Consider the following 57,212-nt stretch of genomic DNA (forward strand, 5'->3'; position numbering starts at 1 on the left):
CCCCCCCCTGCAAAGGGGGCGCCGCGGTTCATGGCGCGGGGACGCCCGGGGCGCCACCCGTAAACACACCCCCCTTGGGGGGGGGGGGGGGCGCCCCCCCCCCCCGAGCCCGGAATCCATTCTTCAACCGTCTCTGCGACCAGATGGATTCCGGGCTCGCGCTGCGCCCCGGAATGACAGCGGCGGGAACCCTGTCATCGAGTTTGTACACAGCCGTTAACCGTTCCTAAAGATGTGGCCTAGCGGGCGTTAACCCGCGTGCTACACCTCTCGCACAGCGCATCGCCGTGGATCGCGCCCCAGCCCTGATCGAGTTTCATGAGCCATCCAGTGTCCTACGCCCCCGCACGCGCGCCGCTGCCCGATCACGAGCAGAAACAGGCCGCACTGAGCTATCTCAACGAGGCCTGGGCCGAAGCGCGCCATGATGGCGTCGACGGCGACTGCCTGGCGCAGGCGAGCCTGTTCGCGGCCCTTGCCGAGCTCGTCGGCACCTATGGCGAGGACGCGGTGGCGAAGTTCGTCGAAGGCTTTCCCGGCCGCATCCGCAACGGCGAATTCTCGATCGACATTTCCAGACAGTAAGTCTTTCTCCAGGCAGTAAGCCTTGCCGAAAACGCCCCCGCCACGCGGGCGGGGCCAGCTTCCGCTGCAAACGGAATACGCTCCCGAGCCCGTTACGGCTCGATCTTGAGCGTCGCTTTCATGTTGGGATGATAGCGGCAGTAATAATCGACCGTGCCTGCCCTCTTTAGAACCAACGTCCCTGATTTTTTCGCAGGCAGGTTGACGTCGAAATCGCCGTTACCAGCCGTCGCGGTGTGGGCGAAGACGTCCTTGTTGATCCATTCAATGGTGTCGCCGACCTTCGCCGAAGCGTCTTTCGGCGACACTTCGAGGTTCTCCATCGTGATCTCTATGGTCGCAGCGTGCGCCGGGACGGCCAACGCCACGAGCAGGACCGCTGACGCGATCGCAGACAATCGTCCCGGCATTATCGCCTCCCTATTTCAGCTCCGCCGCGACGTGCTCGGCGTGCTGCTGATGGCCCTGGAAGATTTTCAGGCCGGTCTGCAGCAGGCTCTTCAGTTCGGCATTGCTGGCGGACGGAATGAGCTGGGTTTCCAGCGCGCCATTGACGGTTTTGTGGTAGGCGACCTCGTTTGCGACATAGGCCTTGTCGAAGGCCGCACCGCTCAGCTTGTCCAGTTCGGCGAGCTTCTCGCTCGCCTGCTTCGACAGCGCCTTGCTGGTCTCGTTGTCTTCAGGCGTGACGTTCAGCTTCTTGACCAGCGCGAGCGCCTGCTTGTTGACGGCCTCATGGTCGCGCAGCATGTCCTCGGCAAACGCCTTGACGTCCTTGTTCTTGGCCTTCTTCTGCGCCTGCTTGGCAGCGTTGATGTCGATCACGCCCGCGGTGTAGGCGATATGGGCGATCTGCGGATCGGTCAGCTTGTCGGCTGCTCTGGCGCCTTGCAGCAGCGCGGGGCTCGACAACAAGACTGCAGCGGCGATCGCCGCGCTCCAACGAACGAACATGGTTTGACACTCCTGTGGTGCCGGACGCTTTGCCGGCGCGTTGCTTCACAGGCGTTGGATGGGACTATGGCGCGAACGTTCCCGAAAAACTTCAGCCGCCGATGCCGAGCCGCTTCAGCACTGACACGGTCAGCCGCTCGCAGCGCCACCCGGCGAACGGGAACGCATCCATCACCACCGGACCGATCTCCTTCTCGACGTTCTCGCGCAGCATGGTCCGCGCACGGTGCAGCCGCGTCTTCACGGTCTCGGGCTTGACGCCGAGCAGCTCGGCGGTCTCCTCGATGTTCATGCCTTCCATGACACGTGCGACGAAGACCATGCGGAAGACATCCGGTAGTTCATCGATGGCGCGCTCGACGACGCGCTGGATTTCACGTTGGGCCATGGTCCTTTCCGGATCGCCTGCGGAAGAAGCGGGAAATTTGATGATCTGCGCCTCGAGCGTCGCTTCGGGCACCGAGCCCAGCTCGACATGCGGCCTGGCGCTTCGGGCCCGGCCAAGCGCCTCGTTGATGGCGATGCGCGACAACCAGGTCGACAGTCCGGCCTCGCCGCGGAAGCCGTCGAGATGGGTGAAGGCGCGGACATAGGTTTCCTGAACGACATCCTCGGCTTCGCTGTCGCTGCGCAGAATTCCGCGCGCCAGACGATAGAGCCTGCGATTGTTGGCCTGCATGATCTCGCGTAACGCGGCCTCGTCACGGCCCCGCGCCCGCTCGACCAGTTCCGCTTCCAAGGTCCGGATTTCCGATGTTTTGGCGCCGGCGGATAGGCCGGCTGCGGTCCGTGGCATGGCGGTCACCTGCTCGTTTTGGCTTCGTCCTGACATTGGATGCCGCCCCAAGGGAAAGGTTCCCAACTTTCTGGCCTCCCCTGGGGAGGGACCAGGGAATGTCCTAATCCGTCTCGATCGGGAGCGCCGGATTTCTCGCCCACTCGCCCATCGAGGCATCGTACAGCGTCAGCTTGTCGTAGCCGAGTTGCGTCAGCAGCAGCAGGTCGATCGTCGCCGAGATGCCGCCGCCACAATAGCAGATCACATTCTTGTCGCGGGTGACGCCTGCCGCAACGAATTTGGCTTCGGCGTCGGCGAGCGAGGTCAGGGTCTTATCGGCATTGACAAGCGTTGCCGCTGATACGTTGACGCTGCCGGGAACGCGGCCGGGCCGCCCGTAGCGGCTCGGCTCGAGGCCGCGATGAAATTGTGGACCGAGCGCGTTGACGATAACAGTCGCGGGATCGCCGAGTCGCGCCTGCACCGCATTCTTGTCGACGAAGAAGTCTGCGCGCGGCGCCGCCTTGAAGGTCGTGGCGGGATAACCCTTCGGTCCTCCTGATACGACCGGCCGACCCTCTTCCTTCCATTTGTCGAGGCCACCGTCGAGCACCCGCGCGTCGACGCCGAGCGAACGCAGCATCCACCAGAACCGCGTCGACCACATCATCGTGCCGATGCTGTAGAGCACGACGGACTTGGACGGATCGAGGCCGTGGCGGCCGAAGGCAGCCTCCAGCTGGGCCACATCAGGCATCATGAAGAATTGCTGCGCGGAGGCGTCGGAGAACTCGCCTTGCAGGTCGAGAAAATCAGCGCCCGGGATGTGGCCCGCCTCGAACGTCTTGTCGCCGGGCACGGCGCGATAGGGCACGTCGCTGCCTGGCGGCACCGGCTCGTTGTAGGTCGTGCAGTCGTAGAGGCGCAGGTTGGGATCGCCGAGCTGGGCTGCGAGTTGCTCGGTGGTGATGAGGGGGGTCGGTTGGGTCATTCACTCCTCCCTCAGCGTCGTCCTGGCGAAAGCCAGGACCCATTACCACAAAATCAATTGTGGCACACAAGCGTAGCCACCCCATCTTCGCAACAAAATGCAGTCGGGGTAATGGGTCCTGGCTTTCGCCAGGACGACACCGGATGTGTGGGAAGTTTGTGCCGCTTACCTGCAATCCCTACGCCTTCAACGTCTCCAGAAACCGCACCGGCTCACCTTGCGCGGCCGTCACGAGTTCGCCCTGCCACATCACGCGGCGACCGCGGATGAAGGTGCCGACGGGCCAGCCGGTGACGCGCAACCCGTCGTAGGGAGTCCAGCCGGCCTTGGACGCGACCCATTTGTTGGTGATGGTCTCGCTGCGCTTGAGGTCGACGACGGTGAAATCCGCGTCATAGCCGGCGGCAATGCGGCCCTTGCGGGCCATGTTGTAGAGGCGCGCTGGGCCGGCGCTGGTGAGGTCGACGAAACGCGCCAGCGACAACCGACCCGCATTGACGTGATCGAGCATGAGCGGCACCAGCGTCTGCACGCCGGTCATGCCGGAGGGCGAGGCCGGATAGGTCTTCTGTTTCTCTTCAAGCGTATGCGGGGCGTGGTCCGAGCCGAGCACATCGATAATGCCCTGCTCGATGCCGCGCCAGATCCCGGCGCGGTGATCCGCGCCGCGCACCGGCGGGTTCATCTGCGCCAGCGTGCCGAGCCGCTCGTAGCATTCGGGCGCGACCAGCGTGAGATGATGCGGCGTTGCCTCGCAGGACGCGACGTCCTTGTGGTCGCGCAAAAATTCGATCTCTTCCTTGGTCGAGATGTGCAGCACATGGATGCGCTTGCCGGTCTCGTGCGCGAGCTTCACCAGCCGCTGCGTCGCCATCAGCGCCGCGGTCTCGTCGCGCCACACCGGGTGCGAGCGCGTGTCGCCCTCGATGCGCAGCGGCTTGCGCTCGTTAAGACGGTATTCGTCCTCGGCGTGGAACGCGGCACGGCGGCGGATCACCTGGAAGATGCGGCGCAGGCTTTCGTCGTCCTCCACCAGCAGCGCGCCGGTCGATGAGCCGATGAACACCTTGACGCCGGCGCAACCCGGCGCACGCTCCAGCACCGGCAGATCCTGCACGTTCTCGCGGGTGCCGCCGATGAAGAAGGCGAAGTCGCAATGCATGCGGTGATGGGCGCGCTTCACCTTGTCGGTGAAGGTGGCCTCGGTCACGGTCAATGGCGAGGTGTTCGGCATCTCGAACACTGCGGTGACGCCGCCCATCACGGCGCTGCGCGAGCCGGTCTCGAGGTCTTCCTTCTGCTCCAGCCCGGGCTCGCGGAAATGCACCTGCGTGTCCATCACGCCGGGCAGGATGTGCAGGCCCTTGCAGTCGATCACCTCGGCGGCGGAAGCCTGCGACAGGGTACTGATCTCGGCAATGCGGCCGTTGACGACGCCGATATCGCGGGCTCCCTCGCCGTCCTGGTTGACGACAGTGCCGCCCTTGAGGATCAGGTCGAAACGCTGGGTCATGGCTGAAGGCCTCTCTCGTCCCCAAGCGCAGGGCTTGAGGTCTTGTCGTTTTTGCCTTGCGGGCTTACGTTCCGGAGCAACATGTCGCAAGAGATTTTCGTATGAAATCAGCGTTTCTTCCAGACCGGGGCGTGATCAAGGTCGCAGGCGAGGATGCGCGCAACTTCCTCAATGGCCTCGTCACGACCGATGTCGACAAGCTGAAGCCGGGCCTCGGCCGATTCGGCGCGCTGCTGACGCCGCAGGGCAAGATCATCGTGGATTTCCTGATCACGGAAGCGCCTGACGGCCATGGCGGCGGGTTCCTGATCGATTGCCCGAAGCCGCTTGCCGATGGCCTCGCCACCAAGCTGAAATTCTACAAGCTGCGGGCCAAGGTCACGGTGGAAAACCTGTCCGAGGATCTCGGCGTGCTCGCGGCCTGGGATGGCAAGCCCGCGGCCCAGCCCGATCTCGCTTTCGCCGATCCACGCAATGAAGACCTCGGCTATCGCATCCTGATCCCTGAAGACCTCAAACAGAAGCTGTCCGATCTGATCGGCGCCGAGCTCGTCGACGCCGCCGCCTACGAGGCCCACCGCATCGCACTCGGCGTGCCGCGCGGCGGGCTCGATTTCACCTACAGCGATGCGTTCCCGCACGAGACCAACATGGACCGCCTTTCCGGCGTCGATTTCGACAAGGGCTGCTATGTCGGCCAGGAGGTCGTCTCGCGCATGCAGCATCGCGGCACTGCGCGCACCCGTAGCGTCAAGGTGCTGCTCGAGGACTCCTCGCCGGAGCCCGGCGTCAGCGTCATGGCCGGCGACAAGCCGGTCGGCACGATGGGCTCGTCGGCGCAGGGCAAGGGTATTGCGCTGGTGCGCATCGACCGCGTCGCCGACGCGCTCGATGCGGGACAGGCGTTGACTGCCGGTGGCCTCGCTGTGAGGCTGGCGGAACCAGACGTCGTGCGCATTCCAACGAAGCAGCCCATCGCATGAGCCGCGCCCCTCGCCTGCATGCCGACGGAAAGACGCGGTGCCCCTGGCCCGGCGAAGATCCGCTCTACGTCGCCTATCACGACACCGAATGGGGCGTGCCGGAATATGACGACCGCGCGCTCTATGAGAAGCTGATCCTCGACGGTTTCCAGGCCGGCCTGTCCTGGATCACGATCCTGCGCAAGCGCGACAATTTTCGCAAAGCCTTCGACGATTTCCAGCCGGAAAAGATCGCACGCTACAACGAGAAGAAAGTTCACGCGCTGATGAACGACGCCGGAATCGTGCGCAACAAGGCCAAGATCGACGGCGCGATATCAAGCGCGAAATCCTATCTCGACATCATGGAGAAGGGCCCCGGCTTCTCAAAATTCCTGTGGGACTTCATGGACGGAAGGCCCAAGGTCAATCATTTCAAGACCACCGCGAGCGTACCGGCCTCGACGCCGCTCTCCATGCAGATCTCCAAGGAGCTGTCTTCGCGCGGCTTCAAGTTCGTCGGCCCGACCATCGTCTATGCCTTCATGGAGGCGACCGGCATGGTCAACGATCATCTGGTCGACTGCCATTGTCACGCGAACTGCGGCAAGACGCAGCGCAAGCCACGCCTCAAGTCCAAATGACGGCCAGGAAGTCGTCACCCGATGTGGCGTCTCGTGCCTGGCAGCGAATGCTGTCGGGCCGGCGGCTCGATTTGCTCGATCCCTCCCCGCTCGATATCGAGATCGCCGACGTCGCGCACGGGCTGGCGCGTGTCGCCCGCTGGAACGGCCAGACCATTGGCGCGCACATCTTCTCGGTCGCGCAGCACACGCTGCTGGTCGAAACCGTGATGCGGCACGAGAACCCGCGCGTGGATCTGCGCATGCGGCTTGCCGCGCTGCTGCATGACGCGCCCGAATATGTGATCGGCGACATGATCTCGCCGTTCAAGGCCGTGCTCGACGGCCATTACAAGGCGGTCGAGAAGCGCCTGCTCGGCGCCATCCACATCCGCTTTGGCCTGCCGCCGATACTGCCGGACGAGATCACGCTGGCGATCAAGGCCGCCGATCGCGGCGCGGCCTATCTGGAGGCGACGACGCTCGCTGGCTTCAGCGAGAGCGAGGCCAAGCGCCTGTTCGGCAAGGACCCCGGCCTGTCCGACAGCGTCCGGCGCGACTATCTCACCCCCTGGACTGCTGCCCGGGCCGAGAAACAGTTTCTGGAGCGGTTTGGCGTCGTGTTTGCGTGATCGTTGTCGTGGGTTAAAGTCCTGCAGGGCGGGCAATTGGGCCCTTGCGCCGCCCCCACTGATTTTGCGCAATGAGACGAAAGTGGTGGGTACGCTTCGCTTTGCCCACCCCGCCAACGCTCGCTATAATCTGCGGAAAAAGGTCCGCCATGATCCACGTCTGCTCCCTCGCCGCCCTTCCCGAAACCGTCCGCCTTACCAAGGCCAGCCACGTGCTGACCGTGATGGCCAATGTCGAGCAGGTGGCGCGGCCGGTGTCGGTACTGCCGGCCAACCATCTCAAGGTGTCGATGGACGACATCACCGAGGAGATGGACGGCTTCGTCGCGCCATCGGAAGCGCATATCGAGCAGGTGCTGAACTTCGTGCGCAGCTGGGACCGCGACGCGCCGCTGGTGGTGCATTGCTATGCCGGCATCAGCCGCTCCACCGCGAGCGCCTTCGCCGCCGTGTGTGCACTCAATCCGGATCGCGACGAAACCGAGATCGCTAAGAAGATCCGCGCGGCTTCCCCGATCGCCTCGCCGAACCGCCGCATCGTCGGGCTTGCCGACCGTGCGCTGGGGCGCAACGGCCGCATGCTGCGCGCACTCGACGAGATGGGCCCGGGCGCGATGATGGTCGAGGGCCGCCCCTTCGTGATCGAGCTCGAATGAGAAGAGAGTCGGATAGCAGCCCCAACGGGACTGCGCTCCCTCTCCCGCCTGCGGGAGAGGGGTGGGGAGAGGGTATCTCCGCATCGGGACAGTCCCCTAGAGGAGAAAGCTCTCACCCAGCGCTGCGCGCCGACCTCTCCCGCAAGCGGGAGAGGTTACAGCGAGTCCGCGGCGAGACCGGCTCAATCAACTGGAATACGTATGTGATCACTCACGCGATCTCATCCGCATGAGCGAAAAGCTGCTGACGCCGATCGAGATCGGCCTGACTGCCGCGATCGTCGCGATCGAGAATCATGAGCCGCTGATCCTCACCGCGGGCGACAGTGACGAACTGGCGGGCCTGCCGTTCGGCCCGTTCGATGCGCCGAGCCATCGCACTTTCGAGATCGGCCTGCGGGCCTGGGTCGAGGAACAGACGGGCCTGCGGCTCGGCTATGTCGAACAGCTCTACACGTTCGGCGATCGCGGCCGGCATGCCGAGGCCGGCGACACCGGCGCGCACATGGTGTCGATCGGCTATCTCGCACTGACGCGCGCCATCGGCGGCGAACTGGCAGCCACGAGTGCGAGCTTCGCGCCGTGGTATCGCTTCCTGCCTTGGGAGGACTGGCGCGAGGGCCCGCCCGCGATCATCGCGGACAATATCATCCCGGCATTGACCGAGTGGGCCGAAGGGGAGACGCCGGAGACGACGCGCGCATTGCCGCGGAGGGATCGGGTGCGGTTCTATTTCGGTCTCGACGGCGCATCATGGGACGAGGAGCGCGTGCTCGACCGCTACGAGCTCCTGTACGAGGCCGGGCTGGTCGAGGAAGCGCGGCGCGACGGCCGCCCTGCGGCATTAGCGCGCAAGGCCCTGTCCGCGCTCGGCACATCCATGCGCTTCGACCACCGCCGGATTCTTGCGACAGCGATCGCGCGACTGCGTGCCAAACTGAAGTATCGTCCTGTGGTCTTTGAACTTTTGCCCGCCGAGTTCACACTTACCGAATTGCAGTATACGGTGGAGGCGATCTCCGGCCGACACCTGCACAAACAAAATTTCCGCCGCCTGGTCGAAATGGAAGCCCTGGTCGAACCGACCGGGGTGATGTCGACACAGACGGGCGGACGTCCGGCGGCGCTCTACCGCTTCCGTCGCGACGTGCTCCAGGAGCGGCCCGCGCCGGGCTTGCGCGTACGCTCCCGGCGCTAACCCGAGATATGCGCGATCGGCCCCTGCCCGCCGATTGCCTGGAGGCTTTATGTCTGACGGCCCGTTCGACGTCTTCGCGCTGATCATTGCGGTCATCGCTTTCATCATCGCGATCAAGGCCTCCAGCCAGACGGCTGAGCTGCGACGACGGCTGAGCTCGCTCGAAGCGACATTCCACGCGCAACGGCCCGTGCAGCCGCCGCGGATCCCGGCAGATGTGTGGGCTGAAGCGTCCGCGACGACTTCCGCAGCGCCGCCGCCGCTTGTGCCCCAAGCCGAAGCGGCAGCCGACGCGCCGCCCCCGATCGTCACCGAGGATGCTTCACCGCTTCCGCTCGAAGCGAGCACCGAGGCCAACGCGCCGCCCCCGCTGCCCGCCCCCGCGCCCGGCTTCGAGGAACGGCTCGGCACGCGTTGGGTGGTCTGGATCGGCGGCTTGGCGCTCGCGCTCGGCGGCTTCTTCATGGTGCGCTATTCGATCGAGGCCGGCCTCGTCGGCCCCGGCGTGCGCGTGTTCCTTGGCGGCGTATTCGCGCTTGCGCTGCTTGGCGCCGGCGAATGGTCGCGGCGCAAGGAGAGCATCTCCACCATCGCCGCGCTGCCGATCGCCAACATTCCCGCGATCCTCACCGCGGCCGGCACGGCGGTGGCGTTTGCGACCATCTACGCGGCATACGCGCTCTATGGCTTCCTCATGCCCGCGACCGCCTTCGTGCTGCTCGGCCTCGTCGCGCTCGGCACGCTGGCTGCGGCGCTCTTGCACGGGCCCGCGCTCGCGGGCCTCGGCGTGGTCGGCGCGTTCGTGACGCCGCTCCTCGTCTCCAGCGGCAAGCCGGACTATTGGGCGCTCTACATCTATCTCGCCATCGTCACCGCCGCGAGCTTCAGCCTCGCCCGTATCCGGTTGTGGCGCTGGCTTGCGGTCACCACGATCGCCTTCGCCCTGCTCTGGATCTTTCCGGGTCTCGATACCAGCGACTTGCAGGTCGCGCCGCACGCTTTCCATGTGATCGCAGGCTTCGTTCTTGCCGCTCTTCTCGTCGTCTGCGGCTTCATGTTCGGCCCGACGATCGAAGACGGTGAGATCGAGCCGGTCTCGTCGGGCTCGCTCGGTGCCTATCTGTTCGGCGCGATGCTGATCGTGCTGTCGACCGCGCACGCGGACCTGGCGCTGATCGCCTTCACGCTGCTCGTCGGCGCGACGCTGCTTGTCGCCTGGCGCACGCCGGCGGCCACCGGCGCGCTCGGCGCAGCCGCCGCAACCGTCTTCGTCGTGTTCGCCGAATGGGCGGTGCGCGCCAATCCCGACATGCTGGTGCTGCCGGGCGGTCCCATGGCGGGCATCGCACCGACGGCGATCGATAGCGCGGTGACGCTGCATCTGGTGATGGCGGCGATCTTCGCCGCCGGCTTCGGCATCGCGGGCTTCCTCGCGCAGGGCCGTTCGAACTCGGCGATCATTCCGGTGGTGTGGTCGGTCGCGGGTGTCGCGACGCCGATCGCGATCCTGGTCGCGCTCTACGCACGCATCGCGCATCTCGACCGCTCGATCCCCTTCGCCATCCTCGCGGTGCTGCTCGCCGCCGCCTTCGGCGCTGCCACCGAGGCGCTTGCGCGCCGCGAGACCCGGCCGGGCGCCATGATCTCCACGGCCTTGTTCGCGACCGGCACGCTCGGTGCGCTGGCGCTGGCGCTGACATTTGCGCTGGAGAAGGGCTGGCTCACGATCGCACTGGCGCTGATGTCGCTCGGCACCGCCTGGATCTCGATGCAGCGGCCGATCCCGTTCCTGCGCTGGCTGGCCGCGATCTTCGCAGGCCTCGTCACCGCTCGGATCGGCTATGATCCGCGCATCGTCGGCGACGCCGTCGGAACCACGCCGATCTTCAACTGGCTGTTGTGGGGCTACGGCCTGCCGGCGGCATCGTTCTGGACGGCGAGCCTGTTCCTGCGCCGCCGCGCCGACGACGCCCCGCTGCGCATGGTCGAAAGCGCCGCGATCCTGTTCACCGCGCTGCTCGCCTTCATGGAGATCCGGCACTTTGCGACCGGCGGCGACGTGACGTCGGCACCGTCGCTGCTCGAATGCGCGCTGCAGGTCTGCGTCATGCTCGCCATGGCGATCGGGCTGGAGCGCCTGCGGCTGCGCAGCCGCAGCGTCGTGCACAATGTCGGCGCGGTCGTGCTCACGGTGATCGCCGGGCTCGTCGGCGTGTTCGGCCTCCTGATCCTGGAGAACCCGCTGCTGTGGCGCACCGACGTCGGCGGCGCCGTGTTCAACCTGCTGCTGCTCGGCTACGCGCTGCCGGCGGTGCTGATGCTGCTGCTGTCCTATGCCGTGGCTGGCGAACGCGGCAAGGCCTACGCCAACACGATTGCGGGGGGTGCACTGCTGTTCGCGCTGACCTATGTCACGCTGGAGATCCGCCGCTTCTATCACGGCCCGATCCTCTCCGCCGGGGCGACGACGGGCGCCGAGCAATATACCTATTCGATCGGCTGGCTCGGCTTCGGCGTGGTGCTGCTCGGCGTCGGCATTCTCGTCAATTCCGAGCGGGCGCGGCTGGCGTCGGCCGTCGTGATCGCGTTGACGATCCTGAAGGCCTTCGTCATCGACATGTCGACGCTGACGGGCGTCTACCGCGCGCTGTCGTTCATGTGCCTCGGCATCGTGCTGGTCGCGATCGGCTGGCTCTACCAGCGTATCCTGTTCCGGCGGCAGGTCGCACCGCCGCCGGCTCCGCAGACGAGCATGTGAGGATCAGGCCGCACGAACCGATTCCAGGAATTGCGCGACCTCGACCTTGAGACGGGTGCTGTCCGTCGCCAGCGATTTCGCCGCCGACAGCACCTCGGTGGAAGCCTCGCCGGTCTCGATCGCGCCGCGCTGCACGTTGGTGATGTTCGAGGAGACTTCCTGCGTGCCGACCGAGGCCTGCTGCACGTTACGCGAGATTTCCTGCGTGGCCGCGCCCTGCTCCTCGACGGCGGCGGCGATGGCCGCAGCCACCTCGGACAGCCGCTCGATGGTGCCGCCGATCTCCTGGATGGCACTGACCGATTCCTGCGTCGCTGCCTGGATGCCCGAGACCTGCGCCCCGATCTCACCGGTCGCTTTCGCGGTCTGCTCCGCCAGCGCCTTGACCTCGGAGGCGACGACCGCGAAGCCGCGGCCCGCTTCACCGGCACGCGCGGCCTCGATGGTCGCGTTCAGCGCCAGCAGATTGGTCTGGCCTGCGATGGTGTTGATGAGCTCGACGACGTCGCCGATGCGGGACGCCGCCTGCGACAGCGCGTTGACGCGGTCGTTGGTCCGGCTCGCCTGCTCGACGGCCTCCGCCGCCATCCGCGCCGAATCCTGCACGCGGCGGCTGATCTCGGTGATGGAGGACGACAGCTCCTCCGAAGCCGATGCCACCGCCTGGACGTTGGTCGAGGCTTCCTCGGAGGCGGCTGCGACGACGGTCGCGAGTTCCTGTCCGCGCTGCGCGGTGTTGGTCAGCGTCGAGGCGGAGGCCTCGAGCTCGGTCGAGGCCGAGGAGACGGTCCCGACCACCTCGCCGATCATGGCTTCGAACTTGCGGGTGATGGCATCGACGCGGCGGCCGCGTTCGATCTTGGCTTCGGCGTCGCGCGCAGCGGCCTCGTCGGCGGCCTTCTTGGCAATCAGCGCCTCTTTGAATATCTGCAGCGCATCCGCCATCGAGCCGATCTCGGTCTTCTCGCCGCGATGCGGCACCTCGGCCGAAAGGTCGCCCTCGCCGAGCGACTGCATCGGGCGGATGATCGAGGCAATGCCACGAGAAACGTCGCGCACGAGATAGTAGGCGGCGCCGATCGCGATCACGACCGAGAGCACGATGATGCCGACCAGCACGCGGAAGATCATGGCGTAGCTGTCGGCGGCCTGCTTGGTCTCCAGCTCGGCGCCGCGATTGTTCATCTCGATGCCCTTCTGAAGCAGCGGGTCGGCGGCCTGGGCCATCTTCGCGACCTTGGTCTGCAACAGCTCGTTGGCGTCGGCCGGGAAACGCCCAACGCCCTTGCGCGACAGCGCCATCACGTCCTGCACGCCGTTCAGATACTCGGCCCATGCCGCGCTCCATTGCCCGTAGAGCGAGCGCTCCTCGGCGGAGGTGATCAGCGGCTCGTAGACCTTGCGGGTCTGGTCGATGCGCGCGCGCAGCGAGGCCAAGCGCTTCTCGGCGGCGTCCTTGCCCTCGATGGTGTCCTGCATCAGATGCAGACGGAGCGCGACGCGCAGCTCGTTGATGTCGGCGCGAAGCGAGCCGAGCGCGCGCACGCTGGGCAGCCAGCTCTCCGCAATCTCGACCGTATGGGAATTGATGTTCTGCATGGTGCCGATCGCCGTCACGCCGACACCGGCGAGCGAAAGGACGAGGACCGACAGCACGGCCAGAAGCTTGAAGACGATCGACAATTTCGACATCACGACAAATCCCGATGTTACCTGACAACGCGCAAATCACTTGCGCCGTGATCGCCACGACGGTGGCGAGACGGATGTCAGTTCAACAATGCTGGCTGGTTCTTATCCCGTGAGATTGCACACATAGTCGCAAGCAGGCGTTAACAGGGACCTACGTAAAATTACGGGACACTTCCGACAGTCGTGATTTCTCATGCAACCATCTGTTGCAGCTCACGGCCACCTCATGCTGCCACGCGCACCCTGCCCGCTTGCACCGCAACATGCGACCGACGCGGCGGCTGTCACGCCGCCCGTACCGATTCCAGGAAGCGCGCGACCTCGCTCTTCAGCCGGTGGCTCTCCTGCGAGAGCGATTGTGCTGCCGAATGCACCTGCGCCGAGGCAGCCCCGGTTTCGCCTGCGCCGCGCTGGACGTGGCCGATATTCGCCGAGACTTCGGAGGTGCCATTCGCGGCGTGCTGGATGTTGCGGGAGATCTCCTGCGTGGCCGCGCCTTGCTCCTCGACCGCGGCGGCGATGGTCGACGAGATCTCCGACATTCGCGCGATGGTGTCGCCGATCTCCTTGATCGCACCGGCTGAGTCTTGCGTTGCGTTTTGGATCGCACCGATGTGCTGGCTGATCTCGCCGGTCGCTTTCGCGGTCTGCTCGGCGAGCGCCTTCACTTCGGTCGCGACCACGGCAAAACCCTTGCCGGCTTCGCCCGCCCGCGCCGCTTCGATCGTCGCGTTGAGCGCCAGCAGATTGGTCTGGCTGGCGATGGTGTTGATCAGCTCGACCACGTCGCCAATGCGGGAAGCGGCCTTGGTCAGCTCGGCGACCCGCGCATTGGTGCGCTGGGCCTGCTCGACGGCGACATCGGCGACACGCGCCGATTCCTGCACCTGACGGCTGATCTCGGAGATCGAGGAGGTCATTTCCTCGCTCGCTGAAGACACCGACTGCACGTTCGCGGAGGCCTCTTCGGAGGCCGCCGCCACGACGGTGGCAAGCCCGTTGCCGCGCTCTGCGGTCTGCGTCAGCGTGTTCGAGGACGCCTCCAGCTCGGTTGCCGCCGACGAAACAGTTTCGATGATCTCGCCGACGGCGCCTTCGAAATTATCGGCGAGCCGGTGCATGTCGGCCTTGCGCTGCTGGCGCCCGCGCGCCTCGGCTTCGATCTGCTCGGTGCGCAGCCGCTCGGCTTCCGCCATATTTGTCCTGAACACCTCGACGGCACCGGCCATCTCGCCGATCTCGTCCCTGCGCCCGATGCCGGGAACGGAAATCGAAAGCTCGCCGCGCGCAAGCCGCGTCATCGCCCCGACCATGCCGGCAAGCGCCTTCGAAATCGAGCGCCCCAGAAGGAAGCCAACCGCGGCGAGGACGACGACGGTGACGCCAAAGGCGACGGCCATCCACAGACGCACGGAATCGCGGGTCGCGGCCTCTGCAGCTTCGGCCTTCCTGTAGAGGTCTTCGACTGTGTTGCGCACCTCGATCATGCCCGGTTCCAACCCACGGAATGTTTTCATCATACTGGCGTCGAGGGCCGCAGTTTGCTGCGCGGTCTCCACCCAGGCCGCGAACTCGGACTGGTACTTCTGCAGCTTGGCCGTGATGTCATTCATCACGGCCGTAGGGACTGCGACGACCTCGATCGCCTTGGAGAATTCGGCTGCGGCCTTCTTCATCTCGACAGTGTATTTTTGGTCGCGCCGCAGCATGAAGTCCTTCTCGTGCCGCCGCATCATCAGCATCCAGCTCGTGCTCCTGGGATCGTCGATCTCCTTGAGCTTGGCTTCGATGTCGTGCACCGCGGCGCGGAGCGAGCCGGACAGGCCCAGCGTCTCGTTCAGGCCGAGCCGGGTCTCCGCGGCCACCAATTTGCCGAAGTCCGAGGCGTATCGCTTGAAGTCGTCCTGGGCCTGCTTCATCCGGTCGGACAGCGCGGTCATGCCGCCGGCCGCCATCAGACGCTCTATCTCTTCGAAATCGCGGTTGATCGGCCCGATCAACTCCGCGTGGGCCTTGGCGTAGCTCTCGTTGCGGCGCTGCTGAAAATTCTTCTCGTTGCGGCGCGCCTCCAGCATCTCGATCGAGAGCTGCTTGTCGAGATCCGCAATCGCACGAGCCCGGTTGGCAACGTCGCGGGAGGCGTCCTGGGAGAGACTGCCGATCTCATAGATCGCGCCGAAGGCGACGAGACCCAACAATCCGAACAGTCCGATCGCCATGACCTTATGGGTGAGGCGAATGGAAGGGCCACTCATGGGATGTGCTCCAATAAAATCGATACGCAATACAAGGAGGGCGACTCGGCACCCGGAATATTGCGGAGATCATGACTGCATCGGTTTTCCGGAAGGTTAACCGTGCGGCTCATCGCGCCGCGGCATCCAACTGCGAACGCATGCGAACCACCGCGCGTCTTCGCGCGGCGGTTGCAGTCGATCGATGATTGGTGACGGCGGCCGCGTCATGCCGCGCGCACGGTATCGAGGAAGTTGCCGACCTCGAGCTTGAGGCGGTTGCTGTCGCCCGACAGCGACTGCGCCGCCGCCAGCACCTGCGACGATGCCGAGCCGGTCTCGTTCGCCCCGCGCTGCACGTCGGTGATGTTGGCCGACACCTGGTGGGTGCCTTCCGCCGCCTGCTGCACGTTGCGGGAGATCTCCTGCGTCGCCGCGCCCTGCTCTTCCACGGCAGCCGCGATGGTGGAGGAAATCTCCGAGAGCTTCTCGATAGTGCCGCTGATGTCCTTGATTGCGCCGACCGAATGCTCGGTCGCGGTCTGGATGCTGGCGATCTGCTGCCCGATCTCGCCGGTGGCCTTCGCGGTCTGTTCGGCGAGTGCCTTGACCTCGGAGGCGACGACCGCAAAGCCGCGACCGGCTTCGCCGGCGCGCGCGGCCTCGATGGTCGCGTTGAGCGCCAGGAGATTGGTCTGACCCGCGATGGTGTTGATCAGCTCGACCACGTCGCCGATCCGCGTCGCCGCCCTGGACAATTCGCCGACACGCTCGGTGGTGACACGCGCCTGGCCGACAGCTTCGTTGGCCACGCGCGCTGATTCCTGCACCTGCCTGCTGATCTCGGTGATAGAGGACGACAGCTCCTCGGTCGCGGACGCCACCGCTTGCACGTTGGTGGACGCCTCCTCGGAGGCCACAGCAACCATGGTCGTGAGCTGCTGCCCACGCTCCGCGGTCGATGTGAGCGTCGAGGCCGACGCTTCCAGCTCGGTCGCTGCCGAGGACACGGTATCGACGATCTCCCCGATCGCGGCTTCGAAGCCGTCGGCCAGCTTCCGCATCTCCGCCTTGCGCTGCTCGGCTGCCTGCCTCTCGGCCGCAGCGTGATCGCCACGCATGCGTTCGACTTCGAGGCCGTTCTGCTTGAAGACTTCAACGGTCCGGGCCATCTCGCCGACTTCGTCACCTCGGCGGGTGCCTGGCACGACCGTCGTGAAGTCGCCATTGGCGAGCCCACCCATCGCTGCCGAAATGGCTGAAAGCGGCTTGATGATCCGGCCAAAGGTGATCCAGAAGCTGAGGCCAGCGAGCATCACCGAGGCGCAGAGCAACACGACCGTGAAAGCGAAACTACGAGTGCTGCCTTCTGCCTGCATCGTGGCTTCGCGGTCAGCGGCCGCGCCGATGGCTTCACCGAGCTTCAGCACCGCGTTGATGCCGGCAGTGGCCCGCGTGAAGTACTCGGGTCCGGTGATCTTGTAGTCCCCGCCCTCGCCACCGGCGAGCACAAGCGCCCGCGTTTCACCGTAGGCTCCAAAATAGGATTTTTCGACCTCCGTCATCGCCTCGCCGATCTGCACGGCGAGGTCGGAGCGCAGCCGCACCGGCAATACCGTGTCCCATGCGAGTTCGACCTTGGCCCGCAGCGCCGAAAGGCGCTCATAGCCCTCCATCCCGAGCTTCGCGCGCGCACCGACGACCCCAGCCAGCAGGGCCCGCTCCCGTCCGGCATTCTCGGCCATCTGAGCTGTCAGATGTCGCAAGCCGATGAGCTGCGCCAGCCTTGCCACGGGCGGGCTGGTGAGCGTCTCGAGCGTCAGCCGCAAGCGGTTGCTCGCGAGGTCGATCACCTCCGTAATCGTTGGAACGAAGCCATCTACGAGGTCAGGCTCACGTTGGACGCGCGGGCGCGACATTGCCGCGTCGGCCTTCTCACGCAAGAGACGCAGCGCCTCGAATTTCGCCGCGGCGTCCGCAATCTGTCTTTGCCCCGCCGTCATTTCGGGAATCGCGCTGATATCGAGGATGGCTTGGCGAAAGGCCTCGTCGGCCGTTGCGCGCGCTTTTGCGATCTCGGCACGGCGCTCGGCGCTGACGACATCAGGAGACTTTAGCACGGCGTTGGTCAGCCCGCGTTCAATCGCCCAATGTCCTGCGCTGCGCAACAGCAGATGGGCAACTGCATTGACCTTCAGGAATGCGTCGGACTCTCGCCGCTTGAGGATGGCCTCATAGGCGATGAATCCGGCCGAGGCCAACCCCAGCAAGACCAGGGCAGAGATGATGATCGGCAAGATCGTGCCGATCCGAACATGCCCGAGTCGACTCCACGCGCTGGCGGCCTGAGTTCGGGCCTGCTGATGATGAGCAGGGCTCAACATGGTACGTTTCCCCCAAAGGAAACACGCAGCCAAGTCCTTGCCGGCTGCATGGACGTTGATCGTCCTTGCAGGAGAATCTAATCCCTGGGGTTTCGCATTCTGGTTAACGGGAGGGCTCGGAGAAATACTGAGATTTCAGCCCAAATAGTTGAAATGGAAGAGATAACTTCGCGAGAAAGTTGTAAATTTCAGCTTGAGGTCGCCGCTGTTTGCTTTTGCAGCCGACGTTCGCCAAGGCATGCGCGAGACGTTCGCGGCGACGATCAGGATGCAAAAACGCCCCGCCAAAGGAGGCAGGGCGTCTCCCGAACTGTCTGGAACGAGGTTCTTAGGCGGCGCGCACGGTGTCCAGGAATTTTCCGACCTCGAGCTTGAGGCGGTTGCTGTCGCCCGACAGCGACTGTGCCGCTGCCAGCACCTGCGAGGATGCCGATCCAGTTTCGCCCGCGCCGCGCTGCACGTCGGTGATGTTGGACGACACTTGATGGGTACCTTCCGCCGCTTGCTGCACGTTGCGCGAGATCTCCTGCGTCGCTGCACCCTGCTCTTCGACGGCCGCCGCGATCGTGGATGATATCTCGGATAGCTTTTCGATGGTGTTGCTGATGGCGCTGATCGCGCTGACCGAGTCCTGCGTCGCGGCCTGAATGCCGGAAATCTGCTGGCCGATCTCGCCGGTCGCCTTCGCGGTCTGCTCCGCGAGCGCCTTCACTTCGGAAGCCACCACGGCAAAGCCGCGACCCGCCTCCCCGGCGCGTGCCGCCTCGATGGTGGCATTGAGCGCCAGCAGGTTGGTCTGGCCGGCAATGGTGTTGATCAGCTCGACCACGTCACCAATGCGAGCCGCCGCCTTGGACAATTCGCCGACACGGTCGGTCGTGGTTCGGGCCTGGGTCACCGCCTCGCTCGCGACCCGCGCCGATTCCTGCACCTGCCGGCTGATCTCGGTGATCGAGGACGACAGCTCTTCGGTCGCGGAGGCAACCGACTGCACGTTGGTCGACGCCTCCTCGGAAGCCGCAGCCACAACTATCGTCAGTTCCTGTGCCCGCTCCGCCGTCGAGGTCAGCGTCGAGGCCGAAGCCTCGAGCTCCGTCGCGGCCGAGGAGACGGTATCGACGATCTCGCCGACGGCGCCTTCGAAACTGTCGGCAAGCCTGCGCATATCGGCCTTGCGCTGCTCGGCCGCCATCTGGTCCTGCCGCATCTTGGCTTCCGCTTCCTCGCGCGCCTTCTGCTCCGACACGATCTTGAATTTCTCGACAGCCGCGGCGACGCCGCCAACCTCGTCCTTGCGGCCGAGACCCGGCAGGACAACAGAGAAGTCACCACCAGCGAGCTTGTCCATGGCAACCGTGAGCGCGCGGATCGGCCGCGCGATGGTCAGGAAGGACATCAGCCACGAACCGATGAGGACGAGCACGGCGCACGCGCCGACCACCATGCCGAGACGCTCGCTCGTGGCCATCTCCTGTTGCGCGGCAGCGATTTCTTCCTCGCTTTTATGCTTGGCGAGATCGGCAATCTCGCTGGTCAAATTATCCAGTTGCGTAGCGAGCGGCAGCGTCACCTCACGTACATGGCGCGCGCCTTCCTCGGAAATCTTGGCAGCGCGGGCGGGGTCCGTCGCCGCCACGGCCATGGCCTCGCTGCGAACGGAGGCGTTCTGCTGCGCACCCTTGAGGTAATCGGCGGACGTAGACTTGAGCTTCTCCATCCGCGCGCGATTTTCCGCGGAGTGCGTCAATCTGAGCATGGAATCGACGACGCCGTTCAGCGCTTTCGACCGCTCCAGCAGAAGCTCGCTCGCCTTTTGCAAGTCGCCCTGATTGTTGGCGAGACGCATGTCCCGTACGGCGAGCTGCATGCCGCGTATCCCAAGCTTGGCTTCGGTGGCCTCGCGGACCAATTCCTGCTGCGCAATCGCTGCTTGGTTGGAATGACGCACGGTGTTGTTGCCGATGACCTGGCTCGCGATCATGGCGCCGACGAGAATAACGCCGAACGCCGAAGCGAGCGCGAGCTTGGTACCGATTTGCAGATTCTGGATGAGTTTCGACATGGGCGCGTTTCCCGGGGATTACGCGGCCAAGTCATTGTCGGCCGCCCTCGGCGTTGATCGCCCTTGCCTAAAAACTGAGCTTCAGGTGTGGTGATCCGGTTAACGATCGCCCCCGGACAAATACCGGACTCAGCGGAATCCCCTGAAAACGGCACGGTCCGCGCGCTTAACAGGTTAACCACACGCGGCGGTAGGATGCCCGATTTCTAGCCAGTGCGACCAAGGGCCTTCTGGCTCTCGCCGATCAGGCTGATCCGGAACACCGGCTCCTTGTTCTCGTCGAGCAGCTCCATGCGCCATTCGGCGTTCGGCTTCAGGCTGCGCGAGATGCCGCCGAGCAGATTGGCGCAGACTTCGGTCATCTCGGTCCAGGCCGCAGCGCGATCCTCGAACTCATATGGCTGGTCGGCAGCACCGGAATAGCGGCCCGTGCTGATACGGAAGAAGTACAGCGACATCGTTGAACCCTTTTATCGGGCCGCGCCCCCCCGGCCGTACGCAAACTGGGGCGCGAACAGCTACCAACGCATGAAAGCCACCGTCCGTATGACTACGGCGCGGCGGCTTCGTGCTTGACGGCAGCTCTCAACGACAAAGTGCGCGGACTGTCCCGCGCACCAATTCACTGGGTGGAGCGACGAAGCTCCAGCGGAGCGTCGTCCTTGGCGGGCTCCGACTTGGCTTGCGGCTTCACCGGCTCGAGCCGGCTACTCTCGACGCGCGGGGTCTCGACACGCGCGGCGACTTCGGTGTTGGCCGCGCCGACCGAACCCGTGTGTTCCGAGGTGCGCAGCGAGCGCGGCCGCGCGACGGCACGCGCCATCAGCATCTGGTTGCCGCCCTGGTGATGGAAGTCGCAATAGGCGAAGCCCATCCCCGACACCGAGCCGCGGAAACTGCGATCGTCGGTCTTTTCAAGGTTGAAACAGGGCTCGAACGGAATGCCCTTGATCGAGGCGCAGACGTTCTGGCCGCGGATCTGAAGCGTGTTGCCGGGCAGGCGTAGATGTTTCACCGGACCTGCACCCGAGAACTGCACGGCGCCGGCGGCGCCGAGATCGTCCATGATGCGGCCCGCGCCCCGGGTGCCGTCAAAGCAGGTGAAAGCAAACACCTTCCCGGCGACGAAGCGGCGCGCCTCATCGGCGTTCATGCTTCCAGCAATGGCCGGCGCAAACGTCGCTACCGCCGTGACCGCCCCCAACACAATACGCGCAAGCATGCTCAACTCCGAACCAACCCCGCAGCGGGCTATGCCTTATCTCTTTACCCGCTGCTTACCATACTAACCATGGCGACATTGAAGCAGCATGGTTGGTAAAGTCTGAACGCCGTTAGACAATTTTTACCACGGTGCGACCGCGGACCTGGCCGGCCAGGATTTTCGCGCCCCACTCCGGAACGTCGGAAAGCGAAATTTCGTGAGTAATTTCAGCTAGTTTCGTCCGATCCAGATCGGAGGCCAGGCGCTGCCAGGCGACCTTCCGCGGCTCGATCGGGCACATCACGGAATCGATGCCGAGAAGGCACACCGCGCGCAAAATAAAGGGTGCGACGGAAGACGGCAGGTCCATGCCGCCAGCCAAGCCGCAGGCCGCGATCGCGCCGCCGTACTTCGTCATCGACAGCAGATTTGCGAGCGTGGTCGAGCCGACGCTGTCGACGCCACCCGCCCAGCGCTCCTTGGCGATGGGCTTGGCGGCCGCCGACAATTCATTGCGGTCGATCACCTCGGTGGCGCCGATCTCTTTCAGGTAGTCGGCTTCGGACGCACGGCCGGTGGACGCGATGACGTGATAGCCGAGCTTCGAGAGCACGGCGGTCGCAACCGAGCCGACGCCGCCCGCCGCGCCCGTCACCACGACCGGACCGCTGTTCGGCGACACTCCGTGCTTCTCCAGCGCCAGCACGGACAGCATCGCGGTGAAGCCGGCGGTGCCGATCGCCATGGCGTCGCGCGCCGACAGGCCCTGCGGAAGAGCGACCAGCCAGTCGCCTTTCACCCGCGCCTTCTCGGCATAGGCCCCGAGATGGGTCTCCCCCATGCCCCAGCCGGTGCAGACGACCTTGTCGCCCGCCGTCCATTGCGGATGGGAAGACTGCTCGACGGTGCCGGCGAAATCGATGCCGGCAATCATCGGGAAGCGGCGCACCACCGGCGCCTTGCCGGTGAGCGCAAGGCCGTCCTTGTAGTTCAACGTCGACCATTCCACGCGGACGGTGACGTCGCCCTCCATCAGCTCAGCTTCGTCGAACTGCGTGAACTGCGCGGTGGTGCCCTTGTCCGCCTTGTCGATCCGGATCGCCTTGAACGTCGCCACAGCAAACTCCCTGACTTGTTTCAGGGGATGTTTAGCCGATCAGGCAGGCTGCGCAACCGCCCGCTGGACCGGTTTCTCCACGATTGGAAGATTGATCAGCGCCGAGACCACGCCGAACAGGATCGAGAGCCACCAGATCGGCGTGTAGGAACCGAACCGCTCGAACACGATGCCGCCGAGCCAGACACCGAGGAAGCCGCCGACCTGATGGCTGACGAAGGCGAAGCCATAGAGGGTGGCGAACCAGCGCGTGCCGAACATGATCGCAACCAGCGCCGAGGTCGGCGGCACCGTCGACAGCCAGGTCAGGCCGGAGGCAGCGCCGAACGCAATCGCGGAGAACGGCGTGATCGGGAATGAGATGAAGGCAAGCGTCGCAAGCGCGCGGGTGAAATAGATGGTCGAGAGGATGTAGCGCTTGGGCAGACTGTTCTGGAGATAGCCGACGCTCAACGATCCCATGATGTTGAACAGGCCGATCGCGGCGATCACCCAGCCACCGATTTGCGTGGAGATGCCGCTATCGACGAGGAAGGCCGGCAGATGCACCGTGATGAAGGCAAGCTGGAAGCCGCAGGTGAAGAAGCCGAGGACAAGTAACACGTAGGAGCGATGGCCGAAGGCTTCCGCGAGCGCTTTGGTGAAGGTCTGCTGGTCCGCAGGCGCCGCGCTTGCCGTGCTTGCGACCGGCGGCGTCGAGAGCGCCAGCGCCAGCGGGATGATCAGTAACATCAGGAAGCCGAACACGGTGAGCGCCTGTTGCCAGCCGAAATTGTCGATCAGGGCCACACCGATCGGCGCGAACAGGAACTGCCCGAACGATCCCGCCGCAGTGCCGGCGCCGAGCGCAAGGCCGCGCTTCTCGGCCGGCAAGAGCTTGGTGAATGCCGACAGGACCAGATTGAACGAGCAGCCGGCGAGACCGAAGCCGACCATGACGCCAGCGCCGATGTTGAGCGACAGCGGCGTCGAGGAATAGCGCATCAGGAGCAAGCCCCCGGCATAGAGCAGAGCGCCGACGCACATCACCCGGAACAGGCCGAAGCGATCGGCGACGGCGCCGGCGACGGGCTGGCCCAGTCCCCACAGCAAATTCTGAAACGCGATCGCGAGGCCGAACACGTCGCGGCCCCAGGCATATTCATGGCTCATCGGCTGCACGAAGAAGCCAAGCGCCGAGCGCGGGCCGAAGCCGAGCATCCCGATCGCGCAGCCGCAGAGAATGATGATCGCCGGCGTGCGCCAGGAGGAGGAACGGGAGACCGAACCGAGCTCGCCCATCTGTGTCGACATGCTGTTCCTCGTGCATCGTCGCGGATTCACAAATGGCAGCCGCGAGCCAGCTCGTTTAATGCATCTGCATGAAACCCCCAAGTCAAAAACGAATGCATTCCGTGAAGAGCTGGCGCGGGAGCATTGCATTTCCTCGCGGCCTCAGCCGACGCGCCGAGGGGACCGACTTGACGGAAATGTGTGCGGCGAGATCTAGCGGCTCCCAACACGGCGTGTTATCTCCTATTTGCTCATATCGAGCATATTAATATGATTTCCGGCCTGTCGGCCGGATTTCTCAGGCTCTGTATATGCTCAGAATGAGTATAAACGACATGCACGGGAGGCTTGGATGCCGCTAACTGGAATTTACGGCCCCGACGACTTTGCCAACCGGCCGCAGGGCCACGTCTTCGCCCCGGCACGGGGCGAGCAGGCGCGAACCGGACCTCCGCTGCCGATGCCTTCGCTGGAATGGACGCCGGAGGTCGAGCGAGCCACCGCACCGCTTTACGAGCGCGTGAAACACGTCATCCCGCCGATCGAATGGCCGCTGATGGCCCCGACGATCAAGGCGATCAACGAGCTGAAGCAGGCGCGGAACGCGGTGATCCTCGCGCACAATTACCAGGCGCCGGAGATCTTCCACTGCGTCGCCGACATCGGCGGTGATTCGCTCCAGCTCGCGGTCGAAGCCACCAGGGTGAGGGCCGGCATCATCGTCCAGTGCGGCGTTCACTTCATGGCGGAGACGTCGAAACTGCTCAATCCGGACAAGACGGTGCTGATCCCCGATACGCGCGCCGGCTGCTCGCTCGCCGCCAGCATCACCGGCGCCGACGTTCGCCTGCTCCGCGACAGATTTCCCGGCGTGCCTGTCGTAGCCTATCTCAACACTTCCGCGGAGGTGAAGGCCGAGGTCGATATCTGCTGCACCTCGTCGAACGCGGTCCAAGTGGTCGAGAGCCTCGGCGCACCCAGCGTGATCTTCCTGCCCGACCGCTATCTCGCCACTTACGTGGCCTCGAAGACCGACGTGAAGATCATTGCCTGGAAGGGCGCCTGCGAGGTGCACGAGCGCTTCACTGGTGCCGAGCTGCGCAGCTATCGCGAGGCCGACCCCTCCGTACAGATCATCGCTCATCCCGAATGCCCGCCGGACGTGCTGGCCGAGGCCGACTTCACCGGCTCGACCGCGCACATGATCAACTGGGTGCGCGAGCGGCGGCCGCGTCGGCTGGTGATGATCACGGAATGCTCGATGGCCGACAATGTGCGCGCCGAGCTGCCCGATGTGGAGATGCTGCGTCCCTGCAACATCTGCCCGCACATGAAACGCATCACGCTTGCCAACATTCTGGAGAGCCTGCTGACGCTTCGCGAGGAAGTGACGATCGAGCCCGCGCTCGCGGACCGCGCGCGGCGTTCGGTCGAGCGGATGATCAATCTGAAGAACTAGCGACACACACAGCCGTCGTGCCGGCGAAGGCCGGGACCCATAACCACGCGAAGATGTCGGCGCGAAGAACGACGTCGAGCAGCTCAATCAAACAACTCCTGCTGCGGAGTATGGGTCCCGGCCTTCGCCGGGACAACGGTGGAGAGCTTGGAGAAAGCTATGACAACAAACAACATCAACACCCTCCCCCGCACCGACGATGTCGTCATCGTCGGCGGCGGCCTCGCCGGGCTCTTTTGCGCATTGAAGCTCGCGCCGCGGCCCGTGACATTGATCTCGGCCGCGCCGCTCGGACAGGGCGCATCGTCCGCATGGGCGCAAGGTGGAATCGCCGCGGCAATGGCTGAAGGCGATACGCCGGAAGCGCACGCCGCGGACACGGTTGCCGTTGGCGGCGGCATCGTCGACGAAGCTGTTGCACTCGGGATCGCGCGCGAGGCCGCACCGCGGATTCACGATCTGCTCGCCTATGGCGTGCCGTTCGACCGCGATCTCGAAGGCAGGCTCGCAGTCGGGCGCGAGGCCGCACATTCAGCGCGGCGTATCGTGCATGTGCGTGGCGATGGCGCGGGCGCCGCCATCATTGCGGCGCTGAGCGATGCCGTGCGGCGCACGCCGTCGATCCGATTGATCGAAGGTTTCGTCGCCGAGGCCCTATTGACCGAGGACGGCGCCGTCGCCGGCCTTCAGTTGCGCGAAGCCGACAATTTCGCCGCACGGCCGGTCCTGCTCGCCGCGCGCACCGTGGTGCTCGCGACGGGCGGCGTCGGTCATCTCTATGCCGTCACCACCAATCCGCGCGAGGCCAGCGGATCCGGCCTCGCGATCGCCGCACGCGCAGGCGCGGTCATCGCGGATCCCGAGTTCGTGCAGTTTCACCCGACCGCCATCATGGTCGGCCGTGATCCCGCGCCGCTCGCCACGGAAGCGCTACGCGGCGAAGGCGCGACGCTGATCAACGGCCGTGGCGAGCGCTTCATGGCCGCGCGCCATCCGCTCGCCGAGCTCGCACCGCGCGACATCGTGGCTCGCGGCGTGTTCGCGGAGATCGCGGCCGGGCGCGGCGCCTTCCTCGATGCGCGGCAGGCGCTGGGCGGACGTTTTGCCGACAAATTCCCGACCGTTCATGCAAGCTGCATCGCCGCCGGCATCGACCCCGCCACGCAGGCCATCCCGATCGCCCCGGCGGCGCACTATCACATGGGCGGCATCGCGGTGGACGATCGCGGCCGCAGCTCGATCGACGGGCTCTGGGCCGGCGGCGAAGTGTCGTCCACCGGCGCGCACGGCGCGAACCGGCTGGCGTCGAATTCGCTGCTGGAGGCCGTGGTTTACGCCGCGCGCATCGCCGACGACATCGCCGGCCGCGCGATTCCCTCGCCCGCCCGCCTTGCCGACGTGGTGACGCCACGGGGCGGCGCGCCGGATGCTGCGGCCGTGAAGCGGCTGCGGATGCTGATGAGCACTTATGTCGGCGTGATCCGCGATGGTGACGGGCTTGCGGACGCAGTTCGCAGCTTCGCCGCGCTCGAACGCGAGGCCACGAGCATCGCGGTCAGCAACATGGCCACGGCAGCCCTGCTCGTGGCGGCGTCGGCCTGGAACCGGTGCGAGAGCCGCGGGGCGCATTTCCGCACCGACCATGCCGCGGACGTTCCCGCACTCGCACAACGCACCATGACCATGCTCACGGCGGCACGCGAGATCGCGGACAGCCTGAGCGAACGCCCGACACCGCGCACCGCGCAACCCCTGATCGCCTGATGGAGTCTGCCATGATCACCCCGACCTCCCTCCTCTATCCCGACGCCTTCCTCTCCCCCCTCGCGATCGACGAGGCCGTGCTGCGCGCGCTCGATGAGGATCTCGGCCGCGCCGGCGACATCACCTCGCTTGCGACGATACCCGAGGCAACGAAGGCGCAAGCTATCCTGGTCGCACGGCAATCCGGCGTGATCGCCGGCTTGCCGCTGGCGGTAGCCACCTTGCAAAAGCTTTCGCCCGGGATCGAGATACGCGCACATGTTCGTGACGCCGCGCGCGTCGCCCGCGGACAGCAGGTGCTGACGATCTCCGGGCCGGCACGCGCCATCCTCACGGCGGAGCGGACCGCGCTGAATTTCGTCGGCCGCCTGTCGGGCGTCGCGGCGCTCACGGCGGACTATGTTGCGCGCACCGAGGGCACCCGGATGCGGATCTGCTGCACGCGAAAGACCACGCCCGGGCTGCGCGCGTTGGAGAAATACGCGGTACGCTGCGGCGGCGGCTTCAATCACCGTTTCGGGCTCGACGACGCGATCCTGATCAAGGACAACCACATCGCGGTCGCCGGCGGCATCCGCCCCGTGCTGGCGCGCGCCCGCGCCCATGCCGGCCACCTCGTCAAGATCGAGATCGAGGTCGACACGCTTTCGCAGTTGCGCGAGGTACTCGACACCGGCCTTGCCGACGCCGTGCTGCTCGACAATATGGACATTGCGACGCTGCGCGAAGCCGTTGGGATCAACGAGGGACGCCTTGAACTGGAGGCATCCGGCGGTGTCACGCTGGACTCGATCGCAGCCATCGCGGCGACCGGCGTCGACTACGCTTCAGCCGGCGCGCTGACGCATTCGGCGCCGAATTTCGACTGCGCGCTGGATATCGAAGCGTGATGACTACCGCCGCTCGCTTACGCCCATCTCGGCGGAGCTCTTGGCTTCCTGGGTGAGCTCGGCGGAGAGCGCGGCGGTCTGCGCGGGGGTGCCCCAGCTCGGCTCCTCGCTGCCGTCGCCCCATGCACGCGGGCGATAGAAGGTGTGGACGCCGGTCTTGTACATCTTCTTCATCTCGGCGACCCAGGACGGGCGCACCCAATAGGCGTGGTAGTGCGTGGACTTGCCGACCTCGGGTAGCCAGATCTGGCCGTCGAGCATGGCCTTCGAGATCTTTTTCGCGCGCTCCCACATCTCGGGCTCGCGGATCACGTCGGCATTGTTGTCGCAGGCAAAGGTGAACTGGCAGGCGAGATGGCGGTGCTTGTTCTGGTAGACGGCGCCGCACACGGTGTCCGGATATTTGCCGGAGAACACGCGGTTCATTACCACCTGCGCAACAGCCATCTGGCCGCGCACGGCCTCGCCGCGCGACTCGAAATAGACGGCCTCCGCGAGGCATTTTTCAGACTTCGCGCGCGACTTGTCGTCCAGTGCGAGCCGCTCCGCCGGCGATCTGGCGCGCTGGTTGTCGACGTTGACCTCACCCTTCGGCGCGACGCTCTCGCCGCTTTCGATATCCTTCGCAATATCCTCCGAGGGCGGCGACAACGAGGCCGTCACCTTCATGTCGGGATCGGGCATCACGATCAGCGGCTCCGCACCGGGTTGCCAGCTCTCGATGCTCTCGACATTGCCACCGAGCGACGAGCTGCCGAAGAACAGGTTCGAGGTCTTGACGCGGAATGGATCGCGCGGCGGTGCAGCCGGAATGGTGGCCTGCTTCAGCGCTTCGAGCGGCTGGAGCGCGAGCGAGCGCGCAACATCACTGGCTTGTGGCGCATTGGTGTATTGCGGCAGCGGCGGCGAGCGCAGCGCTTCGGCGAGTTCGGGATCGAGCGCGGCCGCGGACTCCGGCGACATCGCCTGCGGCAGCGCGACGGTCTTGGCGCCGAACACCGAGCTGTTCGACGTCGCGGGATCTTCCTGCGTGGGCGCTGCCGTCGGCGCGACCGCTTCGGGAGCCTGCGTCGGCGTGGCCGTTGCGAGGCGGTCACCCTTCATGGAGCGATCGACCTTGGGAAAATCGGCAGCCTGGTAGCGCGGCGGCGCCTGAAGCGCCGGATTGCGGCTGATCGCGCCGGTGACGTCGCGGCCGTCGAGGCTCGCGAGGCGAACCATCGCGCTCTGCGGCGCCGAAGTGCCGATCGGTCGGGAAAAACTGTAGGTGGCGAGCTGTATGGAGGACGCGGCAGAGAACACCTGCTTCTGCCAACGCTCCGCGACGCCGGGTTGGCGCGCCAGCAGCGAGGCAATGTCCTGATAGCCGGTCTCTCTCGGCATCAATGCGAAGATGCAGAGACCGATGCCGAAGGACGCGAACCGCGCGCCCTTCGGATGGGTACGCAACAAAAACATCGATACGCTCACGCTACGCTTACGCTAGAAAATCGAGCCGCAGTACATCCGTGCAATTCGATCTTTATCGTGAGTATCTAATTTAGGTTGCCGAGGCGTTAATCGGCGTTGCGCATGCGGCACACGCAAGCAATCGCAGGTGTTTTCACGGGGTGATGATGCGCGGTGGTAAATGCGCCCTCACGCGACGGGGTAAACAATCGGTCAACGCGAATGGTGAAGGAACTCTTGCGCGCACGTGTCATTGCGGGACGCGCGATGGGTTCCCGGTGTTGCAACATCATCCGCTGTCATGCCCCGACTTGATCGGGGCATCCAGTACGCCGCGGCTTCTACGTTCTGGCACTCACGTCTCGGCGTACTGGATCGCCCGGTCAAGCCGGGTGATGACAGCGAGTGTGTGGTGATCGCAATGACGGCGTGGAAGCAGTCGAGCCTCAAAAAGAAAGAGGCGGGGCTTAGCCCCGCCTCTCCGCATTCAGCATTTCAAATCGGCTTATGCCTGGCTCGCGATCGCCTTGCCGAGCGCGGCTTGCGCGGCGGCGAGGCGGGCGATCGGGACGCGGTAGGGTGAGCAGGAGACGTAGTCGAGGCCGATCGCGTGGCAGAAGGCGACGGAGGCGGGATCGCCACCGTGCTCGCCGCAGATGCCGACCTTGAGCGAGGCGCGCGTCTTACGACCGCGTACGACGCCGATCTTGACGAGCTCGCCGACGCCTTCCTGGTCGAGCGCGACGAAGGGATCGATCGGCAGGATGCCCTTGGAGACGTAAGTCCCGAGGAAGCTCGCGGCATCGTCACGGCTGATGCCGTAGGTCGTCTGCGTGAGGTCGTTGGTACCGAACGAGAAGAACTCGGCGCTCTCCGCGATCTCGGCCGCGAGCAGGCAGGCGCGCGGCAACTCGATCATGGTGCCGACCTGATAGGTCAGCTTGGTGTTGGTGTCGCGCATCACCGCCTTCGCGGTGGAGTCGATGCGCGCCTTGACGAGGTCGAGCTCCATCTTGGTGGCGATCAGCGGCACCATCACCTCGAGGCCGACGGCCTTGCCGGTGCGCTTCTCGGCCTCGACCGCCGCTTCGAAGATCGCACGCGCCTGCATCTCGGCGATCTCGGGATAGGCGATCGCGATACGGCAGCCGCGGAATCCGAGCATCGGATTGAACTCCGACAGCTCGCGCGCGCGGTCGGCCAGGCGCCGCGGGTCGGTGTTCATGGCGCGCGCCACTTCCTCGACCTCGGCATGGGTGTGCGGCAGGAACTCGTGCAGCGGCGGATCAAGCAAGCGGATCGTGACGGGGAGGCCCTTCATGATCTCGAACAGCTCGACGAAGTCGGCGCGCTGCATCGGCAGCAGCTTTGCCAGCGCAGCGCGGCGCGACTGCTCGTCCTCGGAGAGGATCATCTCGCGCACCGTGCGGATGCGCGTCTCCTCGAAGAACATGTGCTCGGTACGGCAGAGGCCGATGCCTTCCGCGCCGAACTTGATCGCGGTGTGCGCATCCTCCGGCGTGTCCGCGTTGACGCGCACGCCGATCTTGCGGACCTGGTCGGCCCATTTCATCAGCGTGCCGAACTCGCCGGACAGCTCGGGCTCGATCATCGGCATGCGGCCGGCGAGCACCTGGCCGAGCGAGCCGTCGATGGTGATGACGTCGCCGGTCTTGAAGGTGCGCGAGCCGATGCTCATGGTGCCGCGGCCGTAATCGACCCGGATGGTGCCGCAACCGGAGACGCAGGGCTTGCCCATGCCGCGCGCGACCACCGCGGCATGCGAGGTCATGCCACCGCGGGTGGTCAAGATGCCTTCGGCAGCGTGCATGCCGTGGATGTCTTCGGGGCTGGTCTCGATCCGGACCAGAATCACCTTGCGTCCGTCGGCCTGAAGCTTGGCCGCCTCGTCCGAGGAGAACACGATCTCGCCGGAGGCCGCCCCAGGCGAGGCCGGCAGGCCGGTCGCGATCACGTCGCGCTTGGCGTTGGGGTCGATGGTCGGATGCAGCAACTGGTCGAGCGAGGCGGGGTCGATCCGCGTCACCGCTTCCTTCTTGGTGATCAGGCCTTCATTGGCGAGCTCGACCGCGATGCGCAGCGCCGCCTTGGCAGTGCGCTTGCCGCCGCGGGTCTGAAGCATCCACAGCTTGCCCTGCTCGACCGTGAACTCCATGTCCTGCATGTCGCGGTAGTGCTTCTCGAGCAGCGTGTAGATCCGCGTCAGCTCCTTGTAGGCCTCCGGCATCGCCGCTTCCATCGACGCCTTGTCGGAGCCGGATTCCTTGCGCGCGTCTTCGGTGATGTCCTGCGGCGTACGGATGCCCGCCACCACGTCCTCGCCTTGCGCGTTGATCAGGAACTCGCCGTAGAGCTTGCTCTCGCCGGTCGAGGGATTGCGGGTGAAGGCGACGCCGGTCGCCGAGGTCTCGCCCATGTTGCCGAACACCATGGCCTGCACGTTGACCGCGGTGCCCCAGGATTCCGGGATGTCGTGCAGCCTGCGGTAGGTCACCGCGCGTGCGTTCATCCAGGATGAAAACACCGCGCCAATCGCGCCCCAGAGCTGGTCGTGCGGATCCTGCGGAAAATCCTTGCCGGTTTCGCGCGCGACCGCGTCCTTGTACTTGCCCACCAGATCGACCCAGTCGTCGGCGGTGAGATCCGTGTCGAGCGTATAGCCCTGGCTGTCCTTGAAGGTGTCGAGGATTTCCTCGAAGTGATGGTGCTCGAAGCCGAGCACCACGTCCGAATACATGGTGATGAAGCGGCGATAGCTGTCATAGGCGAAGCGGCGATCGCCCGACAGTTCCGACAGCGCTTCCACGGTCTCGTCGTTGAGGCCGAGATTGAGCACCGTGTCCATCATGCCCGGCATCGAGGCGCGGCCGCCGGAACGCACGGAGACGAGCAGCGGGTTCTTGGAATCGCCGAAGATCTTGCCGGTCAACTTGCCGACATGGTCGAGCGCCTTCTCAACCTGCGACTGCAATTCCTTCGGGTAGGATTTGTCGTGCGCGTAGAAGTAGGTGCAGACCGAGGTCGGAATGGTGAAGCCCGGAGGAACCGGCAGGCCGAGATTGGCCATCTCGGCGAGGTTGGCGCCCTTGCCGCCGAGCAGGTCGCGCATCTCCGCTTTGCCCTCGGCCTTGCCGTCGCCGAACGTGAACACCCACTTGCCGGCCTTGGCCGCAACAGGCGCAGCCTTGCTTGAAGCAGGCTTGCTTGAAGCAGCCTTGCTCGGTGCCGGCTTCGCGGCGACCTTCGGCGCAATCGGCTTCGTCGGTGCCTTTGCAACAGCCTTGGAAACCGACTTGGCGGCAGGCTTCACAGCCGGCTTGGCCAGCGGCTTCGCAGCGGCCTTGGCCACGGGCTTCGGGGCGCGCTTGGCAAGTGCCTTGCGGGCCGCCGGCGCGGCTTTCGCCTTGGCGGAGGACTTTGATTTCGCTGGCATTTTCGCTGAAGTTTTCGAGGCGGCTTTGGCCATAGCTTGCACACAACCTGCGAGAGGAATGGGTAATTGCGGGCCTTACACCACTTTGGGCAGGTCCGCGCAAGTCGAAGAGTTCCGTAGAATGAAGGCCTAGAGATGGAGCCACTTCAACAATCCGAGCCCGATCGCACCATTTATGATGAGAAAAATCGCGACGATCAGGTTCAGCAGGCGCGGCATGATCAGGATGAGCACACCCGCAAGCAGAGACAGGATCGGCGAGATGTGGGCGACGGTGATGTGCATGAATTTTCTTTCCGTGGGGTGGGGGCGAATCGCGGCGGGATCATAGCGGACTGGGTTCCGCGGGTAGAGACGCACTGGGCGCGCGCGAGTTCCCGGCTCCGCGAAAACAGCCCGAAAATGCCGCGAATGCGGCGGGCGTTTTCCGGAACATCGCCAAGACGCCTGCATTGGCAACCGGTCGCGCCATTGGCGCTTCCCGAAACCTTCTCGAAGGAGTTGCCCATGCGGAACAGGATTCTTGCTCTTGCAGCGCTCGCGGCCGCGATCGGCTCGCCCCTTGCGGCGCAGGCGCAAAGCAGCGTCACCGTGGGACGCGCGCCCGTCGTCGTCGAGAGCGGCCCGACCATCGCGGTCGAGCAGCGGCCGGCTTTCCGCGACTATGTCGTCGAACAACGTGTACCGGCTTTCCGCATCCCGGATCGCGTGGTGGTCGGTGCCACCTTACCTGAAAGCGGCGTCACCTATTATGACGTGCCGCAGCGTTTCGGCGCCACCACCTATCGTTATACCGTCGTGAACGGCGAGACCGTGCTGGTCGAGCCGCGCTCGCGGCGCATCGTCGAGGTGATGGACTAGCGTTCTCCGGAATCGACTAGGTGTCCGGCGCGTCACATCAATCAGGCTGACGCGAGCAGTATAGTCGGACATCAGGCCCCGCCCGGTCCTCCCCCCGCCGGGCGGGGCTTTTTTGTGCTGTCGTCATTCCGGGGCGCGCGAAGCGCGAGCCCGGATTGACAGTGTTGGCGGCCGCGGGACCGCGCTCAATCCTGGATCTTCGAGAAATCCGCCACCGCACGCGTGGCGCTGCGGATTTCGTTGAGCAGCTTCAGGCGGTTCTCGCGCACCTGCGTATCCTCGTCGTTGACGCGGACTTTCTCGAAAAATGCATCGACCGGCGGGCGTAGCTTGGCCATCGCACTCATCGCGGCAGCGAAGTCTTCCTTCGCGACAGCAGCGCTTGCCTCCGCCTTCACTTCGCCGATCGCCTTGGCCAGCGCCTTCTCCTCGCCGAGACCGTAGAGCGCGGCATCGGGCGCGCCGTCGAAGCTGCGCTTGTCCTTCTTCTCCTCGATGCCGAGGATATTGCTGGCGCGCTTGATGCCGGCGAGCAAATTCTTGCCGTCGTCGGTCTCGAGAAACTTTCCGAGCGCCTCGACGCGACGGACGATCATCAGGAGATCGTCCTGGCCGCCGAGCGCGAACACGGCGTCGACGAGATCGTGACGCGCGCCCTGCTCCCGGAGCTGGACCTTGAGGCGGTCGGCGAAGAAGGCAAGCAGGTCGCTCGGGAGCTTCTGCGCATCGGCAGGCTTCAAGGACAAGCCGGTGAGTGCGGACGCCGCCATCTTCATGATCGACAGACGCAGTGCGTTCTCAGCGATCAGCCTGATCACACCCAGCGCCGCGCGACGCAGCGCATACGGGTCCTTGCTGCCGGTCGGCTTTTCGTCGATCGCCCAGAAGCCGACGAGCGTATCGAGCTTGTCCGCGAGCGCCACCGCGACGCTAACCGGATCGGTCGGCACGCGATCCGCAGGACCTTGGGGCTTGTAGTGCTCTTCGCAGGCGGCCGCGACGGACGCATCCTCACCCTGCGCCAGCGCGTAGTACTTGCCCATCAGGCCCTGCACCTCGGGAAACTCGCCGACGACTTCGGTCAGCAAATCCGCCTTCGCCAGATGCGCGGCCCGCGCGGCCTTTGCGACATCGGCGCCGACCAGCGGCGCGATCTCGGCGGCGAGACGTTCGATGCGCTTGATGCGCGCGGCCTGTGTGCCGAGCTTCTCGTGAAACACGATCTGCTCGAACTTCGGCAGCCGGTCTTCCAGCTTCGTCTTCAGGTCCGTCTCATAGAAGAACTTTGCATCCGACAGGCGCGGACGGATCACGCGCTCATTGCCGGCGACGATGGTCTTGCCGCCGTCGGGCGCCTCGATGTTCGCGGTGAGGACGAATTTGTTGGTCAGCTTGCCGGTCTTGGGATCTTTGACGACGAAGCATTTCTGGTTGTTGCGGATCGTGGCGCGGATCACCTCGTCGGGGATCGCGAGATATTCCGCTTCGAACGATCCCATCATGACGACCGGCCATTCGACGAGGCCCGAAACCTCATCGAGCAGCACCTGGTCCTCGACCAGTTCGAACCCTTGCGCGAAGGTCAGCTCCTTGGCATCGGCGAAGATGATGTCCTTGCGCGCCTGCGGATCGAGGATGACTTTTGCCGCCTTCAGCTTCGCTTCGTAATCCTCGAAGCGTCGCACGGAAATCGCGCTAGGAGCCATGAAGCGGTGACCGTAAGTGGTTTGGCCGGTCTCGATGCCGTCCACCGCAAACTTCACGACGTCGGGCTCTTCGGTCTCGAGCCCGAAGGTCGCGGTGATCGCGTGCAGCGGGCGCACCCAGCTCAGCGAGCCCGGCTTGCCCGAGCGCGCACCCCAGCGCATCGATTTCGGCCAGGGGAAGGTGCGGATGATCACGGGGAGGATTTCCGCGAGCACGTCGATCGCGTCGCGGCCGGGCTTCTCAATCAGCGCGATGTAGAAGTCGCCCTTCGGGTCGCGCTGGATCTTGGCCTCATCCAGCGACGTCAAACCTGTCGCTTTCAGAAAACCCTGCACGGCCGCATCGGCCGCGCCGATCTTCGGTCCGCGGCGTTCGGTCTTCAGGTCAGGCTGGCGCGCCGGAATGCCGTGCACGGTCAGCGCGAGCCGGCGCGGCGTCGCGAACGCCTTTGCGCCCTCGTAGACGAGGCCTTCGGCAACGAGCTTGTCGGTGACCATGCGGCGCAGATCGTCGGCCGCCTTGGCCTGCATGCGTGCGGGAATTTCTTCGGAGAACAGTTCAAGCAACAAATCAGGCATCAGGCCGCTCCGCCCGCTTCAGTATGGATCCAGGCCTCGCCGCAAGCCTTTGCCAGTTCGCGCACGCGAAGAATGTAGCTCTGCCGCTCCGTCACCGAGATCACGCCGCGCGCGTCGAGCAGGTTGAACACATGGCTCGCCTTGATGCACTGGTCATAGGCCGGCAGCGACATCAGATGCGCCTCGCGCTTGCCGTCCTTCCAGCCGGCTTCTAGGTACTTTCTGCACGCGCTTTCAGCCATCTTGAATTGCTCGAACAGCATCGCGGTGTCAGCGATCTCGAAATTGTGCTTCGAATATTCCCGCTCGGCCTGCAGGAAGACATCGCCATAGCTGACCTTGGCGTCACCGTCGCGGCCGTTGAAGTTGAGGTCGTAGACGCGATCGACGCCCTGCACATACATCGCGAGCCGCTCGAGCCCGTAGGTGAGCTCGCCCGCGACCGGCGCGCATTCGACACCCGCGACCTGCTGGAAATAGGTGAACTGGCTGACTTCCATGCCGTCGCACCAGCACTCCCAGCCGAGGCCCCAGGCGCCCAGCGTCGGGCTCTCCCAATCGTCCTCGACGAAGCGAATGTCGTGCATGGCAGAATCGATGCCGATCGCCGCGAGCGACTTCAGGTACAGCTCCTGAAGGTTCGGCGGCGACGGCTTCATGATCACCTGGAACTGGTAGTAGTGCTGCATCCGGTTCGGATTCTCGCCGTAGCGGCCGTCCTTGGGCCGCCGGGAGGGCTGCACATAGGCCGCATTCCAGGGCTTTGGCCCGAGCGCGCGCAGCGTGGTCGCCGGATGGAAGGTGCCCGCACCCATCTCCATGTCGTAGGGCTGCAGGATCACGCAGCCCTGCTCGGCCCAGAACCGCTGGAGCGCGAGGATAAAGCCCTGGAACGAGCGTTCCGGGCGCATATGGGCGGGCAAGGAGGCGTCCATCGTCAGATCGGGCTCTCGCGGGGGGTTGAATCGCGCGGGACCGTATCGACGGCAGGAGTGGGAATCAAGGCAAAGGGGGGTGGAGTGTCCGGTCATGCCCGGGCTTGTCCCGGGCATCCACGTTCTTCATGCGTCAGGCAAGGCGTAGATGGCCGGGACAAGCCCGGCCATGACGACTGCAGCCACTAACCCGGCCGATAGGCTCCGGTCACGGGATCCTGCTTCAGCGTCTGGACGGCCCCCCTATGGGCGGCCTCGGCGACGCGCGAGAGGCGCATCTCCTCCAGCTCCTGATTGATCCGGATAGCGGTCTTGTAGGCCCAGCGGACCACGGCAAGCCCGCCCAGGACGCCCGCGAAAGCGACGAACGGCGGCATCGGTCGATCCTTGTTCAATGCTCAGCCCCCACGCGCATTCTTGCCCAGACCCGGCTGCACCGCAATTGGCTCAGCCTCAAGTCTCCTTGGGACCAAATGGCGCGGGAGGGCGCCGCCTAGAACCCGAATTTCGCCCAGATCGCGCGCGTCTCGACCGCCGAGATCAGCTCGTCCGGCAGGCCGACCATTGATTCCACGGCCGAAAGCTGCCCCGCGCCGGGCGATTTCCGGCCCAAAAGGCTGGAGAGCAGACCGGTCGGCTGGGCAATCACGGGGGTGAGAACCTTCTCGCCATAGCGGGCACGAAGAGTTGAGCGGAGATCGCCGATGCTGTCGGCGAGCCCCAGCGCGACCGAACTCTCGCCGGCCCAGTATTCACCCGTGAACAGCGTGTCGTCGGAGCCCTTCAGCCGCGCGCCGCGGCTCTCCTTCACCAGCGCGATGAATATCTGGTGGATCTCGCGCTGGAGCGCCTTGAGCTTGGCGACGTCGTCGGGGTTTTCAGGGAGAAACGGGTCGAGCATCGCCTTGTGCGCGCCGGCGGTGTAGAGGCGCCGCTCGATGCCGAGCCGCTTGATCGCCTCCTGGAAACCAAAGCTGCCGCCGACCACGCCGATGGAGCCGAGGATCGAGGAGGGATCGCAGATGATCTCGTCGCCGGCGCAGGCGATCATGTAGCCGCCGGAGGCCGCGACGTCCTCGACGAACACCAGCACCGGCAGCTTCTTCTCCGCCGCGAGCTGCTTGATGCGCAGGTAAATCTGGCGCGACTGCACCGGCGAGCCGCCGGGCGAGTTGATCACCAGCGCCACCGCCTTGGCGTTGCGCATCGAAAACGCCCGCTCCAGCACCCGCGAAACGGTCGCGAGCGTCATGCCCGGGCGCAGCGGCGTCACCGCGCCGATCACACCGGACAGCCGCACCACCGGCACCACGGCCGTGCCGGGACGGAAGCGCGCCGGCAGATATTGCATGAGCTTGTCGGCCAGGCCGGAACTCTCACGATCGTTCAATTGTTCGGCCATGCCGTTACCTCTGATTAACCATTTCTTATCACGCGACTGTCATTGGAAGGGCCCGGAACGTGTTTTGCAGAAACTCCGTTGAGAGGCTGCAATGGGCCAGCGGAGAACACCATGAAAATCTATCTGCTGATGCTGCTGATCGGTGCGCTGTTCATGGCGATCCGCCTGACGACTCCCCAAGAGCAGCAATCGGAATCGCTTCCGCAATAGCTCAGCACGGTTCCACCAGGGGTAGAACCGCCCTTCCCTCCAGAATATCCATCACCTCTTTTTTAGGCACGCGTGATTCCTCGTTGAGGATGAGGCCCGGCAACAATCGTGTCGGAGCCCTCCCGCCCTTGATCGCGCGCACCAGCACGCGGATCGCTGGCCGCCCGGCTTCACCGTGAACCGGCAGGATCGCGAGACTGCCGAAGCCGCGAGACAGCGCCGCCAAAACCTCCGCGATCCCATCTGCGCGCCAAATCAATGTCAGCGCGCCATGCGATCGGAGGATGCGCCGCGCCGCATGCACCCAGGCATTCAGCGTCTCGTCCGTCGCCACATGCGCGATCTGGCGCGCCTGATCGGGCGAGCCGCGATGGCGAGCGGGATCGTTGAAGGGCGGGTTCATCAGCACCACGTCGACGCTGTCGGGCGCGAGCCCGCTGGCTGCGAAGACCTGCGCCTCTGCGGTGACGTCGAGCACGATCGTCTCGGCGGCAATCGCATTCGCTGCCGCATTGGCGCGCGCAAGCTCCGCCAGCTCCGGATCGATCTCGACCAAGCCGAGCCTGATCCCGGCCACGCGCCGAGCCAACGCAAGCCCGGCCGTGCCGATGCCGGCGCCGAGATCGACGACGCGGTCGCCCGCCCTCGCCTCCGTCGCCGCCGCGAGCAGAATGGCGTCGTGCCCCGCGCGATGGCCGGACCGCTTCTGCTTCAGCCGCAATTGCCCGCCGAGAAAGGCGTCCTCGGTGAGGTCTGCCAGGGCTTCACTCATCGCCGCGCAGTTCGTGGCTGAGGCCGGCCTCGGTCAGTAGCTGCCGGGCCTCGATGGCGTCGTCCTCGTGGACCAGGATCCGCCGCGGCAAAATGCCGAGCGAGCCCTCGATGATGCTCATGTTCTGGTCCAGCACCAGATGATGGATGTTGGCGCCGTCGAGCAGCGCGCCTATCGCCGACACCAGCACCATATCGTTGGTCCGAACCAGTTCTCGCAAAACACAGGCCTCCTGCCTGACGGGGATTAAGCGCCAAATGTCAATGGTTCCACGGCCCTTGCCGCATCCCCGTCCAGTTTCTATTGTCTTTCCATCAGAATAGCCCTTCCGGGGCAAATATTGGAGACCGGCGTGGCCGTCATCGTACCTTTCGAAACTCCCGGCGCGTCGATCGAAGAGCTGGTTGCCCTTGTCGCCGGTGACATGGAGCGCGTCAACGCCACGATCCTGTCGCGGACAGGTTCGGACGTGACCATGATCCCGGAGGTCGCCAACCATTTGATCTCCTCAGGGGGCAAGCGCCTGCGGCCGATGCTGACGCTGGCCATGGCCAACCTCGCCGGCTACACCGGCGACGGTCATATCAAGCTCGCCGCCAGCGTCGAGTTCATGCATACCGCCACCTTGCTCCATGACGACGTCGTCGACGAGAGCGAGATGCGCCGCGGCAAGCTGTCGGCGCGCATGCTCTGGGGCAATGAGGCGAGCGTGCTGGTCGGCGATTTCCTGCTCGGGCAAGCCTTCCGCATGATGGTCGAGGTCGGCTCGCTCCGCGCGCTCGACATTCTCTCCGCGGCCGCCGCCACCATCGCCGAGGGCGAGGTGATGCAGCTTGCCGCCGCCAAGAACACCGCGACCACCGAGGACGAATATCTCGCCGTGATCCGCGGCAAGACCGCCGAGCTGTTCGCGGCCGCCTGCGAGGTCGGCCCCGTGATCGCCAACCGCCCGAAGGCAGAGCAGACCGCCTGCCGCTCGGTCGGCATGAATCTCGGCATCGCCTTCCAGCTCGTCGACGACGTGCTCGACTATGGCGGCAAGAGCGCCAAGCTCGGCAAGAACACCGGCGACGATTTCCGCGAGGGCAAGATCACGCTGCCCGTCGTGCTCGCCTTCCGCCGCGGCAACGACACCGAGCGCGCCTTCTGGATCCGCGCGCTCGAGCGCGGCGAGATCGGCGACACCGACCTCGACCACGCCATCGGGCTGATGAACAAGCATCGTGCGCTCGAAGACACGCGGAGCCGCGCCCAGCACTACGGCGCCATGGCGGTGGACGCGCTGGCGCTGTTCCCGTCCTCGCCGATGAAGAGCGCGCTGGAGCAGGTCGTGGCGTTCTGTCTGGCCCGGTCGCATTAGCTTCTCGCATCCCTAGCGCTTGCTGGTCGCCACACCCTCAGTGTCGTCCCGGCGAAGGCCGGGACCCATTACCCCGGTCAGCGTTGTCTTAGCGGCTCTGGCTACCATCGTGCACCACAACAACAGTCGTGGGTATGGGTCTCAGCCTTCGCCGGGACGACATCGCTGAGGTAGGCGCCACCACTTCATCAACACCGTCACTGCGAACGCAGCGACAGCTCCAGCTTCGCAGCTGCCTTGGCTCCCTCCACCCGAATCGGCCACTGCTCGCCCAGTGACTTGCATTTTGCAAGTAACTTACCTAGCTTCACGCCATGCAGCCCAAATCTCCTTCCATCCAGGAATGTCCGGTCGGCCGCGCCGTGGAGACGGTCGGGGAATGGTGGAGCATCCTGATCCTGCGGGATGCCTTCCAGGGCGCAACGCGGTTCGACGAATTCGAACAGAACCTCGGGATTGCGCCGAATATCCTATCGCGGCGCCTTGCTCACCTCACCAAGACGGGCATGTTCGTCCGCCGCCGCTACAATGAACGGCCGCCGCGCTACGAATATGTGCTGACGGACAAGGCCCGGGACTTCTTCCCCGTGGTCGCGACCCTGCTCGCCTGGGGCAACAAGCATCTCGCGCCGAAGGGCGAAGCGATCCTGCTCGCGAACCGGCACGATCGTCGTCCGTTCGATCCGGTCGTGGTCGATGCCGCCGACATGCAGCCGATCACGCTCACCAATGCGGTCATCATCGCCGGTCCCCGCGCCAGCCGTCTCATGCGTAAACGGCTGACCTCGCTCAAAGCCATGAACCCGGCCGTCGCGCCGGCTGGAGACTGACATGCGTCGTATTGTCGTGACGGGAATGGGCGCGGTGTCGCCGCTTGGCTGCGGTGTCGAACTGTCGTGGCGCCGGCTGCTGGCCGGCCAAAGCGGGCTGCGCCCGCTGCCGGAATGGTCGCAGGCGCTGCCCGCACGCATCGCCGGCCTCGTGCCCGACAAGGCCGATGAGGCGGACGGCGGCTTCGATCCCGCGCAGGCGGCCGCGCCAAAAGACCAACGCAAGATGGACCGCTTCATCCTGTTTGCGCTGCTCGCCACCGCAGAGGCGGTTGCGCAGGCCGGCTGGACGCCGCAGGACGCGGCAGCGCAGGAACGAACCGCAACGATCATCGCCTCCGGCGTCGGCGGCTTTCCGGCGATGGCGGAGGCGGTGCGCATCACCGAACAACGCGGCCCGCGCCGGCTCTCGCCGTTCACGATCCCCTCCTTCCTCGCCAATCTCGCCGCCGGCCACGTCTCGATCAAATACGGCTACAAGGGAGCGCTGGGCACACCGGTCACGGCGTGCGCCGCCGGCGTTCAGGCGATCGGCGATGCCGCGCGCATGATCCGCGCGGGCGAGACTGATGTGGCGATCTGCGGCGGCGCGGAAGCCTGCATCGACATCGTCAGCCTCGGCGGCTTTGCTGCGGCCCGCGCTCTGTCGAGCGGGTTCAACGACGCGCGCGCCTCGCGCCCGTTCGACCGCGACCGCGACGGTTTTGTCATGGGCGAAGGCGCCGGCATCCTGGTGATCGAGGAGCTGGAGCATGCGTTGGCGCGTGGCGCGACGCCGATTGCGGAGATCGTCGGATACGGTACGACCGCCGACGCCTATCACATGACATCGGGTCCGCCTGACGGCGATGGCGCCCGGCGCGCCATGGAGATCGCGCTCCGGCAGGCCAAGCTTGCGCCCGCGGATTTGCAGCATCTGAACGCGCATGCGACGTCGACGCCGGCTGGCGACGAGAGCGAACTCGGCGCGATTGCCGCGCTGTTCGGCCGCGACCGCGGCATCGCGGTGAGCGCGACCAAATCGGCCACCGGCCATCTGCTCGGCGCCGCGGGTGGGCTGGAAGCGGTCTTCACCGTGCTCGCCCTGCGCGATCAGATCGCGCCGCCGACGCTCAATCTCGAAAATCCTGATCCCGCCGCAGACGGCATCGACATCGTCGCCGGTGTGGCGCGCCCGATGCCGATGCAGCACGCGATCTCGAACGGGTTCGGCTTCGGCGGGGTGAATGCCAGCGTGATCTTCCGCCGGATGGGCTAAACGACGGGCCTTACAAACGACGGCCTTGCAATCGCGGCAAGCATCGCTACCAAAGCAGGATGATCAACACGAATTTCTGGCTGTTCCTGGCCGCCGCTTGTCTCATCGCCGCCGTTCCCGGCCCCGGCATTTTCTACGTCGCGGCAAGGACCTTGTCGGAAGGGCGCGCCAGCGGTTTTGCATCGACCGCGGGCACTGCGCTCGGCGGGCTGGTTCATGTGGTCGCGGGCAGCCTCGGCATCTCCGCGATCATTCTTGCCAGCGCCGAACTGTTTGCCGCCGTGAAATTCGTCGGCGCACTCTATCTGGTCTGGCTCGGCATCAGGACTTTTCGCAACGCTGGCCGCGCGCTGTCATTCGACAGCGAGCCCGTCGGCGACAAGCGCGCCTTTCGCGACGGCGTGCTGGTCGAGGCGCTGAACCCGAAGACCGCCGCCTTCTTCCTCGCCTTCATTCCGCAGTTCCTTGACCCCGCGGGATCGAACCCGACGCTGCAATTCCTCATGCTGGGTGCGATCTCGGTGACGCTGAACACGCTCGCCGACATCATGGTGGTGCTGATGGCATCCGCGACACGCACTCAGTTGATCGGAAGGCCGCATCTGATGCGACGTCTCACCCGGGGCTCCGGTGTCTTCATTGCAGGGCTCGGCCTGTCGCTCGCACTGGCGCGGCGGCCCGCGAATGGATAACGCCACCATGCTTGCCCCGCAAAGCCGCACTTACGAGTCTCACGGCTTGCGACTGCACTATGCCGACTGGGGCAACGACGGCGCGCCGGTCGCCATCCTGGTCCATGGCGGGCGCGATCATTGCCGGAGCTGGGACGTCATCGCCCGGTCGCTACAGCCGCATTTTCACGTGCTCGCACCCGACCTGCGCGGTCACGGCGATTCCGACTGGACCAAAGGCGGCAGCTACGCGCTGACGGAGTATGTGTACGATCTCGCCCAGCTCGTTCGTGCCATCGCGGCCCCTCAAGTCACTCTCATCGGCCATTCCATGGGCGGCATGGTCAGCCTGATCTTTACGGGGTCATTCCCCGAACAGGTCTCGAAGCTGGTCGTGCTCGACGGCGTGACGATGTTGCCGGATACACCCAAACCGCCGGTGCATGAGCGGATCGGCAAATGGGTCGGTCAGCTCGACAAGCTGCACGACCGCGCACCGCGCCGCTATTCGACGCTCGAAGATGCGGCGGCGCAGATGGTCCTTCACAACAAGCGGCTGTCTCGCGACCTCGCGCTGCATCTCGCCACCCACGGCGCGCGGCAGAACGAGGACGGCACCTATAGCTGGAAGTTCGATCCCTACCAGCGCGCCTCTGCGCCGCACCGGCTCTGGCCGGACGATCACATCGCGCTGTGGTCGCGCATCACCTGCCCGACGCTGCTCTTGAATGCCGGCGAAAGCTTTCTGGCTGGCGCGAGGGCCGCGGGCCTGGAGCGCTACTTTCCGCAGGCGCGCGTCGAGACCATCGCCGGGGCCGGACACTGGCTGCAACATGACAAGCCGCAGGAGGTGTTGAGTGAGATCCGGGAGTTTCTCGGGCTGGCCTAGCTCAGCGTCCCCGCGTGCACCCACCAGCCGGAATGATCCCTGCGGATCTTCTCAGCGGCGGCATGCGCCTCGGCAGATGCGCCATAGATCCCAAAGCACGTCGCACCCGAGCCGGACATGCGGGCGAGCTTGACGCCGGCGGAGCCACGCAAGGCTTCCAGCACGTCGCCGATGACAGGCTCGATGCGCATCGCGGGGGCTTCGAGATCGTTGGCGACGGCCTCGAGCGTGTCGATCCAATCGGCAATGGAGGCGCCCTCGCCCGGCCAGGCCGGGGCGTCGAGGACGGAGGTGGCGCCGACCAGGAGTTCGCCGTTGCGCAGACCCAGTGCCTGAAACACATCCTTGGTCGCGACCGGCACGCGCGGATTGACCATCACGCAGGGCATGCTCGGCAGCATCAAGGGCAGCAGCTGCTCGCCGACACCGGTCATGTCGCAGGCGCGCGAGAACAGGCACACCGGCACGTCGGCGCCGGTCGCAAGCGCAACGTTCTGCAGCCGCGGGTCTTCGAGCGAAAGATCGTTGAGACGCGCCAGCAATCGCAGCGCCGCCGCGGCGTCGGCCGAACCGCCGCCGATGCCGGCCGCGACCGGGAGCACCTTGTCGAGCGCGAATGCGCCCAGCTTCAGGTTCGGGACGGCTTCGGCCAGGAGTTTGGCCGCCTTGAACACGAGGTTGTCGGCCATATCGCCGCAGGCCGCCGCGAGCGGCCCCGTCGTGGTGAGCTTCAGCTCGCCGCCGGGCTCCAGCGTGAGCCGGTCGGCGCAGTCGGCAAACGCGACGACGCTTTCGAGATCATGATAGCCGTCGGTACGACGGCCGACCACGCGAAGGCTCAGATTGACCTTCGCGCGCCCTTCTTCAATCAACGCCGGCATTGACGACACGCCCCCAACCTCAACTCACTCAGCCGCCCTTGCCGTCGTCCTTCTTCTTCTCCTTCTCCGCCTGCGCAGCCGAGGAGTTCGAATTGTCGTCGGTCATGCCGTTTGCAATCTTGGCCTCGATCTTCGGAAGCTCATCTGCTTCGGGCTTGAGGTCGCGGGCGTGGGCCCACTGGAACTTGGCTTCCAGCGTGCGGCCAACGCGCCAATAGGCGTCGCCAAGGTGATCGTTGATGGTGGGATCCTCGGGCTTGAGGTCGATCGCCCGCTCGAGGTTCTTCACCGCATCCTCGTAGTTGCCGATGCGGTAATAGGCCCAGCCAAGGGAGTCGACGATGTAGCCGTCGTCCGGGCGCTGCTCGACCGCCCGCTTGATCATCTTCATGCCTTCGTCGAGATTGATGCCCTGGTCGATCCAGGAATAGCCGAGATAGTTGAGGACGTGCGGCTGGTCGGGCTGCAGCTCGAGCGCCTTCTTCATGTCGGCTTCGGCCTTGCCCCATTGCTTTGAGCGCTCCTCGCAGATGCCGCGATAATAGTACCAGACGCTGTTGGCCTTGTCGTTGCCGGCCGGCAGCACGTCGACGCCTTGTGAATAGGTCGCGCCGCATTCGCCAAACTTCTTGCGGCCGCGCTCGATGTTGCCGAGCGCCATGATGGCTTCCAGATCCTTGGAATCCTCAGTGGTGACGCCCTTGAGGATCTTGATCGCCTCGTCAGTGCGGTCGGCGGAATCCAGATCGATGGCAAGCTGAATCTGGGCGTTGCGCTTGAGTGGCGAGGACGCCGGCACCCGCTCATAGACCTTTATCGCCATCTGCGGCCGCTTCACCGATTCATAGAGATCGGCGAGCGAGAGCAGCGCCAGGGGATGGGTGGGCTGAAGGTAGAGCGAGAGCTGCAGATAGACCAACGCCAGATCCTCGCCGCCGCGGCGGGTCAGTGTGGCGCCGATGCCGTAGAGTGCTTCTGCGGCGCCGGCTTGCGCGCTATCGACCAGCGGCGGCATCTTCTTGCCGGCCTTGGTGTCGCGCAACCCTTCCACGATTAGCGGATGGCGGGCGAGCTTCTTGTCGAAAGCCTGGTAGACCGTGGTCGCGGCCGCCGAGTCCTTGTTGCGCGACAGCCAGCGCGCATAGGCCTCGGTGACGCGCAGCATGGAATCGTCGAGCTTGTAGGCACGCTCGAACCGGGTGCCGGCGTCTTTCTCCTTGCCCGCGAGCTCGAGGATCATGCCGGCGTGGAGATCCTTGAACAGCGGATACCATTCCGGACCGGCCAGCTTGTCGATGGTGGCGACGCCGCCCTTGGCATCCCCCGCACCATAGGCGGCCCAGCCCGACAGCAGCGTGGCAACGAGATCGGTAATCGGACCACGGATCGACTGGTTGATGTTGGTCTGCGCGGCCGCATACTTCTTGAACTTGAGATCGTGCACGCCGACGACGAGGCGTGCAACGCGGTTAGTCTTGTCGATGGTCAGGATGCGCTCGGCGAGCTTGACGGCTTCGTCGATGTCACCGTCGGCGACCGAAGAGATGAAGGCGCGGTCGAGCAGCTCGTTGTTCTTGGGATCGGTGCGCAGGGCCGAGCGATAGAACGCGGCGGCGGAGGCCGCATCGCGCTCGACGCTGGCGTGGCGGGCGGCGAGATAGCTGCCGGAGGTGGTCAGCGCCTTCAGATCGTTTCGGGTCGGAAACTGCGCCGCCGTATCGGACGGATGATCCGGCGTCTGCGCCAGGACCGCGCCGGGGACCGTCGCCATCGCTGAGCCCATGAGGGCAATGGCGGCAACAGTCCAACGGTTGAAACGATTTGAAAGCATCAGGGCTCGCCTTGAGTTGGTAGTGCCTGGGTTTGCAGAAGGCCGTATCGCATGCGAACGCGGCCGGTGGCATGGGGACCCGGAACCGTCAGGCCGACAATGCCGCTTTTGGCGCTTCACCGCAAGGATTCGGGCCGGGCGATCCCCTCCGCACGGCCCAAATCGACCAAGTGGCCGGTCAAGAGCGCCCCAAGACGCCGCCAGTATGGCCGTATCGTGGCCGCGACCCGCGAAGGCGGCCGGGTTCTCACGCGAACGTGCGTCACAGGGCGAAGATCACGCAACTTTGGTCACATTGGGCCTTGGTCACATGGATCGTGGCTTGATGACCCCAGCCTACATCGCCTCGTAGTTCGGACCGCCGCCGCCCTCCGGGGGAACCCAGGTGATATTGCCGTTGGGGTCTTTCACGTCGCAGGTTTTGCAGTGGACGCAGTTCTGGGCGTTGATCTGGAAGCGCGGGCCCGAACCTTCCTCGATCCACTCATAGACGCCGGCCGGGCAATAGCGATTCGACGGACCGGCGAACACGTCGTGCTCGGAGGTTTTCTGGAGGTTCATGTCCGTGACCTTGAGATGGACCGGCTGGTCCTCCTCATGATTGGTATTGGACAGGAACACCGACGAGAGCTTGTCGAAGGAAATCTTGCCGTCCGGCTTCGGGTAGGTCCGCGGTGCGTGGGTCTTGGCCGGATCGAGCGTCGCGCGATCGGGCTTGGCGTGCGACTGGGTGCCAAACAGCGAGCCGCCGAACAGCGTGTTGCACCACATGTCGAAGCCGCCGAGCGCAACGCCGAGCACCGTGCCGAACTTCGACCACAACGGCTTGACGTTGCGGACCAGGAACAAATCCTTGCCGACCGAGGAGGAGCGCCAGGCGTTCTCGTAGTCGACGATCTCGTCATTGGCGCGATCGGCGGCAATGGCGGACGCAACGTGCTCGGCGGCGAGCATGCCCGTGCCCATCGCGTTGTGCACGCCCTTGATCCGGGGAACGTTGACGAAGCCGGCCGCGCAGCCGATCAGGGCGCCGCCGGGGAAGCTGAGTTTCGGGACCGACTGATAGCCGCCCTCGGTGATGGCGCGCGCGCCATAGGCGAGCCGCTTGGCACCTTCGAAGGTGGAGCGGATTGACGGATGGGTCTTGAAACGCTGGAACTCGTCGAACGGTGACAGATACGGGTCATCGTAGTTGAGATGCACGACGAAGCCGACGGCAACGAGGTTGTCGTCGTAGTGATAGAGGAACGAGCCACCGCCGGTCTTCAGATCGAGCGGCCAGCCGAACGAATGCTGGATCATACCCTTCTGGTGCTTGGCGGGATCGATCTGCCAGACTTCCTTGAGCCCGATGCCGAATTTCGCCGGCTCGCTCTTGGTATCCAGCGCGAACTTCGCGATGAGCTGTTTGGTCAGGCTGCCGCGCGCGCCTTCCGCGAACAGCGTGTACTTGCCGAGCAATTCCATGCCACGGGTAAAGGAGTCCTTCGGCTTACCGTCCCGGCCGATGCCCATGTCGCCCGTGGCAATGCCCTTCACCGCGCCCTGCTCGTCATAGAGCACCTCGGCCGCGGCAAAGCCCGGATAGATCTCGACGCCTAGCGCTTCCGCTTTGCGTGCCAGCCAGCGGCAGACATTACCAAGCGAGCCGATATAGCAGTGATGATTGTCCATCAGCGGCGGCATGATGAAGTTAGGCAGCCTGATCGCGCCGCCGCCCGTCATCCAGTAGAAGCGGTCGTCCTTCACCTGAGTCTTCAGAGGACAATCGGAATCCTCGCGCCAGTCCGGCATCAGCTTGTCGAGCCCGGCCGGGTCGATCACGGCGCCGGAGAGAATATGCGCACCGACCTCGGAGCCCTTCTCCACCACGACGACGTTGAGATCGGCATTGATCTGCTTCAGCCGGATCGCTGCAGCCAGGCCCGAGGGGCCTGCGCCGACGATGACGACGTCGAATTCCATGGATTCGCGCGGGGGAAGTTCTTCGGTGCTCATCTGATCTCAGCCCTTGAGACGGTCCTTGGTCGATTGCGCCCTCTTGTTTCCGATTTTTCCGGGTAGGACAACCTCGGAAATGCGTTTCGCCGGGGTGCAAGGCGCCCCAAACTGGACTAATAGTCAGACTTTCCGATGATCCCAGAACCCGCACCCACGGTCCGAGAGCTTCTCGCCTTCTATCTGGAGGCCGGAGTCGATTGCACGCTCGCGGAGGAGCCGATCGACCGCCTGGCGGAATTGGATGTTCCACCTCCGGCCCCGCGCGCGCCACCTCCCGTCGAGGCTTCACGGCCGGCCGCCGCGCCCGCGGTGATGCGCGGCGAGGCGGCACCGGCGCCCGACGTCGCGATCGCCTCGGCGCGCGAGGCCGCGCGCACCGCGCCGACGCTCGAGGCGCTGCGCGAGTTGATGCAGAGCTTTGACGGCTGCGCGCTGAAGCACACGGCGACACGGCTGGTTTTCGCCGACGGTAATCCGCAGGCGCGCATCATGTTCGTCGGCGAGGCACCGGGCCGCGACGAGGACATCGAGGGGCTGCCCTTCGTCGGGCGCAGCGGCAAGCTGCTCGATTTGATGATGGGAGCCATAGGCCTCAAGCGCACCACCGCCTACATCGCCAACGTGATTCCCTGGCGGCCGCCCGGCAACCGCACGCCGACGCCGCAGGAGACGCAAATCTGCCTGCCCTTCATCCAGCGCCAGATCGAGCTGGTAAATCCGGACGTGCTGGTGACGCTCGGCAATCCCTCGACGCAGACGCTGCTGTCGACCCGCGAAGGCATCATGCGTACCCGCGGCCGCTGGTTCGACTACGAGACGGGCGGGCGCACCATCCGCGCGCTGCCGACCTTCCACCCCGCCTATCTGCTGCGCTCGCCGTCGTACAAGCGGCTGGCCTGGCAGGATCTGCGCGCGATCGCGAAGGTGCTGGCGCAAGGCGCGCCATAGCGACACACGCGGTGTCATTCCGGGGCTCGCGAAGCGAGAGCCCGGAATCCATCCATCCACCAACTGCCGTTCGATGGATTCCGGGCTCGCGCCGGGCGGCGCGCCCCGGAATGACAAGCTACGTCCCCTTCGGCCGCACGATGGCCCAGCCGATACGCAGGAGTTGCTGGCGTCCGGTCACCAGCCATTCGAAGGCGCGCGGGACTTCCGGGACGATGCCGGGAAAGCGCGCGAGGATGTCCGGCGGCGGGGTGCCGGCGGTATCGGAGGCGCGCCAGACCACGACGCCACCGGTCTCGCTGAACTTGGCCTGATTGATCCAGGGCGTGCGCGCGGGCTCGGCATCGATGAAGAGATGGGGCCGGCCGGAATGCAGCGTGATCAGGCTCGCAAGCTGGGTCTCGCCGGCGACCGCGCGCAGACGATGATTGGTGCGGCGGGCAAAGCTCTCGTCGAAGAAGTCCGAAATCGCCCGCGCCGGCATCGAGGTCGCGATCTCGTTGGCACCGGTCCACGGCAGGAGCAGGACGGCGAGCACGACGCCGATTGCGGGCGCGATGACGGCGGCCGCCCAGACCATCCGCAGCATCCTCGCGCGACGCATCGCGATGAGATCGCCGGCTCCCACGACCACGGCAAGTCCCGACAACACCAGCACGACGCCGGCGCCGCCGACGACGGCATCGAGGCCCAGCAGGCCCGAGATCAGCACCGCTCCGAGCGCCGGCGCCAGCGCGAAGAAATAGACGAAATTGCGCGCGAGCGGCTCGACCGGCGGGCGGTAGATGATCGGCGCCTCCTCGCTCTTAGGAACGAACAGGCCGGTGTTGAGGACCGTCAGCGCCGGGATCGCCGCCGCACCGAGCAGGAGTCCCCCGAGCAGCCACGCCGCGTGCAGCGCGCGGGCATTGAGCTGGGCGACCTCAGGCAAGGCCGGCAGGACAAGCACCTCGGCGCGCATCAGCCAGACGGCATAGGGCAATGCCAGCACGGCGACGACCACCAGTGCAAACAGCGGGTCGAATGCGCGCAGCGTGCGGCGGCCGCCCGCGGTTGCGAGTGCGAAGACGACAATCAGCAACAGCAGGAAGATCGCAGCCGGCGTCGTCAGCAGCAAGAGGCCGGCCTCGATCGACCAGGCAAACCAGGCGTTGCCGCGGCGCTGCCCGATGATCTGCCAGGAATGCAGCAGCAGCAGCGCCCAGAGCGGCCGCGCCAGCACCAGCGGGCCGAAGTCGAGTGCGGGCGAGGAGAAGGCCAGCAGCGTCATGGTCAGCAGCACGGCCAGCACTGCCTGCTGGGCGCCGACCACCGCGCGGGACAGATGATAGAGCGAGATCAACGTCGCGACCCCGCAGAGCTCCGCCAGGACGTAGACGCCGAACACGTGGCCGCCGGCGGCGCGATAGGCGATGTCGGCAAGCCAGACCGGCAAGGGCGGGCCCAAATCAGTACCGACCTGGTATTCGCGGCCGAAGGCTAGCAGGGTCGCGAGGCTGCCGGGCGGGCTGCGATAAAACACCAGCGCCACGAACAGCCACATCGCCGCCTGGAGCAGCACGGCGATCCAGACGATCAGCCGCGGCCGCGCGCGAATGAGCTCGATGACCAGGGAGGTAAACCGCATGCAACGTCCGAAAGATACAGCCAACCCGTGAAGCCGGCCCTATTCGCTCACGATTGTTTTGATAGAGGGCGGCACGCGTCGTGGCAACCGAGTCTCGTCTAGAGATTTGCCGACGCGTCGACTTCCAGGCTCGTATCCACCTGTACCTCGATCTCGGTCACCGCAAACAGATCCTGCGCCTGCTCGACCGTCCAGGGCATGTGCTTGGCGCGCGCGGCGGCGACGGGGGCGAAGAAGCTGCGGTGGTGGACGGTGGGGCCGAGGCGGTTGAGCGCGTCGAGGTGCTCGGGCACGGCGTAGCCCTTGTGCTGCTCGAAACCGTAGCCGGGGCAGTCCTGCGCCAGCGCGCACATCAGGCGGTCCCGCGTCACCTTGGCGATGATCGAAGCCGCTGCGATCGACAGGACGATCCCGTCGCCGCCGATCACGGCCTCGCAATCGCATTCCGTGTCGAGCCGGTCGCGGCCGTCGACGAAGACGTGCCGGGGCTGCTCGGGCAGCGCCACCACGGCGCGCTTCAACGCCCACAGCGAGGCGCGCAGGATGTTGTCACGGTCGATGCGGGCGCGCGAGGCGACGGCCACCGAGACCTGGGCGGTGGCGCAGATCTTGTCGAACAGCCTTTCGCGCTCCTCGGCCGTCAGGCGCTTGGAATCATCAATGCCGCGCGGGATGCGGTTGGGATCGAGAATCACCGCCGCCGCCACCACAGGACCGGCCAGCGGCCCGCGGCCGGCCTCATCGCAGCCCGCCACCGGCCAGACGCCGCGCTTGATCAGCGCGCGCTCGCGACGGAAGCTTGGGGCGACGATAATGGCGCTCTTTGTGCCGGCCAGCGCCTTGGCGATTTTTTTGGGCGCAGCCTTCTCGTTCTTAGGCGCAGCCTTCGTGTTCTCAGGTGCAGCCTTCGTGGGCGCGCCTTTGGCCGGCTTCTTGGCGGATTGATCCCGAATCATGGTCGGGATCGTGCGCAAGCGGCATGGCCTGCGCAACCGGGAACCTCGGACAATTCCCGCTATTCAAGATTCAAGTCAGCCGCCCTATTCCGCCAGATGCACCCGCCGGTCCTCGCCGACGTCGATGCCGGGGGCGACCACGACTTCCCAGGGATGGCCGTCAGGATCGGCGAAATAACCGGAATAGCCGCCGTAGTCGGTCTCGTGTGCGGCCTTCAGCAGCGCGGCTCCCTTGCCGACGGCGAAGGCCAGCACCGCATCCACCTCCTCACGCGCGCGGCAGTTCCAGGCGAGCGTCATGCCGCGGAACGTCGATGGCCTCGGATGATCAGGCAATGTGGCGTCGGCCGCGAGCTGATCCCAGGGAAACAACGCGAGCACCGAACCGCCGGTGTCATAGAACGCAACGGCCTCGCCGGTCACCTTCAGCCGGCGCGAAAAACCGAGCGCATCGTAAAAGGCAATGCTGGCGCGGATATCATTCACGCCCAGCGTGATGACGGTAAGCCGCGGGATTGGAGCTGGCAGTTCCTGACTCATACGACGCCTCTCCCACTTCGTCGCTCAGAACAGGCTGAGCTGATCGCCGTTCCGCTTCGGCTTGGCAAAATGATCCGTCGTCAGCTTGGAGCGCCGTTTGTTCAGCCCGAGCCTGTCGCAGGCGATCTCGAAGCGGCGGCCGATCGTCCAGGCCATCGGCCCGGTGCCCTTCATGCGCTCGCCCCATTTCGCGTCGTAGTCGCGGCCGCCGCGCATGTCGCGGATCAGCGTGAAGACGTGGCGGTAGCGGTCCGGATAGTTCGCCATCAGCCATTCACGGAAGAGATCGCGCACCTCGAGCGGCAACCGCAGCAATACGTAGGAGGCTTCCTTGACGCCGGCATGGGCGGCGGCATCCAGGATGCGCTCGATCTCGGAATCATTCAGCGCGGGGATCACGGGCGCGACCATGACGGTGGTCGGAATGCCGGCCTCGGAAAGCTGCTTCAGCGCCTCCAGCCGCTTCGGCGGCGTCGATGCCCGCGGCTCCATGGTACGCGCCAGTTTCGGATCGAGCGAGGTCACGGAGATCCCGACCTTGGCGAGGTTGCGCCTGGCCATGCGTGCAAGAATGTCGATGTCGCGGGTCACCAGCGCCGACTTGGTGACGATCCCGACGGGATGGCCGGCGCGCTCCAGCACCTCCAGAATGCCGCGCATGATTTTGCGCTCGCGCTCGATCGGCTGATAGGGATCGGTGTTGGTGCCGATCGCGATCATCCGCGGCTCATAGCCCGGCGCCGCAAGCTCCTTCTCGAGCAGAGCCGGCGCCTCGGGCTTCACGAACAGCTTCGACTCGAAGTCGAGCCCCGGCGACAAGCCGAGATAGGCATGCGTCGGCCGCGCGAAGCAATAGACGCAGCCGTGCTCGCAGCCGCGGTAGGGATTGATCGAGCGGTCGAAGCCAATGTCGGGAGATTCGTTGCGGGTGATCACCTTGCGCGAGGTGTCGATCCCGACCGTGGTCTTGAACGGAGGCAGTTCTTCAAGGCTCTGCCAGCCATCGTCGAATGTGACGCGCGCCTCGGCCTCAAACCGGCCGCTGGCGTTGGACTGCGCGCCCCGGCCTCGCCTGCGCTGGCGGTCGATGGCGACCGCCAGCTCAGGGAAGTCAGAAGGCGCACCCGCCGGCTCGGAGGGCGCCGTGACCGGCGGGTGCTTGAGAGCATGAGAGGATGCTGGACTCATGAAGCCAAGATAGCACGCCAACGGAACAAATCAAGAACACAAACCAAAAACGTGAAAACAACCCCATGCACAGTAGAGCTGCCCAAACTTCGCGCGCCCGCTTTTGACTTCACGCAACAGTGGCGTCACGGCGATCCCGTTTGATGCTGCCGAAGGATCGATCTCGCCGGAACTCGGTTGGTGACGATCCCGGGTGAAGGTCGGCAGGAACATGACGAATCAACAACAATTGGCCGCCGCGAGCAGCGACCTCGATCTGCTCGATCGCTATTGGCGCGCCGCGAACTATCTCTCCGTCGGGCAGATCTACCTTCTCGACAACCCGCTGCTGCGCGAGCCGTTGCGGCCCGAGCACATCAAGCCGCGTTTGCTCGGCCATTGGGGCACGACGCCCGGTTTGAACTTCATTTATGCCCATCTCAACCGCGTCATCCGCGCGCTGGACCTGAACGTGATCTATGTCTGCGGTCCCGGGCACGGCGGCCCCGGCATGGTCGCCAACACCTATCTCGAAGGCAGCTACAGCGAGATCTATCCCGATATCGCGCGCGATACCGAGGGGTTGCGCAAGCTGTTCAGGCAATTCTCCTTCCCCGGCGGCATCCCGAGTCACGCGGCGCCGGAAACGCCGGGCTCGATCCACGAAGGCGGTGAGCTCGGCTACGCGCTGGTGCATGCCTATGGCGCGGCATTCGACAATCCCGACCTGATCGTCACCTGTGTCGTCGGTGACGGCGAGGCCGAGACCGGCCCGCTCGCGGCGTCCTGGCACTCCAACAAGTTCCTCAATCCTGCGCATGACGGCGCGGTGCTGCCGATCCTGCATCTCAACGGTTACAAGATTGCCAATCCGACCGTGCTCGGGCGGATGCGCGACGAAGAGATCCGCGATCTCTTCCGCGGGCTCGGTCACGAGCCGCTATTCGTCGAGGGCAACGATCCCAAATTGATGCATCGGACCATGGCAGACGCGCTCGACGTCGCGCTCGTCAGCATCCGGTCGATCCAGAAGCACGCCCGCGACGGCCGCAAGAGCGTCGAACGCCCGCGCTGGCCGATGATCGTGCTGCGCAGTCCGAAGGGCTGGACCGGCCCCAAGGAAGTCGACGGCAAGAAGGTCGAGGGTTTTTGGCGGGCGCATCAGGTGCCCGTCGCGAACTGCCGCGACAATCCGGCGCATCTGAAGATTCTCGAAGACTGGATGCGCAGCTACGAGCCAGAAAAGCTGTTCGACGCGAACGGCGCGCTCATTGCCGAGCTCCAGGCGCTCGCCCCCGAAGGCAATCGCCGCATGGGCGCCAATCCACACGCCAATGGTGGCCTTCTGAAGACGGAGCTGAAGCTGCCGGACTTCCGCGGCTTCGCCGTCGAGGTCGCTGAGCCGGGCGGCGTCGTGGCGGAGGCAACCCGCGAGCTCGGCAAATTCCTGCGCGACGTCATCCGCCTCAACGCCGAGGCCCGCAACTTCCGCATCATGGGCCCGGACGAGACCGCGTCAAACCGGCTCGATGCGGTGTTCGAGGCCACCGAACGGGTCTGGATGGAGCCGACAAAACCTTACGACGTGCATCTCGCCCAGGACGGACGCGTGATGGAAGTCCTGAGCGAGCATCTCTGCCAGGGCTGGTTAGAGGGCTATCTGCTCACCGGACGCCACGGCTTCTTCTCCTGCTACGAGGCGTTCATCCACATCGTGGATTCCATGTTCAACCAGCACGCCAAATGGCTGAAGGTGACCCGGCATCTGCCGTGGCGGCGACCGATCGCCTCGCTCAACTATCTGCTCACCTCGCATGTCTGGCGCCAGGACCACAACGGTTTCAGCCATCAGGATCCAGGTTTCGTCGATCTCGTCGCCAACAAGAAGGCCGACATCGTCCGCATCTACTTCCCGCCGGACGCCAACACGCTGCTGTGGATCGCCGATCATTGCCTGCGCACCTATGACCGCATCAACGTCATCGTCGCCGGCAAGCAGCCGGCGCCGCAATGGCTGTCGATGCAGGAGGCAGCCACGCATTGCGATGCCGGCATCGGCATCTGGAGCTGGGCCGGCACGGAAGACGCGAATGGCGAGCCCGATGTCGTGATGGCCTGCGCCGGCGACGTGCCGACACTGGAAACGCTCGCTGCCGTCGATCTGCTGCGCAAGGCGCTGCCCGAGCTGAAGATCCGCGTCGTCAACGTCGTCGACCTCATGACGCTGCAACCCAGGGAGCAGCACCCGCACGGTTTGTCCGACCGCGACTTCGACGGCCTGTTCACGCGCGACAAGCCGGTGATCTTCGCCTATCACGGTTATCCCTATCTGATCCACCGGCTGACTTATAACCGCACCAACCACGCCGGCATGCACGTCCGCGGCTTTGCCGAGGAAGGCACCACGACGACGCCGTTCGACATGGTCGTGCTCAACGAGCTCGACCGCTATCACCTCGCGATCGAGGCGATCGAGCGCGTGCCGGGGCTCGCGACCAGGGCGGCGCACGTGAAGCAGCAATTCCGCGACAAGCTGATCGAGCATTCGCGCTATGTGCGCGAATACGGCGAGGACATGCCGGAAATCCAGGGATGGGTCTGGCAGAACAGCGCCGGCGGCAACACGCCGGCAGAGGCGGGCGACTGACAGCAGCGATGTCGAACACAGTTCTCGTTCTCAACTCGGGATCCTCGAGCATCAAATTCGGCCTGTTCGATATCTCGGCGGCCGGGCCCACCCTGCTCTGCAAGGGCCTGCTCGACGAGCACGAGACGAAGCCGCGGCTCGTCGTGAAGAGCCCCGAGGGCGAAGACCTGTTCGAGAATCGGAGGGAAGCGTCGGATGCGGCCAGCGATCACCTGTTCGCCGACGTGCTCGGCTTCATCGAGGATCGTTTCGGCGATCGTCGCTTGCGCGCCGTCGGCCATCGTGTCGTCCATGGCGGTCCGCACTATTCCGCGCCGGTCGAGCTGACGGACGATGTCACCGCAAAGCTGGAGGCGTTGACGCCGCTGGCGCCGCTGCACCAGCCGCGGTGCCTGGCGCCGGTCCGTGCCATCAGGGCCATCAGGCCCGACCTGACGCACATTGCCTGCTTCGACACCGCTTTCCACCACGGCATTGCGCCGCCTGCCAGCCGCTTCGCCATCCCGCGGC

General features: G+C 65.3%; 49 protein-coding genes (1 of these 49 running past the window's edge). 19 read left to right on the top strand and 30 right to left on the bottom strand.

Annotated elements, in window-relative coordinates; all coding sequences use genetic code 11:
- The first annotated feature begins 318 nt into the window (after window positions 1–318).
- Window positions 319–585 carry a hypothetical protein gene (locus tag AC0L3C_RS22685; protein ID WP_275171645.1) on the top strand — a complete coding sequence of 89 codons (267 nt, stop codon included), beginning with the start codon at window positions 319–321 and terminating at the stop codon, window positions 583–585.
- A 92-nt stretch (window positions 586–677) separates the two neighbouring features.
- Here AC0L3C_RS22685 and AC0L3C_RS22690 read toward each other — a convergent pair whose 3' ends face one another.
- The 5 genes from AC0L3C_RS22690 to AC0L3C_RS22710 form a co-directional block, all read right to left on the bottom strand.
- The gene (locus AC0L3C_RS22690; protein ID WP_473409024.1) at window positions 678–995 is read right to left on the bottom strand and encodes a cupredoxin domain-containing protein; all 318 of its coding nucleotides are present in this window, start codon (window positions 993–995) and stop codon (window positions 678–680) included.
- Window positions 996–1,005: 10 nt separating this feature from the next.
- Window positions 1,006–1,539 carry a DUF4142 domain-containing protein gene (locus AC0L3C_RS22695; RefSeq protein WP_473265922.1) on the bottom strand — a complete coding sequence of 178 codons (534 nt, stop codon included), beginning with the start codon at window positions 1,537–1,539 and terminating at the stop codon, window positions 1,006–1,008.
- Window positions 1,540–1,630: 91 nt separating this feature from the next.
- Window positions 1,631–2,335: an RNA polymerase sigma factor gene (locus AC0L3C_RS22700; RefSeq protein WP_473409025.1), complete on the bottom strand. Its 705-nt coding sequence runs from the start codon at window positions 2,333–2,335 to the stop codon at window positions 1,631–1,633.
- A 103-nt stretch (window positions 2,336–2,438) separates the two neighbouring features.
- Window positions 2,439–3,308, bottom strand: a complete 870-nt coding sequence (locus AC0L3C_RS22705) for a sulfurtransferase (RefSeq protein WP_473409026.1) — start codon at window positions 3,306–3,308, stop codon at window positions 2,439–2,441.
- A 178-nt stretch (window positions 3,309–3,486) separates the two neighbouring features.
- Window positions 3,487–4,821 carry a dihydroorotase gene (locus tag AC0L3C_RS22710; protein WP_473409027.1) on the bottom strand — a complete coding sequence of 445 codons (1,335 nt, stop codon included), beginning with the start codon at window positions 4,819–4,821 and terminating at the stop codon, window positions 3,487–3,489.
- 101 nt (window positions 4,822–4,922) lie between these two features.
- Here AC0L3C_RS22710 and ygfZ point away from each other — a divergent pair, with 101 nt between their 5' ends.
- From ygfZ to AC0L3C_RS22740, 6 genes are all read left to right on the top strand, one after another.
- A complete protein-coding gene (gene ygfZ, locus AC0L3C_RS22715) occupies window positions 4,923–5,804 on the top strand; it encodes a CAF17-like 4Fe-4S cluster assembly/insertion protein YgfZ (protein WP_473409028.1) in 882 nt (293 codons plus the stop codon).
- Window positions 5,801–6,427: a DNA-3-methyladenine glycosylase I gene (locus AC0L3C_RS22720; RefSeq protein ID WP_473409029.1), complete on the top strand. Its 627-nt coding sequence runs from the start codon at window positions 5,801–5,803 to the stop codon at window positions 6,425–6,427. Before ygfZ ends, AC0L3C_RS22720 begins: the two co-directional genes overlap by 4 nt.
- On the top strand, window positions 6,424–7,038 hold the full coding sequence (locus AC0L3C_RS22725) for a YfbR-like 5'-deoxynucleotidase (protein WP_473278979.1): 615 nt from the start codon (window positions 6,424–6,426) through the stop codon (window positions 7,036–7,038). The genes AC0L3C_RS22720 and AC0L3C_RS22725 overlap by 4 nt, the downstream gene beginning before the upstream one ends.
- Window positions 7,039–7,187: 149 nt before the next feature.
- Window positions 7,188–7,694, top strand: coding sequence for a tyrosine phosphatase family protein (locus AC0L3C_RS22730; protein WP_473265916.1), 507 nt, complete (start codon window positions 7,188–7,190; stop codon window positions 7,692–7,694).
- A 229-nt stretch (window positions 7,695–7,923) separates the two neighbouring features.
- Window positions 7,924–8,892, top strand: coding sequence for an NUDIX hydrolase (locus AC0L3C_RS22735; RefSeq protein ID WP_473265915.1), 969 nt, complete (start codon window positions 7,924–7,926; stop codon window positions 8,890–8,892).
- Between the two features lie 49 nt (window positions 8,893–8,941).
- Window positions 8,942–11,650: a DUF2339 domain-containing protein gene (locus AC0L3C_RS22740; RefSeq protein WP_473409030.1), complete on the top strand. Its 2,709-nt coding sequence runs from the start codon at window positions 8,942–8,944 to the stop codon at window positions 11,648–11,650.
- A gap of 3 nt (window positions 11,651–11,653) precedes the next feature.
- Here AC0L3C_RS22740 and AC0L3C_RS22745 read toward each other — a convergent pair whose 3' ends face one another.
- The 8 genes from AC0L3C_RS22745 to AC0L3C_RS22780 all read right to left on the bottom strand — a co-directional run bounded on the left by AC0L3C_RS22745 (window position 11,654) and on the right by AC0L3C_RS22780 (window position 23,636).
- Window positions 11,654–13,342 carry a methyl-accepting chemotaxis protein gene (locus tag AC0L3C_RS22745; RefSeq protein WP_473265913.1) on the bottom strand — a complete coding sequence of 563 codons (1,689 nt, stop codon included), beginning with the start codon at window positions 13,340–13,342 and terminating at the stop codon, window positions 11,654–11,656.
- A gap of 284 nt (window positions 13,343–13,626) precedes the next feature.
- Window positions 13,627–15,597, bottom strand: a complete 1,971-nt coding sequence (locus tag AC0L3C_RS22750; RefSeq protein ID WP_473278975.1) for a methyl-accepting chemotaxis protein — start codon at window positions 15,595–15,597, stop codon at window positions 13,627–13,629.
- Window positions 15,598–15,803: 206 nt separating this feature from the next.
- The gene (locus tag AC0L3C_RS22755; RefSeq protein WP_473409031.1) at window positions 15,804–17,960 is read right to left on the bottom strand and encodes a methyl-accepting chemotaxis protein; all 2,157 of its coding nucleotides are present in this window, start codon (window positions 17,958–17,960) and stop codon (window positions 15,804–15,806) included.
- 328 nt (window positions 17,961–18,288) lie between these two features.
- Complete coding sequence (locus AC0L3C_RS22760; protein ID WP_473409032.1) at window positions 18,289–20,022, bottom strand: methyl-accepting chemotaxis protein; 1,734 nt, start codon at window positions 20,020–20,022, stop codon at window positions 18,289–18,291.
- Window positions 20,023–20,228: 206 nt separating this feature from the next.
- Window positions 20,229–20,480: a DUF6894 family protein gene (locus AC0L3C_RS22765; RefSeq protein ID WP_473265909.1), complete on the bottom strand. Its 252-nt coding sequence runs from the start codon at window positions 20,478–20,480 to the stop codon at window positions 20,229–20,231.
- 164 nt (window positions 20,481–20,644) lie between these two features.
- A complete protein-coding gene (locus AC0L3C_RS22770; protein WP_473265908.1) occupies window positions 20,645–21,244 on the bottom strand; it encodes a hypothetical protein in 600 nt (199 codons plus the stop codon).
- Between the two features lie 112 nt (window positions 21,245–21,356).
- Window positions 21,357–22,343 carry an acrylyl-CoA reductase (NADPH) gene (acuI, locus tag AC0L3C_RS22775; RefSeq protein ID WP_473265907.1) on the bottom strand — a complete coding sequence of 329 codons (987 nt, stop codon included), beginning with the start codon at window positions 22,341–22,343 and terminating at the stop codon, window positions 21,357–21,359.
- Window positions 22,344–22,382: 39 nt separating this feature from the next.
- A complete protein-coding gene (locus tag AC0L3C_RS22780) occupies window positions 22,383–23,636 on the bottom strand; it encodes an MFS transporter (RefSeq protein ID WP_473409033.1) in 1,254 nt (417 codons plus the stop codon).
- 331 nt (window positions 23,637–23,967) lie between these two features.
- Here AC0L3C_RS22780 and nadA point away from each other — a divergent pair, with 331 nt between their 5' ends.
- From nadA to nadC, 3 genes are all read left to right on the top strand, one after another.
- Window positions 23,968–25,074, top strand: a complete 1,107-nt coding sequence (gene nadA / locus AC0L3C_RS22785; protein WP_473409034.1) for a quinolinate synthase NadA — start codon at window positions 23,968–23,970, stop codon at window positions 25,072–25,074.
- A 159-nt stretch (window positions 25,075–25,233) separates the two neighbouring features.
- A complete protein-coding gene (locus AC0L3C_RS22790; protein WP_473409035.1) occupies window positions 25,234–26,838 on the top strand; it encodes an L-aspartate oxidase in 1,605 nt (534 codons plus the stop codon).
- Window positions 26,839–26,849: 11 nt separating this feature from the next.
- Window positions 26,850–27,728 carry a carboxylating nicotinate-nucleotide diphosphorylase gene (gene nadC, locus AC0L3C_RS22795; protein WP_473409036.1) on the top strand — a complete coding sequence of 293 codons (879 nt, stop codon included), beginning with the start codon at window positions 26,850–26,852 and terminating at the stop codon, window positions 27,726–27,728.
- Between the two features lie 3 nt (window positions 27,729–27,731).
- Here the strand turns inward: nadC and AC0L3C_RS22800 are convergent, their stop codons facing one another.
- From AC0L3C_RS22800 to AC0L3C_RS22810, 3 genes are all read right to left on the bottom strand, one after another.
- Complete coding sequence (locus tag AC0L3C_RS22800; RefSeq protein ID WP_473409037.1) at window positions 27,732–29,186, bottom strand: cell wall hydrolase; 1,455 nt, start codon at window positions 29,184–29,186, stop codon at window positions 27,732–27,734.
- A 496-nt stretch (window positions 29,187–29,682) separates the two neighbouring features.
- Entirely contained in the window at window positions 29,683–32,664 is a 2,982-nt protein-coding gene (gene ppdK, locus AC0L3C_RS22805) for a pyruvate, phosphate dikinase (protein ID WP_473265901.1), read from the bottom strand.
- 96 nt (window positions 32,665–32,760) lie between these two features.
- The gene (locus AC0L3C_RS22810) at window positions 32,761–32,916 is read right to left on the bottom strand and encodes a DUF3096 domain-containing protein (RefSeq protein ID WP_007594951.1); all 156 of its coding nucleotides are present in this window, start codon (window positions 32,914–32,916) and stop codon (window positions 32,761–32,763) included.
- A 222-nt stretch (window positions 32,917–33,138) separates the two neighbouring features.
- On the opposite strand from AC0L3C_RS22810, the gene AC0L3C_RS22815 reads away from it, so the two are divergent.
- Window positions 33,139–33,492 carry a DUF1236 domain-containing protein gene (locus tag AC0L3C_RS22815; protein WP_473265900.1) on the top strand — a complete coding sequence of 118 codons (354 nt, stop codon included), beginning with the start codon at window positions 33,139–33,141 and terminating at the stop codon, window positions 33,490–33,492.
- Between the two features lie 185 nt (window positions 33,493–33,677).
- Here AC0L3C_RS22815 and glyS read toward each other — a convergent pair whose 3' ends face one another.
- The 6 genes from glyS to AC0L3C_RS22845 all read right to left on the bottom strand — a co-directional run bounded on the left by glyS (window position 33,678) and on the right by AC0L3C_RS22845 (window position 39,316).
- A complete protein-coding gene (gene glyS, locus AC0L3C_RS22820; protein ID WP_473265899.1) occupies window positions 33,678–35,777 on the bottom strand; it encodes a glycine--tRNA ligase subunit beta in 2,100 nt (699 codons plus the stop codon).
- Window positions 35,777–36,712 (bottom strand): glycine--tRNA ligase subunit alpha, encoded by a 936-nt coding sequence (locus AC0L3C_RS22825; protein WP_473265898.1) that lies wholly within the window; start codon window positions 36,710–36,712, stop codon window positions 35,777–35,779. Before AC0L3C_RS22825 ends, glyS begins: the two co-directional genes overlap by 1 nt.
- 185 nt (window positions 36,713–36,897) lie before the next feature.
- Window positions 36,898–37,089: a hypothetical protein gene (locus AC0L3C_RS22830; RefSeq protein WP_473265939.1), complete on the bottom strand. Its 192-nt coding sequence runs from the start codon at window positions 37,087–37,089 to the stop codon at window positions 36,898–36,900.
- 116 nt (window positions 37,090–37,205) lie between these two features.
- Window positions 37,206–38,114 carry a S49 family peptidase gene (locus AC0L3C_RS22835; protein WP_473265897.1) on the bottom strand — a complete coding sequence of 303 codons (909 nt, stop codon included), beginning with the start codon at window positions 38,112–38,114 and terminating at the stop codon, window positions 37,206–37,208.
- A gap of 211 nt (window positions 38,115–38,325) precedes the next feature.
- Window positions 38,326–39,096 (bottom strand): tRNA1(Val) (adenine(37)-N6)-methyltransferase, encoded by a 771-nt coding sequence (locus AC0L3C_RS22840; protein WP_473409038.1) that lies wholly within the window; start codon window positions 39,094–39,096, stop codon window positions 38,326–38,328.
- Window positions 39,089–39,316 (bottom strand): putative signal transducing protein, encoded by a 228-nt coding sequence (locus AC0L3C_RS22845; protein ID WP_007607161.1) that lies wholly within the window; start codon window positions 39,314–39,316, stop codon window positions 39,089–39,091. The genes AC0L3C_RS22840 and AC0L3C_RS22845 overlap by 8 nt, the downstream gene beginning before the upstream one ends.
- 132 nt (window positions 39,317–39,448) lie before the next feature.
- Here AC0L3C_RS22845 and AC0L3C_RS22850 point away from each other — a divergent pair, with 132 nt between their 5' ends.
- From AC0L3C_RS22850 to AC0L3C_RS22870, 5 genes are all read left to right on the top strand, one after another.
- Window positions 39,449–40,456, top strand: a complete 1,008-nt coding sequence (locus tag AC0L3C_RS22850; RefSeq protein WP_007594965.1) for a polyprenyl synthetase family protein — start codon at window positions 39,449–39,451, stop codon at window positions 40,454–40,456.
- A 314-nt stretch (window positions 40,457–40,770) separates the two neighbouring features.
- On the top strand, window positions 40,771–41,286 hold the full coding sequence (locus AC0L3C_RS22855) for a winged helix-turn-helix transcriptional regulator (RefSeq protein WP_473409039.1): 516 nt from the start codon (window positions 40,771–40,773) through the stop codon (window positions 41,284–41,286).
- A 1-nt stretch (window position 41,287) separates the two neighbouring features.
- Window positions 41,288–42,544, top strand: coding sequence for a beta-ketoacyl-ACP synthase II (gene fabF, locus AC0L3C_RS22860; protein WP_473409040.1), 1,257 nt, complete (start codon window positions 41,288–41,290; stop codon window positions 42,542–42,544).
- Between the two features lie 59 nt (window positions 42,545–42,603).
- Window positions 42,604–43,236: a LysE family translocator gene (locus AC0L3C_RS22865; RefSeq protein WP_473409041.1), complete on the top strand. Its 633-nt coding sequence runs from the start codon at window positions 42,604–42,606 to the stop codon at window positions 43,234–43,236.
- Window positions 43,237–43,243: 7 nt separating this feature from the next.
- Entirely contained in the window at window positions 43,244–44,104 is an 861-nt protein-coding gene (locus AC0L3C_RS22870) for an alpha/beta fold hydrolase (protein ID WP_473409075.1), read from the top strand.
- Here the strand turns inward: AC0L3C_RS22870 and AC0L3C_RS22875 are convergent.
- The 3 genes from AC0L3C_RS22875 to AC0L3C_RS22885 all read right to left on the bottom strand — a co-directional run bounded on the left by AC0L3C_RS22875 (window position 44,101) and on the right by AC0L3C_RS22885 (window position 48,814).
- A complete protein-coding gene (locus AC0L3C_RS22875) occupies window positions 44,101–44,985 on the bottom strand; it encodes a 4-(cytidine 5'-diphospho)-2-C-methyl-D-erythritol kinase (RefSeq protein ID WP_473262874.1) in 885 nt (294 codons plus the stop codon). The two genes, AC0L3C_RS22870 and AC0L3C_RS22875, sit on opposite strands and share 4 nt — an antisense overlap.
- 28 nt (window positions 44,986–45,013) lie before the next feature.
- A complete protein-coding gene (locus tag AC0L3C_RS22880) occupies window positions 45,014–46,816 on the bottom strand; it encodes a tetratricopeptide repeat protein (RefSeq protein ID WP_473278953.1) in 1,803 nt (600 codons plus the stop codon).
- Window positions 46,817–47,152: 336 nt separating this feature from the next.
- Window positions 47,153–48,814, bottom strand: a complete 1,662-nt coding sequence (locus AC0L3C_RS22885) for an electron transfer flavoprotein-ubiquinone oxidoreductase (protein ID WP_247357009.1) — start codon at window positions 48,812–48,814, stop codon at window positions 47,153–47,155.
- 135 nt (window positions 48,815–48,949) lie between these two features.
- On the opposite strand from AC0L3C_RS22885, the gene AC0L3C_RS22890 reads away from it, so the two are divergent.
- A complete protein-coding gene (locus AC0L3C_RS22890; protein ID WP_473409042.1) occupies window positions 48,950–49,765 on the top strand; it encodes a uracil-DNA glycosylase in 816 nt (271 codons plus the stop codon).
- 118 nt (window positions 49,766–49,883) lie between these two features.
- Here AC0L3C_RS22890 and AC0L3C_RS22895 read toward each other — a convergent pair whose 3' ends face one another.
- From AC0L3C_RS22895 to AC0L3C_RS22915, 5 genes are all read right to left on the bottom strand, one after another.
- Window positions 49,884–51,392: a glycosyltransferase family 39 protein gene (locus tag AC0L3C_RS22895; RefSeq protein WP_473262869.1), complete on the bottom strand. Its 1,509-nt coding sequence runs from the start codon at window positions 51,390–51,392 to the stop codon at window positions 49,884–49,886.
- Between the two features lie 98 nt (window positions 51,393–51,490).
- Window positions 51,491–52,348, bottom strand: a complete 858-nt coding sequence (locus AC0L3C_RS22900) for a ribonuclease HII (RefSeq protein WP_473278949.1) — start codon at window positions 52,346–52,348, stop codon at window positions 51,491–51,493.
- Window positions 52,349–52,432: 84 nt separating this feature from the next.
- Window positions 52,433–52,888, bottom strand: a complete 456-nt coding sequence (locus tag AC0L3C_RS22905; protein WP_473262867.1) for a VOC family protein — start codon at window positions 52,886–52,888, stop codon at window positions 52,433–52,435.
- Between the two features lie 24 nt (window positions 52,889–52,912).
- The gene (locus tag AC0L3C_RS22910) at window positions 52,913–54,076 is read right to left on the bottom strand and encodes a PA0069 family radical SAM protein (protein ID WP_473262865.1); all 1,164 of its coding nucleotides are present in this window, start codon (window positions 54,074–54,076) and stop codon (window positions 52,913–52,915) included.
- Window positions 54,077–54,106: 30 nt separating this feature from the next.
- Window positions 54,107–54,289: a hypothetical protein gene (locus AC0L3C_RS22915; protein ID WP_473409043.1), complete on the bottom strand. Its 183-nt coding sequence runs from the start codon at window positions 54,287–54,289 to the stop codon at window positions 54,107–54,109.
- Here AC0L3C_RS22915 and AC0L3C_RS22920 point away from each other — a divergent pair.
- Together AC0L3C_RS22920 and AC0L3C_RS22925 are read left to right on the top strand one after the other, a co-directional pair.
- On the top strand, window positions 54,288–56,702 hold the full coding sequence (locus tag AC0L3C_RS22920) for a phosphoketolase family protein (protein WP_473409044.1): 2,415 nt from the start codon (window positions 54,288–54,290) through the stop codon (window positions 56,700–56,702). The two genes, AC0L3C_RS22915 and AC0L3C_RS22920, sit on opposite strands and share 2 nt — an antisense overlap.
- 8 nt (window positions 56,703–56,710) lie before the next feature.
- Window positions 56,711–57,212: the 5' portion of an acetate/propionate family kinase gene (locus AC0L3C_RS22925; protein WP_473409045.1), read on the top strand. 686 nt of this gene lie beyond the right edge of the window; 502 of the gene's 1,188 nt are visible here — the first part of the coding sequence; the start codon lies at window positions 56,711–56,713; its stop codon lies off the right edge, out of view.

The sequence above is a fragment of the Bradyrhizobium sp. WSM4872 genome (assembly GCF_055811715.1).

Bases quoted from the DNA above. Each gene is read 5' to 3' on its own strand.
- AC0L3C_RS22685 (WP_275171645.1), top strand. From the start codon at position 319: ATGAGCCATCCAGTGTCCTACGCCCCCGCACGCGCGCCGCTGCCCGAT.
- AC0L3C_RS22690 (WP_473409024.1), bottom strand. From the start codon at position 995: ATGCCGGGACGATTGTCTGCGATCGCGTCAGCGGTCCTGCTCGTGGCG.
- AC0L3C_RS22695 (WP_473265922.1), bottom strand. From the start codon at position 1,539: ATGTTCGTTCGTTGGAGCGCGGCGATCGCCGCTGCAGTCTTGTTGTCG.
- AC0L3C_RS22700 (WP_473409025.1), bottom strand. From the start codon at position 2,335: ATGCCACGGACCGCAGCCGGCCTATCCGCCGGCGCCAAAACATCGGAA.
- AC0L3C_RS22705 (WP_473409026.1), bottom strand. From the start codon at position 3,308: ATGACCCAACCGACCCCCCTCATCACCACCGAGCAACTCGCAGCCCAG.
- AC0L3C_RS22710 (WP_473409027.1), bottom strand. From the start codon at position 4,821: ATGACCCAGCGTTTCGACCTGATCCTCAAGGGCGGCACTGTCGTCAAC.
- ygfZ (WP_473409028.1), top strand. From the start codon at position 4,923: ATGAAATCAGCGTTTCTTCCAGACCGGGGCGTGATCAAGGTCGCAGGC.
- AC0L3C_RS22720 (WP_473409029.1), top strand. From the start codon at position 5,801: ATGAGCCGCGCCCCTCGCCTGCATGCCGACGGAAAGACGCGGTGCCCC.
- AC0L3C_RS22725 (WP_473278979.1), top strand. From the start codon at position 6,424: ATGACGGCCAGGAAGTCGTCACCCGATGTGGCGTCTCGTGCCTGGCAG.
- AC0L3C_RS22730 (WP_473265916.1), top strand. From the start codon at position 7,188: ATGATCCACGTCTGCTCCCTCGCCGCCCTTCCCGAAACCGTCCGCCTT.
- AC0L3C_RS22735 (WP_473265915.1), top strand. From the start codon at position 7,924: ATGAGCGAAAAGCTGCTGACGCCGATCGAGATCGGCCTGACTGCCGCG.
- AC0L3C_RS22740 (WP_473409030.1), top strand. From the start codon at position 8,942: ATGTCTGACGGCCCGTTCGACGTCTTCGCGCTGATCATTGCGGTCATC.
- AC0L3C_RS22745 (WP_473265913.1), bottom strand. From the start codon at position 13,342: ATGTCGAAATTGTCGATCGTCTTCAAGCTTCTGGCCGTGCTGTCGGTC.
- AC0L3C_RS22750 (WP_473278975.1), bottom strand. From the start codon at position 15,597: ATGAGTGGCCCTTCCATTCGCCTCACCCATAAGGTCATGGCGATCGGA.
- AC0L3C_RS22755 (WP_473409031.1), bottom strand. From the start codon at position 17,960: ATGTTGAGCCCTGCTCATCATCAGCAGGCCCGAACTCAGGCCGCCAGC.
- AC0L3C_RS22760 (WP_473409032.1), bottom strand. From the start codon at position 20,022: ATGTCGAAACTCATCCAGAATCTGCAAATCGGTACCAAGCTCGCGCTC.
- AC0L3C_RS22765 (WP_473265909.1), bottom strand. From the start codon at position 20,480: ATGTCGCTGTACTTCTTCCGTATCAGCACGGGCCGCTATTCCGGTGCT.
- AC0L3C_RS22770 (WP_473265908.1), bottom strand. From the start codon at position 21,244: ATGCTTGCGCGTATTGTGTTGGGGGCGGTCACGGCGGTAGCGACGTTT.
- AC0L3C_RS22780 (WP_473409033.1), bottom strand. From the start codon at position 23,636: ATGTCGACACAGATGGGCGAGCTCGGTTCGGTCTCCCGTTCCTCCTCC.
- nadA (WP_473409034.1), top strand. From the start codon at position 23,968: ATGCCGCTAACTGGAATTTACGGCCCCGACGACTTTGCCAACCGGCCG.
- AC0L3C_RS22790 (WP_473409035.1), top strand. From the start codon at position 25,234: ATGACAACAAACAACATCAACACCCTCCCCCGCACCGACGATGTCGTC.
- nadC (WP_473409036.1), top strand. From the start codon at position 26,850: ATGATCACCCCGACCTCCCTCCTCTATCCCGACGCCTTCCTCTCCCCC.
- AC0L3C_RS22800 (WP_473409037.1), bottom strand. From the start codon at position 29,186: ATGTTTTTGTTGCGTACCCATCCGAAGGGCGCGCGGTTCGCGTCCTTC.
- ppdK (WP_473265901.1), bottom strand. From the start codon at position 32,664: ATGGCCAAAGCCGCCTCGAAAACTTCAGCGAAAATGCCAGCGAAATCA.
- AC0L3C_RS22810 (WP_007594951.1), bottom strand. From the start codon at position 32,916: ATGCACATCACCGTCGCCCACATCTCGCCGATCCTGTCTCTGCTTGCG.
- AC0L3C_RS22815 (WP_473265900.1), top strand. From the start codon at position 33,139: ATGCGGAACAGGATTCTTGCTCTTGCAGCGCTCGCGGCCGCGATCGGC.
- glyS (WP_473265899.1), bottom strand. From the start codon at position 35,777: ATGCCTGATTTGTTGCTTGAACTGTTCTCCGAAGAAATTCCCGCACGC.
- AC0L3C_RS22825 (WP_473265898.1), bottom strand. From the start codon at position 36,712: ATGGACGCCTCCTTGCCCGCCCATATGCGCCCGGAACGCTCGTTCCAG.
- AC0L3C_RS22830 (WP_473265939.1), bottom strand. From the start codon at position 37,089: ATGCCGCCGTTCGTCGCTTTCGCGGGCGTCCTGGGCGGGCTTGCCGTG.
- AC0L3C_RS22835 (WP_473265897.1), bottom strand. From the start codon at position 38,114: ATGGCCGAACAATTGAACGATCGTGAGAGTTCCGGCCTGGCCGACAAG.
- AC0L3C_RS22840 (WP_473409038.1), bottom strand. From the start codon at position 39,096: ATGAGTGAAGCCCTGGCAGACCTCACCGAGGACGCCTTTCTCGGCGGG.
- AC0L3C_RS22855 (WP_473409039.1), top strand. From the start codon at position 40,771: ATGCAGCCCAAATCTCCTTCCATCCAGGAATGTCCGGTCGGCCGCGCC.
- fabF (WP_473409040.1), top strand. From the start codon at position 41,288: ATGCGTCGTATTGTCGTGACGGGAATGGGCGCGGTGTCGCCGCTTGGC.
- AC0L3C_RS22865 (WP_473409041.1), top strand. From the start codon at position 42,604: ATGATCAACACGAATTTCTGGCTGTTCCTGGCCGCCGCTTGTCTCATC.
- AC0L3C_RS22870 (WP_473409075.1), top strand. From the start codon at position 43,244: ATGCTTGCCCCGCAAAGCCGCACTTACGAGTCTCACGGCTTGCGACTG.
- AC0L3C_RS22875 (WP_473262874.1), bottom strand. From the start codon at position 44,985: ATGCCGGCGTTGATTGAAGAAGGGCGCGCGAAGGTCAATCTGAGCCTT.
- AC0L3C_RS22880 (WP_473278953.1), bottom strand. From the start codon at position 46,816: ATGCTTTCAAATCGTTTCAACCGTTGGACTGTTGCCGCCATTGCCCTC.
- AC0L3C_RS22885 (WP_247357009.1), bottom strand. From the start codon at position 48,814: ATGAGCACCGAAGAACTTCCCCCGCGCGAATCCATGGAATTCGACGTC.
- AC0L3C_RS22890 (WP_473409042.1), top strand. From the start codon at position 48,950: ATGATCCCAGAACCCGCACCCACGGTCCGAGAGCTTCTCGCCTTCTAT.
- AC0L3C_RS22895 (WP_473262869.1), bottom strand. From the start codon at position 51,392: ATGCGGTTTACCTCCCTGGTCATCGAGCTCATTCGCGCGCGGCCGCGG.
- AC0L3C_RS22900 (WP_473278949.1), bottom strand. From the start codon at position 52,348: ATGATTCGGGATCAATCCGCCAAGAAGCCGGCCAAAGGCGCGCCCACG.
- AC0L3C_RS22905 (WP_473262867.1), bottom strand. From the start codon at position 52,888: ATGAGTCAGGAACTGCCAGCTCCAATCCCGCGGCTTACCGTCATCACG.
- AC0L3C_RS22910 (WP_473262865.1), bottom strand. From the start codon at position 54,076: ATGAGTCCAGCATCCTCTCATGCTCTCAAGCACCCGCCGGTCACGGCG.
- AC0L3C_RS22920 (WP_473409044.1), top strand. From the start codon at position 54,288: ATGACGAATCAACAACAATTGGCCGCCGCGAGCAGCGACCTCGATCTG.
- AC0L3C_RS22915 (WP_473409043.1), bottom strand. From the start codon at position 54,289: ATGTTCCTGCCGACCTTCACCCGGGATCGTCACCAACCGAGTTCCGGC.